57 protein-coding genes and 1 riboswitch (2 of these 58 only partly in view) are annotated in these 55,521 nt (G+C 56.2%); of the genes, 31 read left to right on the forward strand and 26 right to left on the reverse strand.

Going from position 1 to position 55,521, the window contains the following annotated elements:
- On the reverse strand, positions 1–280 hold the 5' portion of the coding sequence (locus DUD43_RS08220; protein ID WP_045931546.1) for a VOC family protein. Its footprint begins 173 nt before the window's first position; the window shows 280 of its 453 coding nt (coding positions 1–280); it begins with the start codon at positions 278–280; its stop codon lies off the left edge, out of view.
- A gap of 157 nt (positions 281–437) precedes the next feature.
- On the opposite strand from DUD43_RS08220, the gene DUD43_RS08225 reads away from it, so the two are divergent.
- On the forward strand, positions 438–1,004 hold the full coding sequence (locus DUD43_RS08225) for a MarR family winged helix-turn-helix transcriptional regulator (protein ID WP_153229894.1): 567 nt from the start codon (positions 438–440) through the stop codon (positions 1,002–1,004).
- Here the strand turns inward: DUD43_RS08225 and DUD43_RS08230 are convergent.
- A complete protein-coding gene (locus tag DUD43_RS08230) occupies positions 1,001–1,909 on the reverse strand; it encodes a LysR family transcriptional regulator (protein ID WP_153229895.1) in 909 nt (302 codons plus the stop codon). The two genes, DUD43_RS08225 and DUD43_RS08230, sit on opposite strands and share 4 nt — an antisense overlap.
- A 111-nt stretch (positions 1,910–2,020) precedes the next feature.
- Here DUD43_RS08230 and metE point away from each other — a divergent pair, with 111 nt between their 5' ends.
- From metE to DUD43_RS08255, 5 genes are all read left to right on the forward strand, one after another.
- Entirely contained in the window at positions 2,021–4,312 is a 2,292-nt protein-coding gene (gene metE, locus DUD43_RS08235; protein WP_153229896.1) for a 5-methyltetrahydropteroyltriglutamate--homocysteine S-methyltransferase, read from the forward strand.
- 238 nt (positions 4,313–4,550) lie between these two features.
- Positions 4,551–5,528 (forward strand): DUF1852 domain-containing protein, encoded by a 978-nt coding sequence (locus DUD43_RS08240; protein WP_153229897.1) that lies wholly within the window; start codon positions 4,551–4,553, stop codon positions 5,526–5,528.
- Between the two features lie 28 nt (positions 5,529–5,556).
- Positions 5,557–6,585, forward strand: coding sequence for a methionine synthase (locus DUD43_RS08245; protein WP_042479886.1), 1,029 nt, complete (start codon positions 5,557–5,559; stop codon positions 6,583–6,585).
- A 252-nt stretch (positions 6,586–6,837) separates the two neighbouring features.
- On the forward strand, positions 6,838–7,485 hold the full coding sequence (locus DUD43_RS08250; protein WP_125304252.1) for a TetR/AcrR family transcriptional regulator: 648 nt from the start codon (positions 6,838–6,840) through the stop codon (positions 7,483–7,485).
- Positions 7,486–7,505: 20 nt separating this feature from the next.
- A complete protein-coding gene (locus tag DUD43_RS08255) occupies positions 7,506–9,218 on the forward strand; it encodes an acyl-CoA dehydrogenase family protein (RefSeq protein WP_153229898.1) in 1,713 nt (570 codons plus the stop codon).
- Positions 9,219–9,325: 107 nt separating this feature from the next.
- Here the strand turns inward: DUD43_RS08255 and DUD43_RS08260 are convergent, their stop codons facing one another.
- On the reverse strand, positions 9,326–9,691 hold the full coding sequence (locus tag DUD43_RS08260; protein WP_153229899.1) for a VOC family protein: 366 nt from the start codon (positions 9,689–9,691) through the stop codon (positions 9,326–9,328).
- 71 nt (positions 9,692–9,762) lie between these two features.
- On the opposite strand from DUD43_RS08260, the gene DUD43_RS08265 reads away from it, so the two are divergent.
- The 8 genes from DUD43_RS08265 (at position 9,763) to hisI (ending at position 16,201) form a co-directional block, all read left to right on the forward strand.
- Positions 9,763–10,464 (forward strand): helix-turn-helix transcriptional regulator, encoded by a 702-nt coding sequence (locus DUD43_RS08265; RefSeq protein WP_153229900.1) that lies wholly within the window; start codon positions 9,763–9,765, stop codon positions 10,462–10,464.
- 277 nt (positions 10,465–10,741) lie between these two features.
- On the forward strand, positions 10,742–11,959 hold the full coding sequence (zigA, locus tag DUD43_RS08270; protein ID WP_194273465.1) for a zinc metallochaperone GTPase ZigA: 1,218 nt from the start codon (positions 10,742–10,744) through the stop codon (positions 11,957–11,959).
- 63 nt (positions 11,960–12,022) lie between these two features.
- Entirely contained in the window at positions 12,023–12,964 is a 942-nt protein-coding gene (gene folE2, locus DUD43_RS08275; RefSeq protein WP_153229902.1) for a GTP cyclohydrolase FolE2, read from the forward strand.
- A gap of 130 nt (positions 12,965–13,094) precedes the next feature.
- The gene (yidD, locus tag DUD43_RS08280; RefSeq protein ID WP_153229903.1) at positions 13,095–13,370 is read left to right on the forward strand and encodes a membrane protein insertion efficiency factor YidD; all 276 of its coding nucleotides are present in this window, start codon (positions 13,095–13,097) and stop codon (positions 13,368–13,370) included.
- Positions 13,267–13,821: a SufE family protein gene (locus DUD43_RS08285; RefSeq protein ID WP_228125941.1), complete on the forward strand. Its 555-nt coding sequence runs from the start codon at positions 13,267–13,269 to the stop codon at positions 13,819–13,821. Before yidD ends, DUD43_RS08285 begins: the two co-directional genes overlap by 104 nt.
- 41 nt (positions 13,822–13,862) lie before the next feature.
- A complete protein-coding gene (locus DUD43_RS08290; protein WP_153231581.1) occupies positions 13,863–15,212 on the forward strand; it encodes a dihydroorotase in 1,350 nt (449 codons plus the stop codon).
- 25 nt (positions 15,213–15,237) lie between these two features.
- The gene (gene fur, locus DUD43_RS08295; protein ID WP_153229905.1) at positions 15,238–15,696 is read left to right on the forward strand and encodes a ferric iron uptake transcriptional regulator; all 459 of its coding nucleotides are present in this window, start codon (positions 15,238–15,240) and stop codon (positions 15,694–15,696) included.
- Between the two features lie 40 nt (positions 15,697–15,736).
- Positions 15,737–16,201, forward strand: a complete 465-nt coding sequence (hisI, locus tag DUD43_RS08300) for a phosphoribosyl-AMP cyclohydrolase (protein WP_153229906.1) — start codon at positions 15,737–15,739, stop codon at positions 16,199–16,201.
- Between the two features lie 67 nt (positions 16,202–16,268).
- Here the strand turns inward: hisI and DUD43_RS08305 are convergent, their stop codons facing one another.
- Entirely contained in the window at positions 16,269–17,150 is an 882-nt protein-coding gene (locus DUD43_RS08305; RefSeq protein WP_153229907.1) for a LysR substrate-binding domain-containing protein, read from the reverse strand.
- 171 nt (positions 17,151–17,321) lie between these two features.
- Between DUD43_RS08305 and DUD43_RS08310 the strand changes: the two genes are divergently transcribed.
- Positions 17,322–18,875: an MFS transporter gene (locus DUD43_RS08310; protein WP_153229908.1), complete on the forward strand. Its 1,554-nt coding sequence runs from the start codon at positions 17,322–17,324 to the stop codon at positions 18,873–18,875.
- Between the two features lie 77 nt (positions 18,876–18,952).
- Here DUD43_RS08310 and DUD43_RS08315 read toward each other — a convergent pair whose 3' ends face one another.
- From DUD43_RS08315 to DUD43_RS08355, 9 genes are all read right to left on the reverse strand, one after another.
- Positions 18,953–20,473 (reverse strand): tripartite tricarboxylate transporter permease, encoded by a 1,521-nt coding sequence (locus DUD43_RS08315; protein WP_153229909.1) that lies wholly within the window; start codon positions 20,471–20,473, stop codon positions 18,953–18,955.
- Between the two features lie 3 nt (positions 20,474–20,476).
- Complete coding sequence (locus DUD43_RS08320) at positions 20,477–20,926, reverse strand: tripartite tricarboxylate transporter TctB family protein (RefSeq protein ID WP_026482781.1); 450 nt, start codon at positions 20,924–20,926, stop codon at positions 20,477–20,479.
- A 147-nt stretch (positions 20,927–21,073) separates the two neighbouring features.
- Complete coding sequence (locus DUD43_RS08325; protein ID WP_153229910.1) at positions 21,074–22,432, reverse strand: sensor histidine kinase; 1,359 nt, start codon at positions 22,430–22,432, stop codon at positions 21,074–21,076.
- Complete coding sequence (locus DUD43_RS08330; protein ID WP_153229911.1) at positions 22,425–23,144, reverse strand: response regulator transcription factor; 720 nt, start codon at positions 23,142–23,144, stop codon at positions 22,425–22,427. Before DUD43_RS08330 ends, DUD43_RS08325 begins: the two co-directional genes overlap by 8 nt.
- Positions 23,145–23,518: 374 nt before the next feature.
- Entirely contained in the window at positions 23,519–24,343 is an 825-nt protein-coding gene (gene thiD / locus DUD43_RS08335; RefSeq protein WP_153229912.1) for a bifunctional hydroxymethylpyrimidine kinase/phosphomethylpyrimidine kinase, read from the reverse strand.
- A complete protein-coding gene (locus DUD43_RS08340) occupies positions 24,340–24,813 on the reverse strand; it encodes an NUDIX hydrolase (protein ID WP_153229913.1) in 474 nt (157 codons plus the stop codon). The genes thiD and DUD43_RS08340 overlap by 4 nt, the downstream gene beginning before the upstream one ends.
- Positions 24,814–24,857: 44 nt before the next feature.
- Positions 24,858–24,976: riboswitch (TPP riboswitch) on the reverse strand.
- 45 nt (positions 24,977–25,021) lie between these two features.
- Positions 25,022–25,411: a tautomerase family protein gene (locus DUD43_RS08345; RefSeq protein ID WP_153229914.1), complete on the reverse strand. Its 390-nt coding sequence runs from the start codon at positions 25,409–25,411 to the stop codon at positions 25,022–25,024.
- A gap of 80 nt (positions 25,412–25,491) precedes the next feature.
- On the reverse strand, positions 25,492–26,676 hold the full coding sequence (gene hmpA, locus DUD43_RS08350; RefSeq protein ID WP_153229915.1) for an NO-inducible flavohemoprotein: 1,185 nt from the start codon (positions 26,674–26,676) through the stop codon (positions 25,492–25,494).
- A gap of 92 nt (positions 26,677–26,768) precedes the next feature.
- Positions 26,769–28,286 carry a CoA-acylating methylmalonate-semialdehyde dehydrogenase gene (locus DUD43_RS08355; protein ID WP_153229916.1) on the reverse strand — a complete coding sequence of 506 codons (1,518 nt, stop codon included), beginning with the start codon at positions 28,284–28,286 and terminating at the stop codon, positions 26,769–26,771.
- A 431-nt stretch (positions 28,287–28,717) separates the two neighbouring features.
- On the opposite strand from DUD43_RS08355, the gene DUD43_RS08360 reads away from it, so the two are divergent.
- The 4 genes from DUD43_RS08360 to DUD43_RS08375 all read left to right on the forward strand — a co-directional run bounded on the left by DUD43_RS08360 (position 28,718) and on the right by DUD43_RS08375 (position 32,238).
- Positions 28,718–29,020, forward strand: coding sequence for a DUF485 domain-containing protein (locus DUD43_RS08360; protein ID WP_153231582.1), 303 nt, complete (start codon positions 28,718–28,720; stop codon positions 29,018–29,020).
- A complete protein-coding gene (gene actP, locus DUD43_RS08365; RefSeq protein WP_153229917.1) occupies positions 29,017–30,693 on the forward strand; it encodes a cation/acetate symporter ActP in 1,677 nt (558 codons plus the stop codon). The genes DUD43_RS08360 and actP overlap by 4 nt, the downstream gene beginning before the upstream one ends.
- A gap of 63 nt (positions 30,694–30,756) precedes the next feature.
- Positions 30,757–31,302 (forward strand): cytochrome b, encoded by a 546-nt coding sequence (locus DUD43_RS08370; RefSeq protein ID WP_153229918.1) that lies wholly within the window; start codon positions 30,757–30,759, stop codon positions 31,300–31,302.
- Between the two features lie 3 nt (positions 31,303–31,305).
- On the forward strand, positions 31,306–32,238 hold the full coding sequence (locus DUD43_RS08375; RefSeq protein WP_045931519.1) for an NAD(P)H-dependent flavin oxidoreductase: 933 nt from the start codon (positions 31,306–31,308) through the stop codon (positions 32,236–32,238).
- A gap of 4 nt (positions 32,239–32,242) precedes the next feature.
- Here the strand turns inward: DUD43_RS08375 and DUD43_RS08380 are convergent, their stop codons facing one another.
- Positions 32,243–33,211 (reverse strand): LysR family transcriptional regulator, encoded by a 969-nt coding sequence (locus DUD43_RS08380; RefSeq protein WP_194273466.1) that lies wholly within the window; start codon positions 33,209–33,211, stop codon positions 32,243–32,245.
- 94 nt (positions 33,212–33,305) lie between these two features.
- Entirely contained in the window at positions 33,306–34,094 is a 789-nt protein-coding gene (locus DUD43_RS08385) for an AraC family transcriptional regulator (RefSeq protein ID WP_153229920.1), read from the reverse strand.
- Between the two features lie 93 nt (positions 34,095–34,187).
- Between DUD43_RS08385 and DUD43_RS08390 the strand changes: the two genes are divergently transcribed.
- From DUD43_RS08390 to DUD43_RS08410, 5 genes are all read left to right on the forward strand, one after another.
- On the forward strand, positions 34,188–34,442 hold the full coding sequence (locus tag DUD43_RS08390; protein ID WP_153229921.1) for a hypothetical protein: 255 nt from the start codon (positions 34,188–34,190) through the stop codon (positions 34,440–34,442).
- On the forward strand, positions 34,439–34,582 hold the full coding sequence (locus DUD43_RS08395; protein ID WP_153229922.1) for a hypothetical protein: 144 nt from the start codon (positions 34,439–34,441) through the stop codon (positions 34,580–34,582). The genes DUD43_RS08390 and DUD43_RS08395 overlap by 4 nt, the downstream gene beginning before the upstream one ends.
- Before the next feature lie 16 nt (positions 34,583–34,598).
- A complete protein-coding gene (locus DUD43_RS08400; protein ID WP_153229923.1) occupies positions 34,599–34,985 on the forward strand; it encodes a hypothetical protein in 387 nt (128 codons plus the stop codon).
- Positions 34,986–35,175: 190 nt separating this feature from the next.
- A complete protein-coding gene (locus tag DUD43_RS08405) occupies positions 35,176–35,712 on the forward strand; it encodes a dihydrofolate reductase family protein (protein WP_153229924.1) in 537 nt (178 codons plus the stop codon).
- Positions 35,709–36,251, forward strand: coding sequence for a TetR/AcrR family transcriptional regulator (locus DUD43_RS08410; RefSeq protein ID WP_153229925.1), 543 nt, complete (start codon positions 35,709–35,711; stop codon positions 36,249–36,251). Before DUD43_RS08405 ends, DUD43_RS08410 begins: the two co-directional genes overlap by 4 nt.
- 149 nt (positions 36,252–36,400) lie before the next feature.
- Here the strand turns inward: DUD43_RS08410 and DUD43_RS08415 are convergent, their stop codons facing one another.
- Both DUD43_RS08415 and DUD43_RS08420 read right to left on the reverse strand, forming a co-directional pair.
- Positions 36,401–36,811, reverse strand: a complete 411-nt coding sequence (locus DUD43_RS08415; protein WP_153229926.1) for a VOC family protein — start codon at positions 36,809–36,811, stop codon at positions 36,401–36,403.
- A gap of 26 nt (positions 36,812–36,837) precedes the next feature.
- Positions 36,838–37,452, reverse strand: coding sequence for a glutathione S-transferase family protein (locus DUD43_RS08420; RefSeq protein WP_153229927.1), 615 nt, complete (start codon positions 37,450–37,452; stop codon positions 36,838–36,840).
- Between the two features lie 121 nt (positions 37,453–37,573).
- Between DUD43_RS08420 and DUD43_RS08425 the strand changes: the two genes are divergently transcribed.
- Positions 37,574–38,455, forward strand: a complete 882-nt coding sequence (locus tag DUD43_RS08425) for a LysR family transcriptional regulator (protein ID WP_153229928.1) — start codon at positions 37,574–37,576, stop codon at positions 38,453–38,455.
- A gap of 16 nt (positions 38,456–38,471) precedes the next feature.
- Here the strand turns inward: DUD43_RS08425 and DUD43_RS08430 are convergent, their stop codons facing one another.
- From DUD43_RS08430 to DUD43_RS08470, 9 genes are all read right to left on the reverse strand, one after another.
- On the reverse strand, positions 38,472–40,094 hold the full coding sequence (locus DUD43_RS08430) for a copper resistance CopC/CopD family protein (protein WP_153229929.1): 1,623 nt from the start codon (positions 40,092–40,094) through the stop codon (positions 38,472–38,474).
- A 47-nt stretch (positions 40,095–40,141) separates the two neighbouring features.
- Positions 40,142–40,678 (reverse strand): YcnI family protein, encoded by a 537-nt coding sequence (locus DUD43_RS08435; RefSeq protein WP_083053694.1) that lies wholly within the window; start codon positions 40,676–40,678, stop codon positions 40,142–40,144.
- A gap of 52 nt (positions 40,679–40,730) precedes the next feature.
- Positions 40,731–41,156: a DUF2946 family protein gene (locus DUD43_RS08440; RefSeq protein ID WP_153229930.1), complete on the reverse strand. Its 426-nt coding sequence runs from the start codon at positions 41,154–41,156 to the stop codon at positions 40,731–40,733.
- 223 nt (positions 41,157–41,379) lie between these two features.
- Positions 41,380–42,000, reverse strand: coding sequence for a glutathione S-transferase family protein (locus tag DUD43_RS08445; protein WP_153229931.1), 621 nt, complete (start codon positions 41,998–42,000; stop codon positions 41,380–41,382).
- A gap of 21 nt (positions 42,001–42,021) precedes the next feature.
- A complete protein-coding gene (locus tag DUD43_RS08450; protein ID WP_042479978.1) occupies positions 42,022–42,624 on the reverse strand; it encodes an ATP-dependent Clp protease proteolytic subunit in 603 nt (200 codons plus the stop codon).
- Positions 42,625–43,080: 456 nt separating this feature from the next.
- Positions 43,081–44,568, reverse strand: coding sequence for a surface lipoprotein assembly modifier (locus DUD43_RS08455; RefSeq protein WP_153229932.1), 1,488 nt, complete (start codon positions 44,566–44,568; stop codon positions 43,081–43,083).
- Between the two features lie 115 nt (positions 44,569–44,683).
- The gene (locus DUD43_RS08460; protein ID WP_153229933.1) at positions 44,684–45,565 is read right to left on the reverse strand and encodes a Slam-dependent surface lipoprotein; all 882 of its coding nucleotides are present in this window, start codon (positions 45,563–45,565) and stop codon (positions 44,684–44,686) included.
- Between the two features lie 64 nt (positions 45,566–45,629).
- A complete protein-coding gene (locus DUD43_RS08465) occupies positions 45,630–48,797 on the reverse strand; it encodes a TonB-dependent receptor domain-containing protein (RefSeq protein ID WP_153229934.1) in 3,168 nt (1,055 codons plus the stop codon).
- 317 nt (positions 48,798–49,114) lie between these two features.
- Positions 49,115–50,092 (reverse strand): helix-turn-helix domain-containing protein, encoded by a 978-nt coding sequence (locus tag DUD43_RS08470; protein WP_153229935.1) that lies wholly within the window; start codon positions 50,090–50,092, stop codon positions 49,115–49,117.
- Between the two features lie 175 nt (positions 50,093–50,267).
- Between DUD43_RS08470 and DUD43_RS08475 the strand changes: the two genes are divergently transcribed.
- The 6 genes from DUD43_RS08475 to DUD43_RS08500 form a co-directional block, all read left to right on the forward strand.
- Entirely contained in the window at positions 50,268–51,302 is a 1,035-nt protein-coding gene (locus tag DUD43_RS08475) for a methyltransferase domain-containing protein (protein ID WP_086060619.1), read from the forward strand.
- Positions 51,303–51,307: 5 nt separating this feature from the next.
- On the forward strand, positions 51,308–52,543 hold the full coding sequence (locus DUD43_RS08480; protein ID WP_226348856.1) for an MFS transporter: 1,236 nt from the start codon (positions 51,308–51,310) through the stop codon (positions 52,541–52,543).
- 160 nt (positions 52,544–52,703) lie between these two features.
- Positions 52,704–53,876, forward strand: a complete 1,173-nt coding sequence (gene moeB / locus DUD43_RS08485) for a molybdopterin-synthase adenylyltransferase MoeB (protein ID WP_086068304.1) — start codon at positions 52,704–52,706, stop codon at positions 53,874–53,876.
- Between the two features lie 19 nt (positions 53,877–53,895).
- On the forward strand, positions 53,896–54,303 hold the full coding sequence (locus DUD43_RS08490) for a Mov34/MPN/PAD-1 family protein (protein ID WP_003801262.1): 408 nt from the start codon (positions 53,896–53,898) through the stop codon (positions 54,301–54,303).
- 74 nt (positions 54,304–54,377) lie between these two features.
- Positions 54,378–54,650 (forward strand): MoaD/ThiS family protein, encoded by a 273-nt coding sequence (locus DUD43_RS08495; RefSeq protein WP_003801260.1) that lies wholly within the window; start codon positions 54,378–54,380, stop codon positions 54,648–54,650.
- Between the two features lie 83 nt (positions 54,651–54,733).
- Positions 54,734–55,521, forward strand: partial view of a CoA transferase gene (locus DUD43_RS08500; protein ID WP_228125942.1) — the start only. Its footprint extends 1,024 nt past the window's final position; 788 of the gene's 1,812 nt are visible here — the first part of the coding sequence; it begins with the start codon at positions 54,734–54,736; its stop codon lies beyond the right edge, outside the window.

Below are 55,521 nucleotides of genomic sequence, written 5' to 3' on the forward strand. Positions count from 1 at the left end.
GTTCTTGTTCGGCGGCGAGTATGTCCTCGACGGCAAGGGCGAAGTGATTCGAGACCGGGTCCTGATCTGGTCCTTTGGCGTACTGGGAAACACCTTCGCAGCCAAGAATATGCAGTTGGGTGCCATTGGGCAGGTTGAACCACGAACCGTAAATGCCGGGAATCTTCCAGCGAGACGGGTCTTGTGGCAAAGCCAACACGTTGCGATAGAAATCAAGCATGGCATCGGCCTGTGCATGATTGACGCCGAAACCAACGTGGTGCAATTCAATTACTTTCATGGTGTATGGGCTCCTTCGGGATTTTTTAATTCAGGCTTGGCCTTTGATTGTGGTGAAGCAATGGAAATATAGTACGACTGTCGTATTATACGCAAGTGGTACTATTTCTATGCGCTATGATTTCCCACCTTCCCTTTGGTATTGAGCTTGACCCATCATGCAACGGTCCGAAACATCTGCTTCTACGTCATCTTTCACGGCTCTTAAGGCAGTACGCCCTCACTTGGAGCTGATGCGCGCTAGTGCAGCCGAAAACACTAACCCAAGCCGTGCAGGGCTAGGCTTGTTGATGCTGTGGCTATGCGACGATATTGAGCAGTGCGCTAACACCCGTCTTGCGCCGTTCGGCCTGTCAGAGAACAAATTCGATGTATTGATGTTTTTCAGCCTGGCAGAGCGGGGATTGGTGGAGAGCCAGGCGATCACTCCGTCCAACATCGCGGAGTATTTCGGTGTGACGCGCTCCACAGTGACATCCTTGCTGGACTGGCTGGAAAAACGCGATCTGCTGCGCCGCAAGTTAAGTACCGAGGACCGACGCAGTTTTGCCTTGGAGTTAACGGATGAGGGCCGTAAGTTGGTGGACGAAGCGCTGCCAGCGTTTTGGCAGATGTGTGAATCGCTGACCAGCAGTTTGGATGAAGCGGAATGCCAGGTGCTACAAAAGCTGCTCGCCAAACTCTGGATGCAGCTCAAGTCCGGCGCTAAAACGGGCCGTCGTTAGGTAAGGCTTGGTCCTGTATTCGGCCCGGACCCCCGAGCCAGCTCCATAAACGCCTGCAGATAATCAATCACCGTTTCCGTCTCCCTCATCCCCAGGAAGATCTGCTTGGCGATGCCGTGCTTGCCCAACCTCACCGGCACCACATCCAGCTTTTCCGCATACTCCTCCACCAACCATCGGGGTAGGGCGGCGACCCCACGTCCACTAGCCACCATCTGCATCATGATGTCCGTCGTCTCAATCGCCTTGTGGCGTCGGGGGGCAATGCCTGCGGGCAGCAGAAACTGGTTGTAGATATCCAGCCTGTCTATGTCCACCGGATAGGAGATCAGCACCTCCCGGTCCAGGTCCTTGGGTTTGGCATAGTCCACCTTGGCCAGTGCGTGAGCTTTATTGACCACCAACACCTGTTCGTAATCGAACACGGGCTCGAACTTCAGGCCTGGCTTGTAGAGCGGGTCTGGGGTGACCAGCAGATCAATTTCATAGCCAAACAGCGCGCCAATCCCGCCGAACTGGAATTTCTGCTTCACGTCTACATCCACGTCTGGCCAGGCACTGAGATACGGCGAGACGATCTTCAGCAGCCATTGATAGCAGGGGTGGCATTCCATGCCGATGCGCAGTGATCCTCGCTCGCCTTGGGCGAACTGGCCCAGGCGTTCTTCTGCCAGATCCAGCTGCGGCAGGACGCGGTTGGCGACGGCCAGCAGATACTGCCCAGCTTGAGTCAGTTGCAGGTTGCGGCCTTCGCGACGCCAGATTTCTGTGCCCAGTTGCTGCTCCAGTTTTCGCATGGTGTGGCTAAGGGCGGATTGGGTAACGTGCAGCACGGCAGCAGCGGCGGTCAGGGACCCTTGCTTGTCAACTTGCTGTACGACGGCCAGATGGATGCGCTCTAACATGATACGTGAATGATATTCATGGATTGGTGAGATAAGACCATTTTACTTCATTGATGCGGCTTCCTACAATGCAAGTCATTCTTTAATCCACTGGCCTATTGAGAGCAGCACATGACGACGATTCATAATCTTGGCTTTCCGCGCATTGGCGCCAAACGGGAACTGAAGTTCGCCTTGGAGTCTTACTGGAAGGGCGAATCTTCGCGTGACGAACTCAAGATGCTGGGTGCTCAACTGCGCCAGCGGCACTGGGAGAACCAGGCCGGTCTGGACCTGGTGCCCGTGGGTGATTTTTCTTTTTACGATCAGGTGCTGGATGCCAGCTTCTTGCTGGGCAACTTGCCCGAGCGTGTGCAGGGCTTTCATGGTGATGAGCTGGATAACTACTTCCGCGTAGCACGCGGTCGTTCGGCCAAAGGTCTGGAAGATCACAGCGCCTGCTGCGGTGGTGTGGCTGCTGGTGAAATGACCAAATGGTTCGACACCAACTATCACTACATCGTCCCCGAATTTACGGCTGACACCCAGTTCAAGCTGGACGCCTCGCGTTTGCTGGAGCAACTGGCTGAAGCCAAGGCTCAAGGCGTGAAAGCCAAGCCTGTGATTATTGGTCCCGTGACTTATCTGGCACTGGGCAAGGCCAAGGATGAATCCAACAAGCTGGCCTTGTTGGATCGCTTGCTGCCCGTGTATGTCCAATTGCTGGATACGCTGGCCAAAGCAGGCGTGGAGTGGGTGCAGATTGATGAGCCTATTCTGGTTACCGAACTGGATGCCGATTGGCAGCAAGCGTTCAAAACCGCTTATCAGCAACTGAAGGCTGCTGGCGTGAAGTTGCTGGTCGCGACTTACTTTGGTCAACTGCTGGAAAATGCCGCTTTGGCCGCCAGCTTGCCTGTCGCCGGTTTGCATGTGGATGCCATCAATGATCGTGATGGCGTGGATGCACTACTCAAGCTTTTGGGTGATGAGAAGGTCTTGTCCCTGGGCGTGATCAATGGTCGCAATATCTGGAAAACAGATTTGACCGCCGTGCTGGACTGGGTTGAGCCCATCGCCAAGCAATTGGGCGACCGTTTGTGGATTGCTCCTTCCTGCTCGCTGCTGCACGTGCCAGTTGATCTGGATAGCGAACAAAAGCTGGATGCTGATGTGAAGTCCTGGTTGGCCTTTGCCTTGCAAAAGCTGGGCGAACTGCGCGTATTGGGCAAAGCCTTGAGCCAAGGTCGTGATGCCGTCAAGGCAGAGCTGGCCGAGAACCTGGCCGCTTTGACTGCCCGTCGTACCTCGCCCCGAGTGAACAATCCTGCTGTGAAAGCAGCGGTGGCTCGCATTTCGGCAGAGTTGGGCAAGCGCAAGAGCGTCTACGCACAGCGTGCGTCCAAGCAAGCTGAATTTCTGAAGTTGCCTGCATTCCCCACCACCACGATTGGTTCTTTCCCGCAAACGGTAGAAATCCGCCGTGCTCGTAGCGAGTTCAAGGCCGGTCGTCTGGACGAAAACAGCTACCAGGCCGCCATGCGTGCCGAGATTGAGCGCAGCGTGCGTGAGCAGGAAAAACTGGGTCTGGACGTGTTGGTGCACGGCGAAGCCGAGCGCAACGACATGGTCGAATACTTTGGTGAGCAACTGGACGGCTACGCATTCAGCCAATTCGGTTGGGTGCAGTCCTACGGTTCGCGCTGCGTGAAACCACCCATCCTGTTTGGTGACATCAGTCGTCCTCAAGCCATGACGGTGGAATGGATCACGTACGCCCAGTCGCTGACCCAAAAGCCCATGAAGGGCATGTTGACCGGCCCTGTGACGATTTTGAACTGGTCCTTTGTGCGTGATGATCAGCCTCGTTCGGCTTCTTGCCTGCAACTGGCGCTGGCCATTCGCGAAGAAGTGCTGGATCTGGAAAAGGCCGGCGTGCATGTAATTCAGATCGACGAAGCCGCCTTGCGCGAAGGTTTGCCACTGCGTAAATCGCAATGGCAGAGCTACCTGGACTGGGCCGTGGAAAGCTTCCGCATCACCGCCAATGGCGTGGGTGACGAGACGCAAATCCACACACACATGTGCTACTCGGAATTCAACGACATCATTTCTTCCATCGCTGATATGGATGCGGACGTGATCACCATTGAAACCAGCCGTTCGGATATGGAGTTGCTGGAAGCCTTCGAAAACTTCCAGTACCCCAACGAGATCGGCCCTGGCGTGTACGACATTCACTCGCCCAATATTCCGACCGAGCAGCACATTGTGAATTTGATGAAGAAAGCCGCCGAGCGCGTGCCAGCAGAACGTCTGTGGGTGAACCCCGACTGCGGTCTGAAGACACGCCAATGGGCTGAGGTGATTCCAGCTTTGACCAATATGGTGGCCGCAGCGAAAGCATTGCGGGCAAGTACCTGATCCGATCAGGACTGAGTTTGGCGGAAGGTCCCGGCCAAATGCCGGGACTTTTTTTGAGGGTGATTCAACACTGTTTTCTGGCTTCACCAGGAAGAAGAGAGCAAGCAGTACAGCCCGCAAAGCAGATCCGACAAACAGCGCGACATATACATAAATAAGATGAATTTATTTTTCCAGATCAGTGACTTGGCTGAAAATAAATTCGAGATTGAAATCAGAAATTAGGGCATACATAAAAATGAATAAAGAATTCGCGTTCAGCATCAAAAGCATCCGTTTTGATGAAAACTACCGTCCATCCGACAACACACGCATCACCACCAACTTTGCCAACCTGGCCCGTGGTGAAAGCCGTCAGCAGAACCTGCGCAATACCCTGAAGATGATCGACAATCGCTTCAACAATCTGGCCCATTGGGACAACCCGAATGGGGATCGTTACTCGGTTGAGCTGGATATTGTGTCTGTTGATATTGATGTGGAAGGCAATGGCTCTACCTTTCCTACCATCGAAATCCTGAAAACCAATATCGTTGACCACAAGGAAAACAAGCGCATTGAAGGGATTGTGGGCAACAACTTCTCTTCGTATGTGCGTGATTACGATTTCAGCGTGGTTTTGCTGGAGCACAACAAGAACAAAAATGGTTTCAGCGCCCCGGAAGGCTTTGGCGATTTGCACGGCAAGCTGTTCAAGTCTTTCGTGAACTCCACGCTGTATCAGGAAAACTTCAACAAATCCCCCGTGATTTGCCTGAGCGTGTCCAGCAGCAAGGTCTACCACCGTACAGGTAATCAGCATCCGGTATTGGGCGTTGAATACCAGCAAAACGAGTTTTCGCCTACTGACGAGTACTTCGCGAAAATGGGCCTGCAGGTTCGTTATTTCATGCCTCCAAATAGTGTGGCGCCTTTGGCTTTTTACTTCCGTGGCGATTTGCTCAGCGACTACACGAATCTGGAATTGATCAGTACCATCAGCACGATGGAGACATTCCAGAAAATCTATCGACCCGAGATTTACAATGCCAATTCGGCAGCAGGAATGCGCTATCAGCCCAGCCTGAAAAATGCGGATCACTCGGTCACACAAATTGTCTACGATCGTGAAGAACGTAGCCGTCTGGCGGTTGAGCAGGGCCGGTTTACCGAAGAAAGTTTTATCAAGCCATACAAAGTGATTCTTGATCAATGGGCAGCCAGTTACGCGCTTTGATTCATCAAAAACAACAAGGTTATTTATTATGAAAAAATTGCTACCCACCTCCACCGCTGGCAGTTTGCCTAAACCCTCCTGGCTTGCTGAACCCGAGAAACTTTGGTCGCCCTGGAGACTGGAGGGTGAGGACCTGGTCGAAGGCAAGAAAGATGCACTGCGCTTGTCCTTGCAAGAACAATTGCATGCCGGTATCGACCTGATTAGCGACGGCGAACAAACCCGCCAGCACTTTGTCACCACCTTCATCGAGCATCTGGAAGGTGTGGATTTTGAAAAGCGCGAGACCGTGCGTATTCGTGACCGTTACGATGCCAGCGTGCCAACCGTTGTGGGTGCCGTGACTCGTCCCAAATCCGTGTTTGTGGATGATGCCAAATTCTTGCGTCAGCAAACTTCGCAGCCGATCAAATGGGCGCTGCCAGGCCCCATGACCATGATCGATACGCTGTACGACAACCACTACAAGAGCCGTGAAAAACTGGCTTGGGAATTTGCCAAGATCCTGAACCAGGAAGCCAAAGAGCTGGAAGCCGCAGGCGTGGATATCATCCAGTTTGACGAGCCTGCTTTCAACGTGTTCTTTGACGAAGTGAACGACTGGGGTATTGCTACTCTGGAACGTGCCATCGAAGGTCTGAAGTGCGAAACCGCCGTGCACATCTGCTACGGCTACGGCATCAAGGCCAACACGGACTGGAAAAAGACTCTGGGTTCGGAATGGCGTCAGTATGAAGAGTCCTTCCCGAAACTGCAGCAATCCAAGATCGACATCATTTCCCTGGAATGCCAGAACTCCCACGTTCCCATGGATTTGATCGAACTGATCCGTGGCAAGAAAGTGATGGTTGGCGCCATTGATGTGGCCACCAACGTGATTGAAACTGCCGACGAAGTGGCTAACACCCTGCGCAAGGCACTGAAGTTTGTGGACGCTGACAAGCTGTACCCCTCCACCAACTGCGGTATGGCACCTTTGCCACGCGCAGTAGCTCGCGGCAAGCTGCACGCCCTGAGCGCCGGTGCTGAAATCGTTCGTAAGGAACTGTCGGCCTGATAGGCTTGATGCCTGCGCGCTAGCGAGTTCAGACTGCCCCCAGAAAACAGTATTGATGGCTTTGCCATCGCTGTTGCTGGGGGCAGTTTTATTGGGGGTTGCTGATTTTGTCGCTGCAAATAACAGATGCTCCCAAGCCGCCTGCAAGGCCAGTAGGCGAGTCTTCTGAGACCTCTGGCTAAAGAAATTCTTGTCCACCACAAAGAAATGAACTAGGATTCACTCATGTAATGAATCAGAGTTCACTTCTTTATGGCCTACCGTCAAACCCCCGCCGTTGAAGCCCGTCTGCAAGACAATCGCAGCCGTATCCTGGAAGCCGCTCGCGCTTTGGTCAGTGAAGGTGGCTGGCAGGAAGCACAGGTGGCCAGTGTGGCAGCCGCTGCTGGTATTGCCACCGGGACGGTCTATCGTTACTTCCCCTCCAAGGCCGAACTGTTTGCAGAAGTCCTGTCGCTGGTGTCCCAGCGTGAGGTGGATGTGCTCACGGACATTGCGCAGGCGGATGGTTCTTCCATGCTGCGCCTGCATGCCGCTGTCTCCACGTTCGTGAAACGCGCCATGCGTAATCCTCGCTTGGCCTATGCCTTGATCGCAGAGCCTTGCGACAAGGAAATCGACGCGGCTCGTTTGGTGTATCGCGCCGCGATCAGCCAGGTCATTCACTCCCTTGTTTCCACAGGTCAGGACGCGCAGGAAATGCGCCAGGATGTGCAGCCCGATATTGCGGCTACCGTCATTGTGGGTGGTTTCATGGAAGGGTTGATTGGCCCGCTTTCTCCTTTAAGCCGTCAGCAGCACGATGGCACGGACAGTTACCAGCGCCAAGTGGCCGCGCTGGCCGACCAGATTGCCCAGATGGCGTGCGCCAGTGTGGCAGTCCCTTCTGCCACGTCTTAGAAAAAAGTTCGGAGACAAATATGAACCAGCCGCTTTCCCCCAGCATTTTGAATGTGCCCGAGGACCGTTACAGCACGCATCAGGTTTTGAATCAGGCTTTGCCTGCCAGTGGTTTCAATGCTTTTACGGGCGATCAGGTTTTACGTGACGCCATCAGCCGTGAAGCCCCTTGGGCCGCATCGCGTTGCCAGGCCTTGGGGGCGGTGGCCGGTGATGAGAATGTGCAGGAACTGGCCCGTTTGGCGAACCGTCATATCCCTGAGCTTAAAACGCACGATCGCTTTGGCAACCGGATTGATTGGCTGGAATTTCACCCCAGCTGGCATGAGTTGATGGGTCTGGCCTGGCAGCATGAGGTGCCCAATTTAAGCTGGCGTACCCAAGAGAAACACGGCCACTTCGCCCGCGCTGTCTTGTCCTATTTGTGGAATCAGGTGGAGCACGGTACGGGCTGCCCGACCGGCATGGCTTATGCGGCTTATGCCGGTTTCGAGGCCGAGCCTGCGTTGGCGATCTGGGCAGACAAGCTCAAAGGGACACGCTATGAATACAGTCGTCGCGAAGTGGGGGACAAGCCCTCGGTGGTGATTGGTTATGCGATGACAGAAAAGCAGGGCGGCTCAGATCTGCGCGAGACGCAGACGACCGCACGCTTCTCCCACAGCGCGGATTATCACGGTGCCACAGCACATTGGTATGAGCTGACAGGCCATAAGTGGTTTTGTTCGGTGCCACAGTCCGATGGTTTTTTTACGCTGGCTAAAGTCAATGGCGGTGTCACGTGTTTCTTCTTGCCCCGTACCTTGCCGGACGGCAGCTATAACCGCTTTTTTGTGCAACGCCTGAAGGACAAGGCGGGCAATCGCTCCAACGCGTCCAGCGAAGTGGAATATGCCGGCACACTGGCGATTCGGGTGGGGGAGGAAGGGCGCGGTATTCGGGAAATCCTGTCGCACTCGCATTTGACGCGCCTGGATTTTGCGATTGGCTCCGCAGGTTTGATGCGGCAGGCGCTGACTTTGGCTCTGCGTCACACTACATCACGCAAGGCTTTTGGAACCTCCATTGCCGACCGGCCCATGATGAGCAATGTGCTGGCGGATATGGCGGTAGAAGTGGAAGCGGCAACTTTGATGTCCTTGCGAGTCGCCAAGGCCACTGATCTGATGCAAAGCAGTGAACATGAAAAGCTGTTGGCTCGGGTGGCCACGCCTGCGGCTAAATACTTCAATTGCTCGCGCGCGCCCTCTATTGCGAACGAGGCTTTGCAGTGTCATGGCGGTAATGGTTTTATCGAAGAAAACCCCATGGCTCGTGTGTATCGAGAGGCCCCTTTGAACAGCGTGTGGGAAGGGACGGCCAATATGATGTGCATGGATGTGCGGCGCGCCATGATCAGGGACCCGCGCACGGTAGAGGCGGTTTTCAATGAACTCAAACCCTTGGCCGGGCAGGATAAGCGCTTCGATGCTTGGGTGCAGCATACCGAGCGTCTGGTGAGAGCGGCGATCGAGGACGAGTTTCTGGCCCGCCCCATGACCGAAGCCGTCGCCCGCGTCTTGCAGGCGGCCGAGCTGCTGCGCTATAGCTCTCAAGAGGTGGCGGATGTGTTTTTAAGTACGCGCAGTTCCGGAGAGCTTGGAGCTTGGGGGGCGCATTACGGCACTTTGGGAATGGCAACGTCCTCCTCAGTTGCGCAGAAAATCATGCGTAGGGCGATGGTCACAGATTGATCTTTGTTGTTTGCACAGCCCGGAGTGAGCAGGGGCTATCTGGATCACGTCCTGGATAGCCCTTGTTGCTGGTGCCGGGTGCCTTTGCAGGCGCGGCAGCTTCAGTCTTACGCTGCTGTGCAGACCCTGAGTCGGTGCCCATCGGGGTCCAGAGCAACAAATGTGCGCCCAAATACGGCTGTCATGGGTTCCTGTTCTATGTGGATACCTGCCGTCACCCAGGTTTGATACAGCTGATCGACAGCCGCATCATCATCCACTAAAAAAGAGAGCTCGGAGCGATGCCCAGTTCCGGATGATACAAAGCTGGCTGCCTGGGTAGACCATAAACCCAGGGTCAGCCCCTTGTTCAATTCAAAGGCGACATAGGTGGGGAAGGATTCAGCAGGCACTTTTTGCAGCAGCTTTTCATAGAAGAGGCGGCTGGCCGCGGGGTCCTGGACATAGAGCAGCAAAAGGTTTGGGTGATTCATGATCGCTCCAAGAAGTTTATTGAGCAGATCATTATGGGTGACCATACTGCCAAAAAATGGCAGTATCTGGCATGGCCCGAGCAGAACGACTTCTTTCCCTTTTACAAGTGCTACGCCGACACAAGCGTCCGGTGAGTGGGGCGAGGCTGGCTCAAGAGCTGGGTATCAGTATTCGGACGCTGTATAGGGATATGGCTTCTTTGCAGGCACAAGGTGCTGATATAGAAGGGGAACCTGGCGTGGGCTATGTGCTACGCCCCAGTTTCATGCTGCCACCCTTGATGTTTTCTCAAGCGGAGTTGGAGGCCTTGATACTGGGCTTTCGCTGGGTAGAAAAGTTTGCGGATGAACCGCTGACCAAAGCGGCTGGCGATGCCATGGCCAAGATCTCGGCGGTCTTGCCGGATAACTTGAGAGACAGCCTGGAGAGCACCGCTTTACGGGTTGGACCCAGAGTGATTCAGGATGCCGAGCTTGTTGATCTTGGCATTGCGCGTACAGCGATTCGTTTGCAGCGCAAGCTGCGCATCACTTATATAGACGGGGCAGGCCAGGAATCGGAGAGAGTGATCTGGCCCTTTTCCTTGGGTTACTTTCAGCACTTTCGGATTCTGGTGGGCTGGTGCGAATTGAAAGGGGATTTCCGGCATTTCCGGACGGACAGGATAAGGGACTTGGTCAGTCTGGAGGAACCTTATCCTCGGCATCGGGCTGATTTGTTCAAGCAATGGCGCGCTACGCAAACAGAGCTAAGCTACGTGCCTGACGCCTGACGCCTGACGCCTGACGCCTGACACCCAACAGACAACAGACAACAGACAACAGACAACAGACAACAGACAACAGACAACAGACAACAGACAACAGACAACAGCCGATTCCCGCGACGTTGCGCTGTGAGAACTCGTTTCTCCGTCCTGATCTTCAAGCCCTCCTTGCAAGAGGGTTTTTTCTCGGCCAATTATTGTTATGTTATAACATCTCAAAATTAGCGAGATGTCCTGTACAAGGAACCGCCCATTGATGCTCTAAGGACGAAGAGAAATGACGATGAACCCCGATAACACGCCGGTCGATCCCGCGGCCCGAATTCCCGTAACGGTTTTGTCCGGTTTTCTGGGGGCGGGCAAGACGACTTTGCTGAATCACATCCTGAACAATCGTGAAGGCCGCCGCGTCGCGGTCATCGTGAACGATATGAGTGAGGTCAATATTGATGCTGCTCTGGTTCGCGACGGCGGTGCTGAACTATCGCGCACGGATGAAAAGCTGGTGGAAATGAGCAACGGCTGTATTTGCTGCACCTTGCGCGAGGACTTGCTGCTGGAGGTCGACCGTCTGGCCAAGGAAGGGCGGTTTGATCAACTGGTGATTGAGTCCACCGGCATTTCAGAGCCACTACCCGTAGCTGAAACCTTCACCTTTGAAGGCGAGGATGGCCGTTGCCTGGGTGAAGTCGCCCGCTTGGACACCATGGTTACGGTGGTGGATGCCTTTAACTTTCTGCGCGACTACAGCTCGCAAGACAGCATTCAGTCCCGTGGTGAATCCCTGGGTGAAGAAGACGCGCGTACCGTTGTGGACCTGTTGATTGAGCAGATCGAGTTCTGTGATGTGCTGGTTCTGAACAAGATTGACTTGATCAATGAACCAGAGCGTGAACGTCTGATGGCGATTCTGAACAGTCTTAATCCCCGCGCTCGTATTGAAACGGCCGAATTCGGCAAGGTGCCCTTGGACCGAGTACTCAACACCGGCTTGTTTGACTTTGAAGAAGCCTCCAGAGCCTCCGGCTGGCTGCAGGAATTGCGTGGCACTCACACGCCGGAAACGGAGGAGTACGGCATAGGCAACTTTGTTTACCGCGCCCGCCGTCCGTTCCATCCGCAGCGTTTTCTGGAATTGGTTGAAAGCGAATGGCCGGGCGTGGTGCGCTCCAAAGGCTTTTTCTGGTTGGCGAACTTTCCGACTCTGGCGGGTTCCTGGTCACAGGCTGGCGCGGTGGCTCGTTATCACGTAGCGGGTTACTGGTGGGCTTCCATGCCGCCCGAGCGTTGGCCGGAAGACCCTGAGGCGGTAGCCCTGATCAAGGAAAAATGGGATGAGCGAGTCGGGGACGCGCGTCAGGAGCTGGTTCTGATTGGTATGGATATGAACGAGGCCGCATTGCGCGCCCGTTTCGATGCCTGCCTGTTAAGCGATGAAGAAATGGCCAGCGGCCCCAGCACCTGGACAACATGGACGAATCCGTTTTCAGACTGGCCTTGATGGAATTGAGGTCTTGCCAAGTCCCTGTCGGCCTGGGCAAGACCTTTTGATTGGATCTTGAGTATGACTGTTGTACTTCCCGACCCGGCTCTGAACGATTCCAGCTATGGCCTGACTCCGCTGTCCTGGGTAGGTATGGAGGGGATCGATTTACCCATTACCGTGGTCGAACCGGGTTATATGCGCCAACTTCATGCGCGTGTGGATGCCCAGGTTGATTTGCCGCTGGCGCATGTGAAAGGGATACACATGTCCCGGCTGTACCGCTTGTTGAATGAAGTCCCGCCAGAGCAAGCCTTGTCACCGTTGGAGTTGCGGCGTCTTTTGCAAAGCATGGTGGATAGCCAGGAGGACTGCGGTACGCGCAGTGCGCGCTTGGGCTTCAGCTTTGATTTACTGGTGCGACGGCCTGCCTTGGTGACGCAGGATCTGGCTGGCTGGAAGTCCTATCCCGTCGTGCTGGAAGCCAGGCTTGTGGACGCTACTTTTGTGTGCAAGGTGCAGGTTCAGATTGGCTATTCGTCGACCTGTCCTTGTTCGGCTGCGCTTGCTCGGCAGTTGATTGAACAGGGCTTTATGCAGGCCTTTGGAAAGCAGCCTGTCTTGCACGCTGATGAGGTCGCTGCCTGGCTGCACAAGCACGCTAGTCTGGCCACTGCCCATAGCCAGCGCAGTCAGGCTCTGGTTCAGGTTCAAGTATCGGAAGATAGCGAGAATTTCGGGTTTTTAGCCTTGATTGATCGTGTTGAAAAGGCACTGGCAACACCCTTGCAAACCGCCGTCAAACGAGCGGACGAGCAGGCCTTTGCGGCCTTGAATGGCCAGAACCTGATGTTTGTGGAGGACGCCGCGCGTCGTATAGAGGCGGCCTTGGTGGGCTATCAAAACTCTGGTATTCAGGTCCGCCATCTGGAGAGCTTGCATCCACATGACGCGGTGGCGTTCAAAGTTCCATTGTTGGACGCGACGCCTTTTTCAGGACTGAACGGGGGCGTGGCGTCATGAGTGTTTTAGACCTTACTGATCCTTGCCAAACACGGCTGCAAGGTCAAATTTGCTTGCTGCTGGAGCAGGCCAGCAAGATCAGAATCAGCCCGTCTGAGCTAGTGCTTCGCTCCCGTATTTCGGAGCTGCGATGAAAGCTTTTCTTGTCTCTGTCCTGGTCCTGTTGGTTCGCGGCTATCAACTTTTTATCAGCCCATTGCTGGGGCCACGCTGCCGCTTTTATCCGACTTGTTCTCAGTATGCGATTCAGGCTTTGCGAACGCATGGCCCCTTCAAAGGAACTTGGCTGGCTGCACGGCGTATTGTCCGTTGCCACCCCTGGCATCCGGGTGGGCACGACCCTGTTCCGGCTCTTGGCGATCAGGGCCGCCAAACGCCCAAGCGTTCAGGAGATGACCGTGGATAAGGGAGCTGCACAAGAGCCCATAGCCCAAGCCCAGCAATCCATTGTGGACAGCTTCCAGTGCCTGGGTAACTGGATGGCGCGCTACGAATATCTGATTGACCTGGGACGCTCCTTGCCGGACTTCCCGGACAAATGGCGTACGGAGGCGAACCGTTTGCACGGCTGTCAGGCACAAGTCTGGATGGTCTCTGAATTGCATGATCACAGGCTGTTTTTTCAGGCCCGTAGTGATTCCGCCATCGTCACAGGTTTGTTGGCTTTATTGATGAAGGTGTATTCGGGGCGTTTGCCTGAAGAAATCCTGTCCCATCCCCCCGACTTTTTACGGGCAATTGAACTGGAGCAGCACTTGTCACCGAATCGCGCCAATGGCCTGTTTCACATGATGGAGCGGATTCGTTTGATGGCACAAGACGCTCTGGATGCAGAAGCTGCAAAGGCAAAACCATGACGCCAGAAATCCCGAAGATCCCTATCTCCCAGATTACAGAAATGGGTAAGCAACATGATCTGCGCCATGCTGATTTGCTGCTCTGCGGCGGCACGGTAATCACATCGAACGGGCCCGAGCGTATCGACATCGCCTGTGTGCAAGGTCGGATTGTTGCTCTTGGAGATTTGCGGCCCGGCTGGAGTGCAGACTGTGTGCTGGACTTGAGCGGTCTGCACGTATTGCCAGGGGTGATCGACAGCCAGGTGCATTTCCGAGAGCCAGGGCTGGAGCACAAGGAGAATCTGGAAGCGGGTACACGGGGTGCGGTCCTGGGCGGGGTGACTGCGGTTTTCGAGATGCCCAACACCCACCCCTTGACCTTGGGAGCCGCCGATTTGCAAGCCAAGCTGGATGCAGCCCAAGGCCGCAGCTGGTGTGATCACGCCTTTTATATCGGTGGCTCGGCCTTGAATGCCGAGTCTTTGCAGGAATTGGAGCAACTTCCAGGTTGCGCAGGCATCAAGGTCTTTATGGGCAGCTCCTTTGGAGACCTATTAGCGGATGAGGACGAAGTTCTGCGCCGCATCTTGCGTCATGGCTGCAGACGGCTGGCGGTACATGCAGAGGACGAGGCCAGGCTGCGTGAACGCAAACATATCGCTCTGGATAGTGGCGACGTGCGCCAACATCCGGTTTGGCGTGATGTGGAAAGTGCCTTGAAGGCCACCCAACGCATTGTTCGTCTGGCAGCAGAGGTGAATCGCCGTTTGCATGTGCTGCATGTGTCCACCGCAGAGGAAATGCAGTTTCTGGCCGCACACAAACAGCGCGTGACAGTAGAAGTGACCCCGCATCATCTAAGCCTGCAAGCCCCGGAATGCTATGAGCGTCTGGGCAGTCTGGCGCAAATGAATCCGCCAGTGCGCGAGCAAGTTCATCAGGATGCGCTGTGGCAGGCGATCCGCTCGGGTGTAGTGGATGTCATCGGCAGCGATCATGCGCCCCATACCTTGCTGGAAAAATCCCAAGCCTATCCCGCTTCACCCAGCGGCATGACCGGCGTGCAAACCTTGCTGCCCGTGATGTTGAACCATGTCCATGCAGGCCGCTTGAGCCTGCAACGGCTGGTGGACTTGACCAGTGCCGGGCCTGCCCGGATTTTTGGTCTGGAAGGCAAGGGACGCATTGCTGTGGGCTTTGATGCGGATTTCAGCATCGTGGATTTGAAGGCGCGCCGCCGCATCCGCAATGACTGGATTGCCAGCGTAAGCGGCTGGTCCCCCTACGACGGTATGCCGGTTGTGGGCTGGCCGATTCACACCATTGTGCGCGGCCATTGTGTGGTTCGTGATGAAGCCTTGGCAGGGCAAGCACAAGGCAGGCCGCTGAGTTTTCTGGAAGTCCCTTAGCCGCCAATTCAGCAAGGAGTGCGTCATGACGGATTCAAAAGAGCTTAAAGAGCGTGGCCTGAAGGTGACCACTGCCCGTATCCAGATTCTTGAGATTTTTCAGGCTCCTGGCATTCGTCATTTGACGGCGGACGATGTGTATCGCCAGTTGATCCGGCAAGGTAGCGAAATTGGCCTGGCGACTGTCTACCGCGTGCTGACTCAGCTGCAACAGGCAGGTTTGTTAAAGCAGGTTTATTTTGAATCCGGCCGGGCGCTCTATGAGCTGGACGATGGCGAACACCATGATCACCTGATCTGCTCGGACTGCGGGCGTGTGCAGGAATTTCAGGACAAGGCGATCGAGCAAGGACAAAAAGCGATTGCTCAAGAGCGGGGTTTTCAGATTCTGGAACATAGCCATGTGCTGTATGGACGTTGCCTGAAACCCGATTGCGAATATCGCCCGGAACCCATGATGACAAGGAGAAAACGTGAAGACTGAAGCACAAGACACAAGGTCTGCAGCAAACGCGACGGTGCAAATGAGCCGCCGAATCTCGGTAGAGCAAGTGGAGGAGGGCCATGAGTTGGCCCCCAAGTTTGACGAGCATGGCCTGATTGCCTGCATCACGACAGACGCTAACAATGGCGAGGTCTTGATGTTGGGTTACATGAACCGGGAAGCCCTGGAAAAAACCATACAGACAGGTGAAGCCCATTACTGGAGCCGCTCGCGTCAAATGCTCTGGCATAAAGGTGCCAGCAGCGGACTGGTGCAGGCGGTAGAGGAAATGCGTATCGACGACGACCAGGACGCCGTGTGGCTACGTGTGCGAGTAGCCGGTTCCGGGGCCAGTTGCCACGTAGGCTATTACTCCTGTTTCTACAGACAGGTGCCGGTTGGTGCCGAGCATAGTAAGGGTCAGGATCTGGTCTTTGTGGAGTCCGCCAAGACCTTTGATCCCAAGGACGTGTATGGGAATGTGCCCAATCCCACCGTGCTTTAAAGGGGGCTCATGCGGGTGGGCCCGGGTGAGTTTCACGCTTGCCCCTGGTTGCCTGGGCCTGTGCTGATCAGGACTGCGCAGCCCCCGCCAGTCGGGTAGAACGATGCTCCCGATACGCGGCCGCCAAGGTCCTCAAGGCTTCCCGCGAGCGTTGATCCGTCAGCGTTGAATGCAGCACAATCCGGGAAGGGGGCAGGGCTGGCAGCCCCAGACGCTGGCCCACATCAATCGCATCTGGTGGTGCCAGGCGGCACGAAAATGCTGCCACCGCCAAACCCGCAGAGACCGCTGCCATCACGGCCGCATGGCCACCGCCTACAAATACTTCATTCCATTCAATCCCGGCAGTGGTTAACGCATGAGTCGCAATATCCCGCACGCCACAGCAGGGGGCTAGGGCGGCCAGTCGTAATGGCTTGCCCTCTTGCTGATGAAAGCAGGGCGCCGCAAACCAGGCGAAATGCTCAGGCCCCAGGTCCTCTCCATCACGACGATGATCCTCCTGGCGCACGATGACGGCATCCAGCTCGCCCTTGTCGAAATCCTCCAGCAAGCGATGCGAGCTTTCCAGGCGAACTTCAATCGTCAGGGCGGGGTCTCGTTCATTCAAGCGGGACAGCAAGGTAGGGACTTCCGGCCCGGCAACGTGCTGGGCAATCCCCAAACGAAAGCGGCGGCAATCGCAGAGCAAGGCGGCTCTGGCGCGGTCGTGCGCGGCAATGAATTCACGTGCGGGATTAATGAACACCGTGCCCTGGGCAGAGAGCCGCACCAGTCTGGGAGTGCGCTCGATCAGCTTGTAACCCAGGCGTTCTTCCAGACGTTTCAGCTTCACGCTGATAGCGCCTTGTGTGGTGCCCAAGGCTTCGGCGGCTTTGGTAAAGCTTTGGAACTCGGCAATGCTCACAAAAGCCTGTACGGATTCCACATCCAGAACGGGGCGGCTCATGATCTATTCATATTTGTTGTTTCTGATATGCCCAATCATAGCATTGATGAATGGCTGTCCCATCCCTACTATCTCTCCTGACTGAGCGGTGCTGAGCTTGTTGGCTTTGGCATCCGCGCCGTGGTTCGCCGGGACGGCGACGTGTATTGACGACTTTTTGGAAAGATAACGATGACTTCCTCTATCCCCTGTCAGGGCCGCTATGCCTTGGCCGCTGTGTGCTTGTCGGCCTTGATGCTGGGCCTGGAAATCTCCAGCGTGCCGCCGATTTTATCCACCATTGAACAGGTCATGGGGGCCAGCTTTCGGCAGCTGCAATGGGTGATGGCCGCCTACACCATTGCCATGACGACCATCCTGATGGGCGTGGGCACCTTGGCAGACCGCTATGGCCGCAAACGCATTTTTACGATCGGGATTGTGGCATTCGGGATCACCTCCCTGGTATGTGGCCTGACGGAAAGTGCTGCTGTTCTGATTGGCGCTCGTTTCCTGCAAGGCTTGAGCGCCGCCATGATGTTGATCTGTCAGATCGCGATTTTGTCGAACCAGTTTCGGGACGGACAACAGCGTGGCAAAGCCTTTGCCTGGTGGGGTGTGGTCTTTGGGGCCGGGCTGGGTTTTGGGCCGATTGTGGGTGGCCTGATTCTGTCTTTGGCCAGTTGGGAATGGGTGTTTTTGATTCACGCCGTGCTGGCGATCGTGACCTTGCTATTGGCAAGGGCGGGTGTGCAGGAGTCGCGTGATCCCCAGGCCAGTAGCCTGGACGTGGCGGGAATCACGACTTTGTCGCTGGCTGTATTTTGTCTGGTGCTCTTTGTGACCCAGGGCCCTGTGTTGGGATTTGCCAGTGTGCAGGCCTTGAGCATTATTGCCCTGTCCGTCCTGAGCCTGATCGCCTTTGTTTTCGCAGAACGCAGAAGTGCACGCCCCATGCTGGAGTTTTCCGTATTTCGCATCCGTCGTTTTTCGGGTGCACTGCTGGGTTCCATGGGAATGAATTTCAGCTTCTGGCCCTTCATCATCTATCTGCCTATCTACTTTCACGTGGGGCTAGGGTATGACAGCGTGCAGACCGGGGTGGCCTTGCTGGCCTATACCTTGCCCACTCTGTTTGTCCCACCCTTCGCAGAACGGCTGGCGCAGCGTTGGCAAGCGGGCGGAGTCATCACACTGGGTCTGTCCTTGATTGGTCTGGGTTTTGTGGTGATGAAGATAGGCAGTATTTCTGATCAACCGGGCTGGCTGATTTTGCCGGGTTGTGTGCTGGCCGGAATAGGTCTGGGCATGGCCAATACCACGACCACCAATGTGATCACCGCCTCGGTAACGGCTGAACGCGCCGGTATGGCTTCGGGAGCAGATACCAGTGCCCGCATGATCTCCTTGGCCTTCAATATCGCCGTGATGGGCTTTGTTTTGGTGCAAGGCATCATGAGCGATTTGCGTACTCGACTGGGTCTTTCTGCCGATAGTGAGCTGCGTTATCTGGCTGAAAAAGTGGCCTCTGGCGATGTCAGTGCTGTGTCGCAAAGCAGTGCCTTGCTGGTAAATGCAGCCGATCCTGTAGAGGCGGTGCATGCGGCCCTGATTGCCGGGTTTGGCTGGGTTATGGTGTACGGTGCGTTGAGTGCCTTTACCTTGGCGGTGTTAAGTCATTTGGTGTTTGGTTCCGCCAAGAAGAGTGCACAGGCGAACAGCAAGGCAAAGTGTGAGGCTGCCTGAGCTGGCTTTTTTTATGGAAGCTGCGGTAAACGCATTGCGTTTACCGCAGCTTCCCATGACGGGTTATCGCTAGAGTTTCAAGCCTTGGCCAAGGCTCCCAGCTTCTTCTGGCTGTTCGAACGCCAGAAGGAGTAGCTCAGTCCCAGCATCAGCAAGATGCAGGCAATGATAAAGACCATGCTGATCGGACGCTCCAGGAAGATCATTGGGTCACCACGGGACAGCAGAAGGGCGCGGCGGAAGTTTTCTTCTACCATCGGTCCCAAGACAAAGCCCAGCAGCAAGGGAGCCGCTTCAAAGCGCAGTCGCATGAAGAAGTAACCCAGCACACCAAACAGCAGCACGATGTTCACATCGAACAGGTTGTTGTTGGTGCTATAGACCCCCACGCACACAAAGAACAGGGCGGCGGGGTACAGGTACTTGAAAGGCACGGACAGCAGGCGCACCCACATGCCGATCAAGGGCAGGTTCAGCACCAGCAGCAGGATGTTGCCCACCCAGAAACTGGCGATCAGGCCCCAGAACATATCGGCGTGCTCGACCACCATTTGCGGGCCGGGCTGGATGCCGTGAATGATCAGCGCACCCAGCATCAAGGCCATGACCGGGTCGCCGGGAATACCCAGGCTCAGGGTAGGAATGAAGCTGGTTTGGGTAGAGGCACTGGTGGCGGCTTCGGGCGAAGCAATGCCTTCAATCGCACCACGTCCAAAACGCTCGGGGTTCTTGGCGACTTTCTTTTCCGTGGCGTAGGCAATGAAAGACGCAATGGTCGGGCCAGTGCCGGGCAGAATCCCGAAAGCTGCACCAATCGCAGTACCGCGCACCAAAGCACCGCGTGACTGCTTGATGTCGCCTTTTTCCGGACGCAGGGAGCGGGTGGAAACTTTACCAATGGTCTTGGTGTGGCCGCTATTGATCCGGTTGATGTTCTTCAGGAAGTCCGCAATACCGAACAGCCCCATGGCCAGCGCCACAATCTGCAAGCCGTCCTGCAGTTCCGGGATATTGAAGTCAAAGCGCGAGACACCACTGTTCACGTCCGTGCCGACCACACCAAAGATCAAGCCCATGACGACCATGGCCACGCCCTTGATGGCAGAACCTTTGGCCAGGGTGGCACCAGCCAGCAGGCCCAGCATCATCATGGAAAAGTATTCAGCCGGGCCGAACTTGAAGGCGATATCGACCAAAGCGGGCGAGAACAGAATCATGGCCAGAATGCCGATGGTGGCTCCAAAAAAGGAGGACAACATCAACATGAACAGGGCCGAGCCGGCCTTGCCGTTACGAGCCATGGGGTTGCCGTCCAGACACGCCACCGCGTGCGAGGCGGTACCGGGCAGGTTCAGCATGATGGAGGTAATACCGCCACCGTACTGGGAACCGTAGTAAATACCGGCCAGCATGATCAGGGCGGCGGTAGGGGTCATGGCGTAGGTCAGGGGCAGCAGGATGGAGATGGCTGCCAGCACACCCATGCCGGGCAGCACCCCGATCAGGTTCCCCATGAACACGCCAAACACGGCCCACATCAGGTTGTCCAGTTGAAAGGCAACGCTAAAGCCGTGCATCAGGTTAGATAGAATTTCCATGGCTTAGCCCCAAGTGAACAGGGGGAATTGCAGCTCCAGCCCCCAGGAGAAAATAACCACACCCAGCAGCGTCACAAAAATGGACAACAGCAGGGCAGTGAGCCAGGAATGTTCTTTGTCGCCCATGGCAGAGATGAATACCAGGGCAAAGGTGGCGGGAACCAGTCCGCCGTAGCGACCCAGAATAATGAAGGCGATGATGCCGCCCACAATCGCCATCCAGCCACGCCATTGCGGCGGGCCGTAGTCCTCTTCCTGCTCATCGTCGTGTGCGGCGGTCTCTACAAACAGGTACAGAGCGCCCAGCACAATCATCACGATGCCCAGCAGAAACGGGAAGTAGCCCGGTCCCATGCGGGCCATGGTGCCCAGGGAGTATTTCTGTCCCATCAGGACGGTAAATACGCCCACTCCCACCATCAGGCCGGCTGAATAATATTTTTGTCTGCTCATGAATCTCCTCATTCCCTTAAAGCAAGCATGATTTTTATAAACCCTGAAAAAGAGCGATTAAAAATGAGGCTAGCTTAGCGGAGCAGGAGATTGCTTAGGGTGACAGTTTCATTACCTTTTGGTCATGTTTGAATGGGCTGGTAAGGCTTAAACGGGCAGCACAATGGTGACTTTCAAGCCGGATACGCCTTTGGAGAAAATCAGCTCGCCCCGGTGTAATTCAATAATGGCGGCAACGCTGGTTAATCCCAGTCCAAAACCTTCGCTGTCATTATTGAATCGATAAAAATACTTGCCCACGTTTTCGTATTCGCTTTCCGGTAATCCGGGGCCATCATCTTCCACAATGATGGCGACTTTATTATCAAAGCGTTTTTTAATTTCAACGCTGGCATGGGAATGGGCGTATTTAACAGCGTTATCCACCAGATTGGCTAAAGCACTGGCTAATAAATTGCTGTCACCATGAATAATGACTCTGTCGATTTTCTTTTTCTGCAGCGTGACGCCTTTTTCTTCAGCAAAGAAGCTGTACAAGTCCAGCACGTCTTCGGCAATCACTTCCAGATTGCAGGCCTTGAAGTTCTGTCTTTGTACACCGGCATTCAGCTCGGCAATTTGCAGCAGTTTGCCCAGCAGGACACTCAGGTTTTCTACTTCTTCAATCGCGTCTTGTTGTGCCTCCCGGACATGGGGCGGGACGCCGGGCAGGTTCTGGGTCTCGCGCAGCTTGCCAACGATGCGGGTTAACGGGGTGCGGATATTGTGGGCCACGGTATCAGAGATATGCCGTGCGCCTTGCATCAGGCTTTCGATCTTGTCCAGCATGCGGTTGATGTCGTGGTGGATCAGGCCAAAAACGTCGTCGCTCTCGGAGGTGATGCGCTTGGAAATATCGCCCGCGCCCACTTGTTCAGTCAGCAGGCGGATGCGGCCCACGCGGTACTTCAGCTCATTGCTGAATACATAGGCCCCCAGAATCACCAGCATCAAGGCCAGAATCATGGAGGTGACGATGATGCGGCTGAGCATGGCCCGCAGCTCGTTCAAGGTGCCCAGCTCGTGGCCGACCACCAGGGTTTCGCCGCCGGACAGCTTGGTGACGCGGACATTACCTTCGGACAGGGCGTCGATATGCTTGATCTGCACTTCCACCACTTGCCGCTCGGGCAGATTGTTCAGGCCCGGAATCTCGCTGATATTGCCCACCAGGGTGTGATTAAACTCATCCAGCAGCAGATAGATTTCCTGGCCCGAATCAATCCGGTCCGACAGGGTCAGCTCGATCATGCGCAGGATCTCTTCGCGCCCGCCCACTTCGTAGGCAATGCTAAGCCGCTGTACGGCGACGTTGATCTGCCGCAGGTGCTCGTCGCGCAAGGCCCCAAAGACCTGGACGTAGAAAAAGCCGATTAAAAACAGCGTGGTGAAGATGGCCAGGATGCTGTAGTTCAGGGTCAGCCGGAAGGAGGTGGACTCCCACAGGCGTTTGATGAAATCAATCATCGCAGCGCTTTAGCTTGAATCCGTCGATGCTGTCTTTGTCGCTCAGTACATAGCCACGGCCACGCACGGTATGGATCAGGGGCGTGGCGCCCTCCTTGTCAACCTTGCGCCGCAAACGGCTGACCAGCACATCAATCACATTGGACTGCGGGTCGAAGTTATAGCCCCAGACGACTTCCAGCAGCATGGTGCGGGTAACGATCTTGTGGCTGTTCATCAGCAGGTAGGACAGCAGCTTGATTTCACGAGGTTGCAGTTCCAGCACCTCGTCCCCACGGGAGATTTTCTGGTTGCGGATATTCATGACCAGATCATCCACCTGCAAATTCTTGATTTCTGCACTGTCACTGCTGCGGCGTATCAGGGCGTGCAAGCGGGCGGCCAATTCCTGAAAGGAAAAAGGCTTGATTAAATAATCGTCACCACCGGCTTTTAAACCATCCACTTTATCGTCCACGCCGGATAAAGCGCTTAATACCAATACAGGAACTTTTTTACCTAAAGATCGCAAGGTAAAAAGAATGGAAAGACCATCAACATTATTGGGTAACATGCGATCAAGAATAATCACATCCCATACATCTTTCATGGCATTTTCCAAACCGGAAACGCTATCATGACTGGCTACCACCGAATAACCCAGCTCGGATAAGCCATTCACTAAATACCGGGCGTTTTCCCGGTCATCTTCAATCAGTAAACAATTCCACATTTGGCTTCCCGGAGCTTTATGAACTGGCAGATTCATCCATTAAAGAAATGGATTGATCAACAAGGCTGATGCCGACTATGAGGCGAACATGACAAAACGGTAATGTTTGATGTCAGGAAATATAAAAAATGCTTCATCCTGTTAAACCCGTTTTGTGCTCTGAATTATAAGAGTAATTAGTCAGCACATTATTCTAGTAAAAATTCCGGGGCTGTCGGGCTGAAAATCTAGAACTGCACCGGGAGCTTGTCCTTTCAGATGCTTGTAGGCCCGGCTGAACGTCGCCTGCAAGGTGTAGCCTAAACGCTGGGCGAAGGCGACGTGGGACAGGTAGGATTGGCTTGCCAAATGCAGGGTCGGCCCTGTTTCTGGGTTTACGGTCTTCGTATAGGCTCTGTCTGCGGCCATAAAGCATGGAAGTGATGGACCGGACCTTGCCCCAGGCCGATCTGCAATTGGTCGGCAGCGGCCAAAGCGCCATTCAGGTATTCCTTGGCCAAACCCACCGCAGCCGGTACGCTGCGGCCCGGTAGCAAGGCGGCAATGGCGGAGGATAGCGAGCAGCCCGTGCCATGCGTGTTGCGTGTCGGGATGCGGGGCGACTGAAAAACATGGCTTTGCCCCTGGCCTTGCAGCAAGTCCACACTGTCCGGGCCGTCCAGATGGCCGCCCTTGAGCAGCACCCACTCAGGGCCCAGCAAGCACAGTTCGCTTAAGGTGCTGTGCATCTCTTGCAGCGAGGCGGGTTCCGGTTTTTGCAGCAGATCGCCCGCTTCAGGCAAGTTGGGGGTGAGCAGGGTGCACATGGGCAGCAGCTTGTCGCGCACGACGGACACGGCTTCGGGGCTCAGCAAACGATCCCCGCTTTTGGCGACCATGACCGGGTCCAGCACAATCGGGCAGTCCAGGCCGTGATGGTGCAGGCGGTCTGCAATTGCTTCCGCAATCCCTGCATTGGCGATCATGCCGATCTTGATGGCATCCACGCGCACATCCTCAAACACCGCGTCCAGCTGGTCCGCCACAAAGTCCGGCTCCAGCGCCACAAAACGCCGCACGCCCTGGGTGTTTTGCGCGACTACGGCCGTAATCACGCTCATGCCGTAGGCGCCCAAGGCGTACATGGCTTTCAGATCCGCCTGAATACCAGCGCCGCTGGTCGGGTCCGTGCCCGCAATACTCAATACATTGGGAATCATGCCTGGCCTGCCTGATCTTGAGTGGCAGCCAATGCCAGTGCCTGACGGGCAACTCGGACTACATCAAAGCTGTGTGCCACATCCAGGTTGTCCAATTCGGCATTGCTGAACCAGCGCGCGTCCAGAGCGTCATCGCCTGCCTGCGGCTCACCTTGTTGCCAGCGAAACAGCACGGCAATCAGGATGAAATGTGAATAGGCCAAGGGTGTGGCGCTGGGCTCGCGGTCAAACACATCCAATGCATCAAAGACCTGCAAGGCCTGGCCTTGTACGCCGGTTTCTTCGGCCAGTTCCCGATGGGCCGCCGCCATGATGGTTTCTCCCGCGCGAATCTTGCCGCCCGGAAAGGCCCAGCGTCCGGCATCGGGCCGATTGGCGCGGCGTATCAGCAAAATCCGGTCGTGATGGATGACGGCAGCCAGGGTGGCGGCAACCGGGCCGACGGGGGAGGGAGAGTGGTCAGAAGACAAGATAGCAACTCCTAGTCAAGGATAGCCATCCGGCAGCAAGCGGCGAGCAGGTACATACCCGTCCCTTCGCCGGCATGACCCGGATCAGGTTCAACGGGTCACTGCGGTGCAATCTGGCCAGGCAGTTTCTCAGCCTGCTCGCCAGGCTCCCCTCGGTGAAAAGACCGTTCCTGTAAAAACGGTCTGGGCGAGTATACCTGTCTTTAGCCTACAGCTCCCCCGTCAAAAACTGCGCTCGCCCACGCCCGAAGGACCAGTCTGCATCGCTGTTTTCTACCAGAGCGATGATCAGGTCATTGGGCGACACGCCACAGTTCTGTTCCAGCCGCTCTGCCAGCAAGCGGTAGAACTGGACTTTCTGGATATCGCTGCGGGGGCGGGACACGATGTGCAGCAGTACCACTTTGTTGCTACGCGGGTAGCCCAGGCCAGTGTCTTCCAGCACCAGTTCGCCAGGACGATGCTGGGTGACGCATTGGTAGCGGTCGCTGGCAGGAACATCAAAGGCTTGCACCATGGCTTGGTGCGTGGTGTCCAGCAGCAGGCGCAGTTCTTCGTCGTTGCGGCCTTGGATCAGATCAAATTTCAGTAATGGCATGGTGGTTCACCTTGATGAGAGTGCAGGGAAATCGGGCAGGCCATCCACTCGACACGCAGGCCAAAGTGGATGGCTCTGCATCAGTTCAGCTCCTCGGCGGGGCCAAAGAACTCGTAATGGCTTTGTTCATCGGGCAGGCCCAGCTCGCGCAGAGTGCGTCTGATCAAGGCCATAAAGGGTTTGGGGCCCAGGTAATAGGCATCGAACTGGCCGTCACAGGGCAGCCATTGGCTCAGTTGCATAGCCGTGGGGCGGCCTATGGCGTGGGGCTGTGGACCGGATAGGGCTGTGTGTTCTTCATACACCACATAAGCCTGAAAACGCGGATAGCGGTTCGCCCAGGTGGTGAGCTGGTTGGCAAAGGCGTGGACGTGCACATTGCGGGCGTAGTGGATAAAGGTGATGGGGCGTTCGGTCTGCAAGGCCGCCTCCACCATGGCCAGGGTGGGGGTAATGCCGACGCCACCACTGATGAAAACCTGATGCCTGTCGTTGTGACGCAAGCTGAACTGTCCGGCAGGTGGGAACAGGTCCAGCGTGTCGCCTTTCTGGATCTGATCGTGCAGAAAGTTGGAGGCCAGACCACGGGCTTCCCGCTTGACGCTGATGCGGTAGCTGCGCCCATTGGGGGCTGCAGACAGGGAGTAGTTGCGGCGAATTTCTTCACCGTTGACCTTCAGGCGCAGGCCTATGTATTGGCCGGGCTTGAAGTTCAGTACGGGTTTGCCGTCAACCGGCTCCAGATAAAAAGAGGTGATCTCCTGGCTTTCAGGGACTTTGCGTATTACCTGAAAGGCGCGTGCGCCCCGCCAGCCGCCGGGGGCGGTGGCCATATCGTCGTAAATCAGACGTTCGGCTTCGATCAGCAAATCCGCCAGTTGCTGGTAGGCGGCCGCCCAACCGGCTATGACCTCATTGGTCGCGACGTTCTCGCCCAGGACTTCGCGTATGGCTTGCAACAGACACGTGCCCACAATCGGGTAGTGCTCGGGCTGGATTTGCAGGGCGACGTGTTTGTTGACGATCTGGCTGGCCAAGGGGCCCAGGGTTTCCAGTTGGTCGATATGGCGGGCGTAAGTCAGCACGCCATTGGCCAGAGCGCGTTGCTGGGTGCCGCTGGCTTGATGGGCCTGGTTGAACAGGGGGCGCACCTGTGGGTAATCGCGCAGCATCAATTCATAAAAATGGGTGGTCAAGGCTTCGCCGCCGGTTTCCAGCAGCGGCACGGTGGCCTTGATGATGTCGCGTTGAGCGTCTGTCAGCATAAGAATCAAAAGGTAAAGAGGGTGAAACAGGAAGCGTTGGCAGCAGGGAGCACCTGCTGCCGGAATAGCTGGCGGATGAGTGGTGGCCGTGTTTATTGCGCGGTGGGCATCACAAATTCCGCGCCTTTGGCGATGCTTTCTGGCCAGCGCTGCATGATGGATTTCTGCTTGGTGTAAAAGCGGACCCCTTCTTCGCCATAGGCGTGCATGTCGCCAAACAGGCTCTTTTTCCAGCCGCCAAAACCGTGCCAGGCCATAGGCACGGGAATCGGGACATTGATTCCCACCATGCCGACCTGGATGCGGCGCGCAAACTCGCGGGCCACATTGCCGTCGCGGGTAAAGCAGGCCACGCCATTGCCGAATTCATGGGCATTGATCAGGTCCACGGCTTGTTTCAGGTCCGCCACGCGCAGGCAGCCTAGTACCGGCCCAAAGATTTCTTCTTTGTAGATGCGCATGTCCGGGGTCAGGCCGTCGAACAAGGTGCCACCCATCCAGAAACCGTCCTCGCAACCTTCACCGGCCTGGCTGCCCTGGAAGTGACGGCCATCGACCAGCAGTTGTGCGCCTTCCTGTACGCCCAGCGCGATGTAGTTGGAGATGCGTTCGTGTGCGGCACGGGTCACGATGGGACCCATTTCGGCGGCCAGGTTTTCCCCGTTCAGCACTTTCAGCGTTTTCGTGCGCTTGATCAGTTTGGGGATGAGCTTGTCAGCCACATCACCGACCAATACCGCCACGCTAATGGCCATGCAGCGCTCGCCTGCGGAGCCGTAGCCTGCGCCAATCAAGGCATCCACGGCCTGATCGATGTCCGCGTCTGGCATCACCACCATATGGTTCTTGGCACCGCCCAGGGCTTGAACGCGCTTGCCGTGACGGGCGCCGGTTTCGTAGATGTAGTTTGCAATCGGGGTGGAGCCGACAAAGCTCACCGCCTGTACTTGCGGGTGTTCCAGCAGGGCGTCGACCGCTTCCTTGTCGCCTTGCACCACGTTGAACACGCCATCGGGCAGACCAGCTTGCTTGAACAAATTGGCAATGAACAGCGAGGGGCTGGGGTCAGTCGGGCTGGGTTTAAGGACAAAGGTATTTCCGGCTGCGATGGCAACCGGGAACATCCACATGGGCACCATGACGGGGAAGTTGAAGGGAGTCACTCCGGCCACGACGCCCAAAGGCTGGCGCAAGGTCCAGTTGTCGATATTGCTGGAAACCTGTTCGGTGTAATCGCCTTTCAGCAGCTGCGGGATGCCACATGCAAATTCCACAATATCAATGCCGCGCGCCACTTCACCCTGGGCGTCCGTAAAGACCTTGCCATGCTCGGCAGTAATCAGATGGGCCAGCTCGTCCTTATGTTCATTGAGCAATTGCAGAAACTTGAACATGACTCGGGCACGGCGAATGGGCGGGGTGTCGGCCCACTTGGGGAAGGCCTGCGCTGCGGCCTGAACCGCGTCGTCAACTTCAGCATGGGTGGCCAGCGGCACATGGCCGGTGACGGCGCCGGTAGCCGGGTTGGTCACCTCCAGGTGGCGGCCCGAGGCGCCAGGCACGATGTGGCCATTTATATAGTGATCGATATGGACAGCAGAGTGAGTCATGGTTTCAGTCTCCTTGTTTGATGTCTGGAAAGCAGAGCTATCTGTAGGGAAGATAGAAGACTGAATGAATCATGTAAAATGATGAATAGTGATTTGATAGATCATTAATAATGAATCTAAAGGCGATCTATCCAAGGGCGGCTCAGACGGGCCTGAGATTTACCCTAATCACGGACTAAATGTTGGCAGGAGTCGGTGCCAGGCGGCCTTGAGACTAAGAGGCCGCAAGCCAGCAGCTTGGCGGCGCGAGGGGAATGGCCTGTTTATAAATCACGGAAAGAGATTTTAATCATCAGGATTCATCATTTTACTTGATCTATGGCTGCGCCTATCTTCAAGGCACATAAGCGGCGGTCTGTGGCAGAGCCAAGGTTCTGAGGCCGCTGTGACACAAATTCATCCACACGCCTTCAGGAGACAACGTGAACACCATGACAACCCTGGCCGGTATCCGGCAACAGCCGCAATTCAAGGAACTGGTCCGACGCAGACGCCATTTTGTAGCCTGGCTGACGGCGCTGACCTTGCTGCCGTACTACGCCTTTATTCTGGTCGCCAGTTTTGCGCCGCAACTGCTGGCGACCACGCTGTCGGCAAACAGCATTATCAATGTGGGCTGGCCGCTGGGCTTTGCCTTGATTCTGGGTACCTGGTTGCTGACGGGTTTGTATATTCGACGTGCCAATGGCGAGTTTGATGCCCTGACGGCCTTGATTCTGAAGAGGGCCAGATGATGCGCCGCCTTTCTTCCATTGCTGTTCTGCTTGCTTTATCCGGTCTGGCCTTTGCCGTGCAAGCGGACCCGGCTGCCTTGCAGGAGGTGCAAAAGCAGCCCATCAATATCACGGCCATTGTGATGTTCCTGGCCTTTGTGCTCGGCACCTTGGGCATCACTTATTGGGCCGCGTCCAAGACCAAGTCCATGGATGACTTCTACACCGCTGGGGGCGGGGTGACGGGCTTTCAGAATGGTTTGGCCCTGGCCGGAGACTATATGTCTGCCGCCGCCTTGCTGGGCCTGACCAGCATGATTTTCTTTAACGGCTACGACGGCATGATTTATGCCATCAGCTTTTTCGTGGCCTGGCCTTTGTTGCTGTTCCTGTTTGCCGAGCGCATTCGCAATCTGGGCCGCATCACGATTGCCGACATCAGTTCTTTCCGTCTGGACCAGAACCGTATCCGTACCTTGATGGCCTTTGGTTCCTTAACCGTGGTCTGTTTTTATCTGGTGGTGCAGATGGTGGGAGCCGGGCAGTTGATTCAATTGCTGTTCGGCCTGCAATACAACCATGCCGTGATTGCCGTGGGTTTGCTGATGGTGATCTACGTGACCTTTGGCGGCATGGTAGCCACGACGTGGGTGCAGATCATCAAGGCTGTGCTTTTGCTGCTGGGCGGCACCTTGTTGGCGGTTCTGGCTTTGAGCCGTTTTGGTTTTTCGCTGGAGGCCTTGTTTGTGAAGGCGGTGGAGGTTCACAAGAACGGTGCGGCTATTTTGCTGCCCAGCAAGCTGGTTTCCGACCCGATTGCCATGATCTCGCTGTCGATTGGTCTGGTATTCGGGACTGCCGGTTTGCCGCATATTCTGATGCGCTTTTTCACCGTTCCCGATGCCAAACAAGCGCGTAAATCCGTTTTCGTCGCAACCGGCTTCATCGGCTTTTTCTTCCTGATTGTGGGCGTGCTGGGCATGGCAGCAATTGTGATCGTGGGCCAGGACCCGAGCTTTTATGAAGGCGGCCAGCTAGGCGGTAATTTGATTGGTGGCGGCAATATGCCCGTCATGCACTTGGCCAAAGCCTTGGGCGGTGATCTGTTTCTGGGCTTTTTGTCTGCCGTTGCCTTCGCCACGATTCTGGCGGTGGTCGCGGGGCTGACCATGGCCGGAACCTCGGCCATCTCGCATGACTTGTATGCCATGGTCATCAAGAAAAATCAGGTGGACTCAGCCAAGGAACGCCGCGTCTCCAAGATTGCCTCGGTGTGTCTGGGTGTGCTGGCCGTGGTACTGGGCATCTTGTTCAAGGATCAAAACATTGCCTTTCTGGTGGCGCTGACCTTCGGGGTCGCGGCGTCCGTCAATTTTCCCATTCTGGCCTTGTCCATGTTCTGGAAGGGCTTGACCACGCGCGGCGCCTTGATCGGTGGCGTGGCCGGGCTGTTGAGTGCTGTTGGTCTGGTGATTTTGTCACCGGCTGTCTGGGTCAAGGTACTGGGCAATGAGCAGGCGATTTTTCCCTATGACTATCCCGCCATTATTTCCATGAACGTGGCTTTCTTCTTTACCTGGCTGGGCTCGGTGACCGACCGCAGCGCCCAGGCGGCGCTGGAGCAAGCCCGTTTCGAGGATCAGTTTGTGCGGGCGCATACCGGCATTGGGGCGTCGGGCCTGGTGAATCACTAAGTATCACTATCAGCGTGTCACCTCAGGGGGCTTGCCCCCGGTGACCTTTTCAAGGAGGTAATCATGCAATTGCGAGACAACGGACTCAGGTTCTCGCCCATCACTATTGTGCTGCACTGGCTTGTAGCGGCCTTGCTGTTTTCCATTCTGGGCTTGGGGGTGGCCATTGCCCAAAGCCCCGGCGAGGCGCGGCTGGTGCCGCTGCAAAATCTGCTGGGGACGTTGCTGTTCCTGATTTCCATCTACCGCTTCTGGGCGCGAGTGACGTCTTTTCACCCCTTGCCAGTGGGTTCGCCCAATCCGGTGGAAGTGATTGTGGCCCGTTCCGTGGCGACAGCCCTGGCCTTGGCGATGGTGCTGTTGCCTGTCGCCGTCTGGCTGTCTCGTGCGGCGGCTGGGGTGGCGGTGGAACTGCCCGGTGGCCTGGCTTTGCCTACCTTGATCAGCCCGAATGAGCAGGTCAAAGCCGTGGTGGATGTGCTGTTCAATATTGGCGCCACAGCCTTTTTGGCGGGGCTGGCCTTGCACCTTTTCGGGGCATTCAAGAACCATTTTGTACTGAAGAATCTGGCCCTGCGGCGCATGCTGGGCAAACAGGTGGAGTTGTAAATCATGAGCGAAGCAAATCGAGATTTTGCGGGCAATGTCATCACAGAAATGTGCGGTGTGCAGTACCCGATTTTTCTGGCGGGCATGGCTGCGATTTCCGGGCCACAATTGGTGGCGGCGGTAGCGAATGCGGGCGGGTTCGGTGTGCTGGGCGGCTTGCGTCTGGCTCCCTTGATGCTGCGTAAATGGCTACGGGAAACCAGGGCGCTGACGGACCAGCCTTTCGGGGTGAATGTGGTGCCGCAGTTTGGTGGCCCGGAGGTGTTCGAAGCCCAGTTTCAGGTGATCTTGCAGGAGCGGCCCCGCATCCTGTCGCTGTTCTATGCAGAGGACTATTCCGCCGACATGATTCCCCGTGCCAAAGACGCTGGCATGATCGTGATGGTGCAGACCGGCACGGCGGCTTTGGCTCGCAAAGCGATTGCGCATGGAGCCGACATTATCGTCGCTCAAGGCAGTGAGGGTGGTGGCCACCTGAATCGCGGCACCATTGGATTGATGTCTTTGCTACCCGCGATTCTGGACTGTGCCCAAGGCCGTCCCGTACTGGCAGCAGGCGGGATTACTACCCGCCAGGATGTCAGGGCGGCCATGAGTCTGGGGGCTTCCGGCGTACTGGTGGGCACGGCCTTTCTGGCTAGCGAGGAGTCTAATGCGCACCCGCTCTACAAGCAAAAGATTCTGGAAGCGAGTACGGACGATACGGAATATCGCACCGGCTATTCCTTTGGTTGGACCTATGGCACCCCGCATCGCGTCATTCCCAACCGCGACAAGTGGAATGTGCTGCGTCTGGTCGGGGGAGGGGCGCGGGCGATTGATAAGGACAGAATGGCCAGGAAGCTGTCTTTGTATGCTGGTCAGGGCGTGGGCAAGATCCACAGCATTGTGCCAGCGGCAGAACGGGTCGCGGAGCTGGCCTTGGGCTTGTCCTGACGCTTTACTGCGGCAAAGCCTGTGCGGCGCTGCTGGACAGACCCACAGGCTGGCCCGTCAGAGCAGGTAATTCGGCCTCGCCCTGATCCAGCCTGGGCAATTGGGCGAACTGCGCTTGAGCCAGGGCCACAAAGCTGCGCAGGGCCGAGCCAGGATTTGCGTCGGCACGACGGATAAACACGGTTTTTACCCGTGCAACTTCAGGCGGCAATTCGTGGCATTGCACTGGCAGGCGCAAGCTGCCGTTCTGGGCGATGGCTTTGGGCAGCAGGGTAATGCCCATGCCCGAGGCCACGCAGGACAGAATGCCGTCCAGTGTGCCCATTTCCATGATCTGGTTGGGCACCAGTCCGGCCTGATAAAACCAGTGTTCCAGCGTGGAGCGGTAAAAGCAGCCCGTCCTGAACACCAGAACCGTTTGTTGGGGGATTTTTTCGATCAGGGCGGGCAGGGATTCCACTGCCTTGCTGCTGACCAGTACCAGCTCTTCTTCAAATACTTCTTCTTGAGTCAGGGCCGCGTTTTGATGAAAGCCACCGACAAAAGCACCATCGAGCTGATGGGTCTCAATGGCCTTGATCAGTTCGGCCGTGGTGCCGGTTTGCAAGGACAGCTGAACCTGGGGGTAGCGTTCGCGGTATTGGGTCAGAACCTGGGGCAGACGGATGGCGGCCGTGGTTTCCATGGAGCCCAGACGCAGCAGACCGCTGGGAGTGCCGGTGTCTTGCAGGGCGGCACGGCTTTCATCGGTCAGCTGCAAGATACGGCGGGCGTAGGTCAGAAAGGTATGGCCAGCCGGAGTCAGCACCACGCCGCTTTTCTGGCGTATGAACAATTGCTGTTCCAGTTCGGCCTCCAGCTCTTTGACGCGCATGGTGACGTTGGATTGCACGGTGTGCACTTTCTGAGCAGCGGCCGTAAAGCTGCCATGCTCGGCAACGGCACAAAAAATCCGTAATTGGCGCATTTCCATGTCGGCCATCCTATGTCTAAAAGTGATGCTTGAATTTTTATTCCATCACTTTATGGCATTCCTAGGCGGTCGTAAAGCGCTTTAGGGCTAGGGCTCACAGTTGGTTGCGGTAGTTGGCCGGGGTGTGCCCAAAGCTGCGCCGGAACAGGCTGATAAAGGCGCTGGGGCTGGAATAACCCAGATCGTAGGCAATCGTGGCGACCGGCTCCCCGGCTGCCAGCATTTCCAGGGAGCGCATCAGGCGGGCGCGTTGCCGCCAGGCGGTGAAGTTAAAGCCGGTTTCGGTCACGAAACGGCGGCTTAAGGTGCGCAGGCTGACGGCCGCCCAGTCAGCCCAATGCTCCATGCCTTGATTGTTGCTGGGGTCGGCAATCAGGGCGCGGGCAATGCGTTGCAGGCGCGGGTCCTGGGGGAGCGGCAGCCCAAAAGGTTCGATGGGCAGATTGCGGATTTCATCCAGGATGACGGAGGCGATATGGGCCTGGGCTGGGGGCAAGGGGGCAGCGGGAATCAAATCCCAGGAGCAGGCGCGCAGCACGGCTTCACGCAGCAGGCCGGAGGTGCGCAAGGTGCAGGCTTGGGAGGGCAGGTCGGCGCAGGCCGCTTCGTCTATATAGACGCTCCAGCCATGAAACGGGCCGTGCGATTGGCCCGAATGCAGGACATGCGGCGGCAGCCAGACGGCATGGATGGCGGGCACCACCCAAACGGCGTCCTCCACCCCGACGGAAAGCAGGCCACGCAGGGAACCGAACAACTGCCCGCGAGCGTGCTGATGGGGGCGCGAGGACAGCTCCGATTCGTGGTTGCCGGTGACGGCGAACAGGACAGGATGCTCGGGGAAGTTCAGAAAATCATGCAGACCAATTTTGCGTTTAGGCATGGCGTAATTTTGTTATCTATTGACCGATATAGTGTACAGCTGCCAAAGCCGTTCTGCTTACACTGAAAACCTTGATGAATAAAGGAGCGACACATGCAAGCACATGACATTCTTCCCGATCACGCCAGTGAAGTTCAGATTAATGGCACTGCCATTCGCAAAGGCACGGTGGGCGCGTTTCTGGCCAATGCAGCGGCCGTGCGCCAGCCTGATGTCCGCGATGCGGAACGACAGCGCGCCTTGAACGATATTGTGGCGGCCTTGCCAGCCCTGAAAGCGCTGGGCTTGTTTGATGCCCTGGAGATTCGAGATCCCCAATTGCGCGATTTTGTGGAGTCCAGGCTGTGATGAGACGTGAAGGCGCAACGGTTCGTCCGTATTTACTGCGCGACACTGCCTGGTTGTATTTACCCAGCGGTTTGATGCATGCCTTTGGAGGTGTCCCGCATCTGGGCGTGCGCCGCTTCGATATTGGCTGTCTTTATTGATGGCAAGGAGCCGCTCATGCAAGTTGATGATACGCAGTTTCCATTGGTGTTTTTAAGAGAACACAGCGCGCAGCAAACACCGCAGCAGGCACAGGATCAATTGGAGGCCTTGCTGAATCGGGGCCAACGCTTTGTCTTGTTGACTGACAGAATGGGCGGTGAAGACCATGCCCATGAAGAAAGCCACGAAGATCGCAAGCAACGTGCCTTGTTCTTCAAGCAGAACAAGCAGCGCTTGAAGGATTTGTGCGCTGGCATGGTGGTGATCAGCAAGGGGCGGGCCATTCCCGCTGCCGCACGTCTGGCGCAACAGACCTTGGGCCGGGTGCTGGGCCTGCAATTCAGTTTTGTTGTGGATGAGGGCGAAGCACGGCTTGAAGCCAGCCGTTTGCTGGCCCGCTAAATCGCAGGCGACACGCTTGCCTGAGAGCTGGAGCAAGTTCAAAGGAGGGACCACAGGCCGTGTGATACGGCCTGTTTTTGCGTGGGCTAAAACAGACAGCGTCAAAGCAGGAGAGGGGCTGGATGCAGATTTTTATTTCCAGTTGCTGATTTATCTATAAAATATACACCGTATATAAAAAGGGTAAATTATGAGTACAGCACACGTTTTCATCGGAACCAGCCTGGACGGATTCATCGCCAAACCGGATGGCGATATTGCCTGGTTACTGGAGCGCAGTGATCCTGTGGAAGACCATGGCTATATGGCTTTTATTGCGGACAAGGATGCGGTGGTCATGGGGCGTGGGACCTACGAGAAAGTCCTGACTTTTGAAGCCTGGCCTTACGAACTGCCTGTCGTGGTCTTATCCAGGCAATTGGCCGACACGCCGGTTCCTGAACATCTGCAAGGCAAAGTCCGTTTCTCCCGGCAAACTCCCGAGCAGTTGATGGAGCAATTGGCGGCAGAAAACCTCCAGCGTATTTATGTTGACGGCGGCCAGCTTATCCAGTCTTTTTTGCGTGCCGGTTTGGTGCAGGAGATGATTCTTTCCACCATGCCGGTCCTGATTGGCGAAGGCCGCCGACTGTTTGGCGGTGTGAATCAGGATATGGATTGGCGTTTGCTTTCCAGCCAGAGCTTTCCCTCCGGTCTGGTGCAATCGCGTTATCAGCTCAAACCATGAGTCGGGGGCGAGGGCGTCCGGCGGGAGGCACCGGCCTGATACTGGACGATATTCTGAATGCTGGCCTGGCACTGCTGGACGAGGGTGGCGAGCAAGGCTTGAGCATGCGAGCTCTGGCTTCCCGCCTGGGCGTGACTCCCATGAGTCTGTACAACCACGTGCCGGATCGGGCGGGTTTGCTGCGCGCCTTGTCCGACCGGGTGTATGCCCAGGTTCTGCAAGGTCTGGAGGAGCAGGAAGGCTCGGAACTGCGCCGGATTTTGCTGCGTTATCACCAGGCGGTGAGTCGTCACCCGCATTTGACCATGGCCATCTTCAACGATCCGCAAGCCTTTGCCGGAGTGACACAGGAGATTACCCAGCGCCTGCGTACCTTGTTGGCCGACTGCACGGCAGAGCCGGAGCTATGGCTGGGCATCTTGATCGACCATGCCCATGGCAGCGGTCTGCCTGCCTCCATTACGAAAGATGAAGCGGCGCAGCGTGTTTATGAGCTGGCCCTGGATCGTTTGTTGATTGCGCTGAGTGGCGCGGCTTGAGCCTGATTTGCTTGGCCAGTCACGATGGCACGGTGATTGAAGCCTTAATATGCTAGTCGAAGGCTGGTTTGTCAGAAAAAGCAGAAACAAAGCCCCGGCAAGCGTTGAATACTTGCCGGGGCTGTTATGCACCTACGTTGCGTACCAAACTAGGCCGCTAGAATCTCGTTAAATTCCAGCACATTCAAATCCGGGTCGCGGATGAAGCAGACCATGCGACGGCCATGTCCCATCATCACCGGACCTTCACTGACGCGAATATTCTCCCGCTCCAGCCAGTTCAGCAACTCGTCCATGCTGTCGATGATGAAGGCGGCATGGGTGTAGCCGGGCCGCTTCACAGGCGCATCAAGCAGCACATTGCCTTCCTCTGCGGCCTGGCCGTTATAGATCAAGTGAATACGCATTCCGTTGGTGTGAACCAGGCCGCAGGCTTTGGCCTGGGGCGCAAACTCGTCGGGGTCGCGCAGAAAACCCAGCTTGGCGTAAAAGGCTTCGGCAATGTCCAGGTCCGTTACCCGTATGCCTATATGGTCCAGTTCCAGTTTGTTGAAGTTCATGATGTGTTTGGGTTCCAAGGGTGTCGTCAGGCTTGCAGACCGGCGCGGGTTTTCTGAAAAGGAATAAAGCCAGGCAAGGCCTCGATCTGGCGCAGCCAGCTTTGAATGCGGGGATAGGCGGACAAATCCACATTGCCTTCGGGGGCGCGTTCTACATAGCTGTACAGGGCAATGTCCGCAATCGTGGGATCTTCGGTTCCGGCAATCCAGCGCTGGTCTTTCAGGCTGTGTTCCAGAGTCGCCAAGGTGGCATGGGCGTGCGTAATCACTTCTTCGGGATTGAAGCTGGCACCAAACACGGTAACCAATCTAGCCGCACAGGCACCGTAGGCAATCTTGCCCGCCGCCACAGACAGCCAGCGCTGTACTTGCGCTTCCTGATACGGATCGCTGGGCAGCCAGTGCGAGGGGCCAATCTTGCGGGCGATATAGACCAGAATTGCCAGCGAGTCGGCAATGATTCGGCCATCGTCATCCAGCACAGGAATTTCCCCAAAGGCATTCAGGGCCAGAAATTCCGCCCGCTTGTGCGCTTTGGCCGCCATATCGACCTCGATCAACTCATGGGGCAAACCGCTTAAAGACAGAAACAGGGCGGCGCGATGGGCGTGCCCGGACAGGGCGTAGTGATAGAGCTTCATGGCAGTTCACCAGTCATAAACAAGAGGTATTCATTCTGCTTTCTATGACAGTGGGAAACAATCGCTTAAAATTGCACTTTATTATTGCGATTCTTGAGGATAGTCTTTGAAGGCGGGGCGTATGGACAGGCTGAAAACACTACGTACTTTTATCTGTGTCGCAGAGCAGGCCAGCTTTGCCGAGGCCGGGCGGCGCATGAATATGTCGCCCACCACGGTGTCGCGCACCATCGCGGCGCTGGAGGCCAGCTTGGGCGTGCAATTGCTGATGCGCACCACGCGCAGCGTGCGGCTGACGGAAGAGGGCAGCCTGTTTCTGGAGCGCTGCCGGGCGGGTATCGCCCAGATTGATCAGGCCGTGGAAAGCGTGCAGGGGAGCCGTTCCGAACCCAGCGGCACCCTGACAGTCACGGCCCCGGTCATGTTCGGAAAAATGTATGTAATGCCGGTGGTGCTGGAGTTGTTGCGCCTGCATCCACAACTGCAAATTCGCCTGATTTTGCGCGACAGTCTGGTGCGATTGGTGGAGGAAGGGATAGATATTGCGGTCCGCATTGCCGACTTGCCGGACAGCTCCTTGCATGTGGTGCCGGTCGGAGAAGTTCGGCGTGTTTTCAGTGCCAGTCCCGACTATCTGGTGCGTAAAGGCAGACCGGCTTCATTGGCAGACCTGCGGCAGCACGATTTGATTTGGGTCGAGGATGAAGGCGGGCCGCATCGCGGTTGGGGGCTGGATGAGGTGCGCCGTGCGGGTGGCGTGCCGCGCCTGTCCGTCAGCCATGTGGATGCGGCAATTGCTGCAGCGGTGGCGGGCCTGGGTGTGTTGCGCACCCTGTCTTATCAGGTGGCGGGCGAGATAGAGGCTGGGGGGCTGGAGCCATTGCTACGTGATGATGATGCGCCGGCCTTGCCCGTGTCTTTACTGTTTGAAGGCGGGCGCAAACATCATCCCAATGTTCGCGCCTTTATCGAGGCCACCAAGCGTTATATGAAACCCTTCTGATTTCGGGGCGCGGGGTTTAGTCGGCTTGCAGATTCAGCGTGCTATCCAGGTGAATACGTTCAAAGTCTGAAATCAGCACCTGAATACGAATATTCCAGCTGGTCAGATGCGGTAGCTGGATATTGCTTACCTCCCATTGATCCTGCCGCGTGAGTTCCGCCGGAAAGGTAATGGACTCCACCCCGGCCTGCGGGTTGCTGAAAATCACCTCTACTTCTTGCGCCTTCAAGGGACTGAAATCCGGCTCGTATAAAGAGACGGTCAGAATGGCCGGGTGCTGTGTTGTAGCCGGGATGTACAGCAAGTCCGCCATGCCTGCTTCGGTATGGATATGGCTGGAAATGGTGGGGGGGACGAGCTGGGCCAAGGCGCGTGGGGGCGGGGTAAAGCGCCACAAAGCGGCCACGGCCAGGATCAGCACTACCAACACATATTCCAGACGAACCACACGCCGCAGAGCTTGCCGAGCATCGCTACGCTGTTGCAAGACGGCTTGAGTCAGGCGATAGCGGTTGTAGGCTCCCAGGCCCAGCAAGAGCAGAACCAGAATCAGCTTGGCACTGAGCACTTGCCCATATCGGCTTTTCCATAGCGAGGCGAGCTGATCGAATTGCACGTAGATCAGTGCAGCTCCGCTCAGAATCAGGACCAGCAGGACGGCGGGAATCCAGCGTGAGAACAGCGTCAGCAAGCGGGATTCCTGAGCATGTTGAAGCGCGTAGGCCAAAGGCAGGAAAGAACCAATCCACAGTGTCACCGTCACGATATGCAGCCAGACACTGGGGCGGGACAGCCAGGCGGGATCGGCCGTGCTGGCATGGCCGCTGGAAGCCAGAGAAGCGCCCAAAAGAATCAGCGCCAAAGCAGCCAGCCATTTCTGACTAGTTGCGTTTTTTGCTTTCCAGGAGAGGGCGGCACAGGCCAGGGCTATCCAGCCCAGCAGCACCGCCAAGCCCATCGAGGTGGATGCCGCCGTTTTCCAAGCTGCCGTGCTGAGCAAGGCGGACAAGGGCAAGTCCAGCGCATCGACACCGACCAGGCCCAGGTTCAGCAATAAGGCGACGGCACCTATAGCCAACATGCGCGGCGCGATACGACTTTGCGGGTTTGATGCGTCGTTTGATTCTGGAATCAGGGCGCGGTAGATCACCCAGCCTATCCCCGTAAACAGACCCAGATAGCCCAGGAGTCGGGCCAGCCAGATCAGGCTGTTTCTGACGGGATTGCTGCTGGCACCTTCCACCAGATTAGCGCTGGGCGTGCCAACGGAAAACGTCAGCGTCCCACCTACGGGATGGCCGTCAGCAGAAATGACTCGCCAGCTCAGCCCATAAGTGCCTTCGGTCTCCATGGGCGGCAAGGCCAGTTCCAGCCGCTGGTCTTGCAGCAGAACGTCCTCCAGTTCTTCGGAGGAACCATCGGGACGAATCAGCTTCATCAGCAAGGGCGAGACAGACTCATTGAAGCTCAGGCTGGCCGTGCGGGGAGCCTGAGCCAGCACTGTGCCGCTATCGGGCTTGCTGGCTACCAGAGATGCATGGGCATACAGAACCGGTGCCCAGGCCAGCAACAGCAAGGCAATCAGCAACACGACCAGTGGGTGGCAACACGCCTGCCCACGCAGGGTATGCGTTTGCATAAGATCTCCTTCAGGCTGATGCCCAAGGGCACCAGCCGCCTGGGTGTTTAAGGCTTGGGCAAGAGTTGCAGCGCAGGAGCAGGGGCGTCGGAATGGTCAGCCGCTTCCTTGGTGCCCGGAGCTGCTTGATCAATCCAGCGCTCCACGCCTTGCTCGCATTCCTGAACAACTGGGAAGTAGAGCGTGCTATTGGGTTTGAGCTCATCGGCCAGGTAGCTGATGAACACGAACTCGTCATAGTGCTCGTCCTGCAAGGGACCGCCAGCCCAGACGACTTCCTGAACACCGGAACTGACCTTGGCACCCCAACGCGTATAGGCCTGCTTGTAGTCACCTTTTACCGTTTCCAGCGTCCAGCCTGCTTTGGGTTGTGGCTTTACACCGACCACACCTTCAGGAATACGGACGCGGATTTTGGTGGTGGCAGAGCCCTTGCAACCATGCGGCACGGACAGAACAGCCTTGTAGCTGCTGCCTACCGGGGCTTGCTTGGTTTGCAGGGAAACGTGGGCAACAGCGGAAGAGGCGAACAGCACAGCAGCCATGCCCAGAGTGGCACGGAAAGACGTAGAAGAAATCGACATTGAAAACCTCGGCTAGATAGAAAAAGAGAGACCGTCCAAGGACGGGGACATATCAAGCGAGGGATAAGGGTGGGGCGCGTGAACCTAAAGGCGGGCCTTGTGCAGGTAGCGGTGGCCGGGTTTGATTGCTCTCGGCCAGTAAAACCGGCCGATACGTGATCAGGCTGATCAGAACTGGGGCGTCCAGAGTCGGCAACAAGGCGGGGGACGCCGCGATGCCAAAGGGACAATCCTGCTGGTTTTGATGCGTATCGGAATCTGCCTGACCATCCTGGCCGACCAGATCAATCCAGAGCGTATTGGCTGGATTACCTGCGGTACAGAAGGTAATGGCAAAGCCATTGTCCTGGGTAGAGCGGGTCGGCATATAGCCCGCCGGGACGATAGCGCGACAGACGTAGGCCAGCAGAGCCAGGCAAAACAGAAGTTGCCAAACTCGGATTTCGCGGAAAACGAAACGGGGACCCAGGGCGCGCATGCGGAAAAGTATATTACAAAAGTGGTGGCCGACTGATGAGGCGTTTGCCAGTTATCTGGCGCCAAATTTTAAGTAGATTTGGATTTAGAGTTTGCTGGTTTGCCGTTGCCGTTGCCGTTGCCGTTTTTGAAAAAAGGGCGTTAAGTGGCCTTGATGTTCAGTCACGCATAAAAAAAGCCGCAAACACAGCAGGCGGCTTTGGTCAGGCAATGCAAAGCAGTGCTTAGGGGAAACCGGCGCATTGCTCTACAAAGGCAGGCCGTGAAGCCAGGCGATGGTAGTAGTCTTCGGTCGCTTTGAGCACCGGACGATCAAATGGCGTATTCAGCCAGCGGTGAATCGACAGGCCCAGAATAATATCGGCCAGGCTGAACTCCGATCCGGCGGCATAGTCTGGGGTCTGCGCCAAGTGCTTGTCCAGAATCGACATTACCTTCGTCCAGGCCGCCAGGGATGCCTGAATTTGTGCTGCATCCTGATGCTTGGGCGATTGACGTACCAAACCCCAAAACGCATAAGTCCAGGTTGGGTTCAGCTCGGACGCCTGCCAGTCCAGCCATTGATCCACTTTGGCGCGTTGCCAGGCATCTTGCGGATACAAGGCCGTTGGTGCCTGGCGGTTGGCCAGATAACGCACAATGGTATGGGATTCCCACAGCACGCGATCCCCATCCAGCAGGACGGGAATCTTCGCGTTGGGATTCAGCGCACGGAACTCGTCCGTGTTCACGTCCTTGAAACCCATGCCCCAATCCTGCCGCTCAAATTCCAGATTCAGCTCCGCGCAGGTCCACATGACTTTGCGCACATTGATGGAGGATTCTCTGCCAAGAATAGTCAGCATGATGGGGCTCTCAGGTGATATTTACTTGCTGGCGGGCAGTAGTTCGTCACGGCGCTCGATAATGCGCGAGATCAGGCCATATTCAATGGCTTCCTCGGCACCCATCCATTTGTCGCGCTCGATATCGTCACGCACACGCTCGATAGGCTGGCCAGTTTCACGGGCAATCACCTGAGCGATACGTTCGCGCGCTTTCATGATTTCCTGCGCTTGAATGGCCATATCGCTGGCCTGACCACCGGCGCCACCGCTGGGCTGGTGAATCAGAAAACGGGTTTGCGGCAGGCACACGCGGCGCTCGCGGGCAGCACCCAGGAACAGGTGGGTGGCAGCACTGCCAACCCAACCGGTGCCGACCATGGTGACGGGCGAGGAAATAAAACGCACCACATCATGGATGGCGTCGCCCGATTCCAGGTGCCCACCGGGCGAGGACACGATCATGGTGATGGGGGCGGTGGATTCGGCATCCAGCGCCAGCAGCTTGCGCACGGTTTCCGAGGCGAGCTTATCCGTGATGGTGCCAAAGACCAGCACAGTACGGGCGCGGAAGGCTTTTTCTTCCAGAAAGGCGCTGTCTTGAGGGCTGGTATCAGAGCGAGTTTCTTTTTCTTGGCCAAGCATGGGGAAAGACTCCAAGGGATAAGTATTCTGTCTGCTAAGGAAAATCGATTGCTCGACTATATCCCGGCTGATGGTCAACCGGGCTTTCACTTGGCAATTTTTGTGGTTTTTTTTGTCCGGGCTGGGACCGTAATAGGGCGCAACGCAAGCAGACAAAGCAAATGCAGGGCGGTTGGCCCTGCAAACTCATCATAGTCTCATGCTTGTCGCGTGTTTTATCTGGGGAACAAGACCTTATAGTCCTGTCTCTTGGACCAGCATCACGGGAAGGGCTGATCTACACGCTGCCGCTGGGCCTGGAGACCTGCCACAGAACCCCGATACATCATTGGAAGCGCTTCTCTCAACAGTGACACGACGCTCCCTGTCACTAAAAAAACTACCTGTCGCTTCAGGCGCTTGATGCTAAAACGGGACTGCACCAGATCAGCCCGCCAAGGTCGAAGAAGTCCCTGCTTAAAAACGCTTTTCCAGCTTCAGCGCGACTTCGGTTTGCTTGTATTTGAAAGCCCAGTCGATATTGCTGTTGTTGAAGGTGTGCTTCACATACAGATTGGGCGTAATGCCTTTGAAGGCGAAGCGTGACATGCCCACGTTCAGGATGTAAATCTGTTGCCGGTCCTTGCGCAGCCCACCCAGGAACAAGTCCTCGGCATCGTGACGGGTCTGCCGGTACAGTGCCGTGGCGTTGATGTTGAAACCCGCATCAAAGGCCCTGTAGATTCCCAGGTTCGCCATATAGCTGCGGCTTTGCGCAGTTTGTTGAGACTGCAGATTACGGGTGTAATTCAGGCCCCCGTAGACCACGGTTTTGGCATCAATCAGATACGAGCCGTACAAGCCTATCTGGTTCTCTTTGACGCCTTCAAAGTACTGCCGTAAATCGCCTTTGTAGGACAGGCTCTTGTGCTGGGCATTCACGCCTATTTGCAGCCTGTCGCTAAGATTGTGCTTCCAGTCCACGCGCCCGCCCCAGGACTGATAGCTGGTGCGACGGTTGGTGTAATTGTTCTCGAACAAGGGCGTAATCGACAAATCGTTTTTAGCGTCCTGATAGTTGTAGCCCGCGTAAATAATGCTGGTGTTGTCGCTGTAATAAATATTCTTGGGCTCGGCTTCCTTATGCTTGTCGTACAGATTGCCGTAGCTCAGACCGCGCAGCAGCAGATTGTGGTTGCTGCTTAGCTGGAAGCGCCGGTTCAAGGTCAGGTCGTAGACCATGGCCGTGGATTTGACCGGGTCCGGCATCTTGCGCACTGACGGAAAGCACCCAAAGAAATAGCAGGTAAAGAAGGTGTCTTCCTGGCCGTTTTCTTTGTTGATATTGCTGTTGTAGCCCAAGCCAATCGAGGCGGAACCGTGCCAGGCATTGCGGTCTTGCAGGGCACCCTGGAAGCCTTCGATTACGGGCCGTACTTCATCAGGAATACCGGCAGAGGAAATCTGGCTGAACAGCTCCTTGGCTTCGCTGGATTGATAATCCTCGAACAGCAGGCGGGCCAGCTCCAGCTTGGCGCGCATCATATTGGGATCGCTTTCCTGAGCCTGGCGCAGCTTGCTGATCGCCAGGCTGTGATTGTCCTTGCTACGGGCCACCATCCCTTGAGCCATCAGCACCAGGGCAGGGTTGTGGCCGGGCAGCTCCTGATACTTTTCTACAAACTGATCCACCTTGGCCCACTGCTGCAGATTGATGGCGACATAGATAGCCGGTTCCAGATCAGTCAGCGTGGCATCGACGCTATAGGTTGTGCCGTTGATGGTGATCAGGGCTGATGGGTCCACATCGGGCGGGGTTTCTTCCACTAAATGGGAGCGTTCGCGTTCGTTCAGATTGCGGTCGATTTGATTCAGAAGTCGGCGCGTATCGTCGTCGTTGGCTTGCACCGCGCTGGATGCCATGGCCAGCAGCAGGCACAAAAGGGGAAGGGCTCGCCCATGCATGAATGAAAACCTTGCAAGAAAAAGGGGAGATGGACGCAGGGTCCGGAGAGAAAGGGGATCGAGCTTGTCGATCCCCCTTTTCTTATGGCAACACTAGGGTGTTGTCAGAGGCGGATTACTGTTTTGCACCGCCGAAGGCCATGTCTTTGGCACCGTTGGCTGGGTTGTAGTAAATACCTGCCAAGGCTTCTGCTTGGGAACCGTAGAATTGGCCTCGAATTTTCGAGGAGTCACTAAAGTCTTGTGCAAATTGGCCATTGGAAGCAATGGAGGTGCCGTTGAAGTTCACACCACCGACAGAGCCAGCCAATGTACCGCTACCGCCGCCGTAGTTAGCTGTCAAAACGCCGCTAAATACACCACCTTGAGTGCCTGGATTGTATTTACGTACAGCTACAACGTTGTATTCAGCATTGACCAGAGCAGGCATGGCAGTGGTTGGGTTTTCGCCTGTGTAGAACACTGTGCGGTCTGCGCTGTTCATGTTCAAGTTGGTGCTGCTGCCTTGGCTAGGGTTGGCGACGCGCGGAGCCCATTCACCAAAATACACTTCTTGACCAGAAACTTTTGCCACGACCTCACCGCCGAAGTGTGGGTAGCCAGTCAGGGGGTCGTTCATTTGACGATAAGCGTAGACTTGCGTGCCTGTACCAGTACCGCTGCTAATCGTGTGACGCCAAGTTTCCGAGATTTTCGTGCCAGCAGGCATTTCAATGTAACCATGGCCGTCTGCATTGCTTAACACCTGGTTTGTTTGCCAAATGGGACCGCTCTTGAAGCTGACCACACCCGACTGATCGGCTGGGTTCGCAGTGTAAGGATCGGTGCCGGGCATGGAGATGCCTGCTTCGCCGATAGCCATCATCGTGGAGGGTTTGTCAGCAACGACAAAACCTTTGGAAGCGCCACCTGCAACGGGGGCGGCGAAGCTGCTGGCGGAGGCCAGCAGGAAAGCCGAAACAATAGCCAGTTTTTGTACATTCAGACTTGCTTTCATTACGAACTCCATTAAGTGAAGAAAAAGGGCGTTTTTACGAAAACGACCAAAAAAACTGATTAACTTAAAAACGTGCTGTCATACCGACGCGCACTGTTCGCCCAGGGGCCGGAATAGAGGTGCGGGCCATGGGATCCAGGTAGTACTGATTGGTGAGATTGCTGATCGCCACGTCTACATTCAGGTTCTTCTGCACCTGATAGCTGGCGTAGGCATCAAAGACCAGGATCGGGTTCCAGTAGTTGGCTCGGTTATAGGCCCAGCCCATAGCTCCAAAGGCACCCTCGTCTTTGTTCTTGGCGGCACTGTGATAAACGGCGCGTGCACCCAGCAATAGCTTCTTTTCCAGGAGACGAGCACCTACATCCAGATTCAGTGAGTACTGGGGTTGCAGACTGGTTCTGGCAAAGGTGCGAGGGAAGCCACCATCTACGCAGCCAGGGACGTTGCGACCACCTGACGCTCCAGGAATGGGATTAAAAGTTTGTGCGTAGTCGTGGTCGCACAGTTGTTGTTTCAGGCGGTACGTGCCACCAAAGTTGGCAAAGTATTTGCCACTATCCACCCGAGCTTGCAGTTCAATGCCGGACATTTTTTTCTCGGCAAATTGCACGACATTGAAGTCCCAATCCCGGTCTATATAGTCTTTGATGCGGTTATTGAAGTAGTTGATCCTGATGTCTGCGTAGTCCAGGCTGGGAAAGTAGCCGCTCAGGTTGTGGGCATAACCAATTTCCCAGTTGTAGGCATGCTCCGGGCTAACTGCGACACCTGTGGAGCTTTTGCTGCTGCCAGCCATTGCCATGGAGGACTCAAACAGGCTAGGGAAGCGGACAAACTCGTTGTACCGCGCATAGATACGGATATCGTCTGTGACGAAAGCAGTCAGCCCAATATGGGGAACCCAAGCGTGATCTTTTTGCTTTTTGGGCTCTTCCCATTTATTCGGTATTTCAGACTCATCTTGATAAACTGGCTTTCGGTTGGCATTCGATGCAATATATTTATCCACTGTGCCTTTTTGGCCCTGGGCATCGGTGACCTTCTCACTTGTATCGATTTCGCCATTCGTGAAGGGGTTGTTTGCAGTAAAGCCGGCATGTGATTGGCCAGATGGCACAAAAACTGATTCGTCTGTGTAGCGATACCCGTTGACTTTCCCTCGTTGCAGTTGGTCACCCATAAACTCCTCAGGGGTTAAGAGGGGGCCATCAACAAAACTGGGGTCAAAGTCATACCAGGTTTGCCAGTCTTCTTTGTATTTTTCATAGGCTGGCGTCAAGCTTTGAATAATCTTGTTCTCGTACGCGTTTGCCTCTTGATCGGTCATCAAACGCTGTACTTGATAGTTGTAGCCCGTCAGAGCGGGCCTAATGGCCCAATCCTTATGCTGCTGGCTACGCATCTCGGCCAGCTTGTCGTCATACGACCAATAGTCGCTGTAACGAGCGCCAGCATTCACCTGCAACCAGTCGATTGGGCGCCAATCAAAATTAAAACCAAAGTTCCATTGTTGGCGGGTGCCCGAACGCGGTCCCATATGGTTTACGCCCCAGTTCAGTTCAGTCAGGTGCGTGAGGTTTTCCGAAGCGTCATGCTGTTTGAGTTTTTCGCGCGTAAAGTCCGCTTGCAAGCTCAAGTCCAGGGTGGAGTGCAAAGTCATTTCATTGCTCAGGTTCAAACCTGTGCGACGGTGATCGGTAATTTGCAAGGCGCGAGGCACAATGTTGAAACGACCATCCGCATTGGATTCTTTATCGGGTGGAGTCGTAGGGACGTTGGCACACATGGGTAGATCTCTGCCCAGGACGTGGCAATCCGTATAGTCATCCCACGCGTTATCCCGACCATTCCATCCGTCGCCTTGAGTGCCATAGATCACGTCACCGTTCTGATGGCGAGCACTGTCACTTTGGGTAATCCAAGCGCCGGCTTTCAGGTTGATGAAACGGTTGCCTTCGGGGTTCCAGGAGTAGTTCAGATTCCAGGTGTCTTGTTTGACCTTGCTATAGGGGTTCTCGTTTTGCAGAATCTTTTTTTCGCCCTGACCATCCAGCGCATGCACGGCCCAGACCACGTTCCAAGGCACACTTTCGCCAAAGGTATGGTTGCTGCGCATGTAGCTCATATCAATGGCTTGATCGTGAGGTAAGCGCAGCGTTCCCTTGAGCAGGGTGGTTTCCAGTTCGCTGGATGTGTTCAGGACCTCTTCACCGGGGCGGAAATATTTGGCGATGTAGCTGATGCTTGGGGATGAGAAGCCCGGCCTTTTATCGTTCTTGGCATCTTCCTGCCACGAGTCGTACTCGTATTTCTCGCTACCCTTTTTACCGCTGTAATAGTTGCCGCGGCTGCGGTAGCTGTATGCGGCTAGCAGGTCAAAGTTCTCTTGTTTGGTTGCGATTGCCAGGCGATAGGAGTGGTCTTCGAAGTTGAAGTTCTTGCCGCCATTGCCTTCTTTAGGCATACGCTCTGGCGAAACGGATCCCGGCAGAATGACGCCGTTAGTACCACCTTTATCAAATACTGCGCCAGGGATGTCTCTGTAGTCTTTACCGAACACTCCGAACGAACGCTCATTCGGCTTGGTCGAATTCGTCGCCGTTTCCGCCTTCAGCTCAATCCCGAAGGTCTCGCCCGGTTTGACTATATCCTCCACCTGCAGCGTGCGGATCTGCACCGATCCGCCAATCCCGCTGGCTCCCGACGTTGCCGACACGCCTTTTTCCACCAGAATGCTGCTGATCATATTGGGATCAACATAGTTGCGGTTGGCCACCCCGGCCGGTCCCAGCCAGACTGATGTTGCCTGTTCCGTGCCGTCAATCGTCAGTGGAATACGGCCTTCACCCTGGATACCGCGAATGTTCGGGTCCAGCGCGCCGCTATTGCGCGAGTCTCCCGCATACACACCGTTCAGGCCCTTGAACAAATCTCCCACGGAGCTGCCCTTGTACAGCTCGATCTCTTCCTTGCCGGCGTACACATTGGAGACGTCTTTCTCGAATATATCGGTTTTACCGGCCTCATCGCGGGTTTCACGCACGACGGTAATGGTGTCCAGACGTGTGGCTCTGTCCGTGTCTTCCTGGCTCTCGTCCTGACGGGAGGAGGGTGGGGCGCTGCCCACGCTTTGGGCCTGTGTCTGCCCGGCCCAGGAGGCCAGAATCAAGGCATACACCAGCGGCTTGAGCGCGTGTTTTTTGTGTAGGGGTGAAAGGGTAGCGGACATAAAACGAACCAGGGCTCCGTGCGAAAAATAACAATCTGTCGTGGGGAAATACTTCCCGTTTGATGGCCAGGCTCACCACTTGTCTCAAAAGGTGAGGAAAGGCACGGGGATATTATTCACATTAATGAGAATAATTATCACTTAGATTGATATGCAGAACGGAGCAATTCCTATGCAGGACCGGAAATCCGCTGCAATTGCAGGGATTTGTCAAAGCAGGAGGGGAACTTTTCAGGGAGAGGGCCGCAGGGGGCGGCCCGAAAAGAAGGGTGGGCCTCTATGAGTCCAGAGGCCGAAAACAGTGGAAATACAAGGGTTTAGGCGCGCTTGTTGCCAAAAATGGATTTTGGCGAGCGGCCAAAGTAGCGCGTAAAGGCGACGGAAAAATTATTGGGGTATTTGTAGCCGACTTGCCAGGCGGCCTGGGCCACTTGTTGGCCGGACTCCAGCAAGGTATAGGCTTTGCGCATACGCAGTTCCAGTAGCAGGCCGATAGGCGTGTTGTCGTACAGATAGCGAAAACCTTCTTTAAGTTTGTGCTCGTTAATGCCCACCGTCGTCGCCAAATACTCCACCGTGATTTGCTGGTCCAGTTGCGAGCTGAGCAAATCGCGTGCTCGCTCGACCCGCTGAATATCATCCACCGACAGCGGGGCGCTGTTGGGGGCGTCGGGCGGAGCCAGGCGGTTGAACTGCTCGGCCAGCAAGCTTAGTGCATGGATTTGCAGGTTCAGCCTGTGGTTATGAATGGGCTGCTCCGGGGTGCACGGCTGCATATAGCGTGCCAGTGCCGCCGCATGGGCCATGGTGGCCTGGCTGCTGGCATGAAAGGACAGACGGTGCAGTCCCACGCAGTCCATCAACTGGGTTGCGCGTGCCGGGCCCACGTATTTGTTCAAGGCCGCCTCGCTGATGACCAGCCGTAATTGCGATACGGATTGGTCCTCTTGATAGTGGCGTTCCCCCCGCAGGGATCGGAAAGCCGTCACCGTGGTATGGCCTGCCTTGAACAGCAGGTCTGAACTCTCTCGACCCTGATAGGCCGACTGTCCTTGCAGACCCACGGTCACCACAATGACACGGCCCGCATGGGGGCCGTTGCTTTCTTCAACCAGCGATCGGCTGGGGTGATAGTGCAAACGGCCCAACAAAAACCCTTGTTCCAGTTCCACGCATTCGGAATAGCAGTGGCCCAGTTCTTCGGGTAGTTGCAGCCGGACTCGGCCATCGCTCAGAGCGCGGCATGACCTGGGTTCATCCGTGGTTAAGCGATAGCCAAATTTGCGCGTGCTCATCATTTCTCCTGCTAAAAGCGCCTCGCATATGAATTGCTCCGTTCAGCATAGATCTTAATGCAAATAATTCTCATTAAATATATATCATTTCTAGCTGTGATGGCAGAGGGAAGGGCCATTGTGGAATTCACGGAGGTAAAAAACAGTGCTGGATCGATCGCTAGGAGAAGTCGTTTTGTCGGAGCAATTGCTGGAGTCGCATGCTCTGCAAGCCTGTTGGGACGCGCAATTGGCGGGTTTAAGTGCAGATGCCTTGAACCTGGCTTTGGGATATGGCGTGTTTGCGCATCTGGATAAGTTTATCGCTGCTGAGGAACTTGCGCTTGTGCTCAAGTGGGACGCCGACAACACCGCCTACCTGCTGGAGTTGCTGTGGAGTCTGGAGCTGCTGGAGTGTCAGTGGACCTGTCCGCGACGCTATCGCAGCCTGCCGCAAACGGCGCGTTATCTGAATCCGGGTTCGGCGCAATATTGTGGCGATGCCTTGCTGTTTCGGCATGGCGTCTTGCGCCAGGTGGGCAATCAGCTCGATGAGCTGCTGCGCAATGGCAAATCGCCTCCAGCGGATCCGGCATTGATTCAGCAAGGCTGGGCAGCGGCGGCACGTTCGCAAATTGCCCAGGAACAAACGGCGGTGACGGCCGAGGTGGCCTGTGAGATTTTTGGGGCAGTGCCGGAGTTCTGGCAGGCGCAACGTCTGCTGGATTTGGGCGGTGGGCCAGGATTGGTAGCCATCGCCTTGGCGCAACAGCAGCAGGACTTGAATGCCGTGGTGTTCGAGTATGAAGCGGCGGCTGCCGTCGCCCAACAAAAAATTCTTGATGCCGGTCTGGAAGCGCGTGTCAGCACCTTGGCCGGTGATCTGCTGGTGGACGATTTCGGGTCGGATTACGACCTGATCTGGTGCTCCTCCGTGCTGCATTTTGTGCCGGACATTCCCGCTTTGCTGGCCCGTCTGTATCGCGCGCTGCGCCCCGGTGGGGTGCTGGTGTGCTGTCACGCCGAAGTGCATACCGAGGTCAGCAAGGCCAGACGGATTTTGCATTACTACCTGCATATGCGCATGCAAGGCCGCCATGTGTTGCCGGAAGGGCAGTTGGCCCAGTTGCTGGAACAAGCCGGATTTGATGATGTTCAGCAGTTTGATGAGGTGCGCTTTCCGGTTGCGCCCGTCACTGCATTGATTGCGCGCAAGACGTGCAAAGGGTGATGACAATGAAGACGTGGAAAGCGTGGGGGGCGCAGCTGCTGTTTGGCTGGATGAATCTGGTGCTGGCCGTCCCCAGTATTTACCTGATGCTGGGCATGCCCCTGGTGATGCGCCAGCATGGCTGGTCCGGCACCGAGATAGGCTTGTTCCAGCTGGCGGCCCTGCCCGCCATTTTCAAGCTGGTGCTGGCCATGCCGGTGCAGCGTGTCCGCCTGGGTGGCGGACATTTTGTGCATTGGCTGTGGTTGATGGCGGTGCTGTTGCTGGCTTTGTATGTGGGCATAGGCCGCGAGAATCTGATTGATCAGCGGACCCTGCTGTTTGCCCTGACGTTTGCCATCAGCATTGTGGCGACCTGGATGGACATTCCCTTGAATGCCTTGGCCGTGCAATACCTGCCGCGCGAGGAACAGTTACGTGCGGGCAGTATTCGTTCTGCCGCCTTGTTTCTGGGCGCGATTGTCGGGGCGGGAGTGATGGTGCTGGTGCAGGCCCGCTGGGGTTGGCAGGCACCGTTCGCCTTGATGGGCCTGGGGCTGGTGATTGGTTGTTTGCCTTTTGTCTTCTTGCGTTCGAAAGCCGGTTTGCAAGCGGCTGAAACCGAGCAGGCACCGCCCGGTTTTGTTGCCGATTGGGTCAGCTTTTTCGGGCAGGAAGGGGCCAAGCAATGGACCAGCTTGCTGCTGACCAGCTTCCCCTTTATTGGCGCTGTCTGGTTTTACCTGAAACCTTTGATGCTGGACCAGGGCATGCCCTTGGAAGAGGTGGCCTGGACGGTAGGGATTGCCGGTGGCATTACGGGTGCCGTGTTCAGCCTGATTGGTGGTCGCTTGGCCTCATTGCTGGGTGCCGCACGTGCCATTCCTATTTATCTGCTGGCGGCCTTGCTGTCCCTGATTCTGCTGATGGTCTCGGTCTGGGCCAAGCTGGGCCCGGTGTGGCTGATCAGCAGTGCCATGTTGATTGCAGCCAGCATGGGGGCGGTGTCAGCCTTGCTCTTTGGACTGACCATGTTCTTTACCCGTAGACAGCGCAATGCCTCGGACTACGGTTTGCAGTCGACCATCTTCACCCTGGCACGTATGGCCGTTCCCATTGCCGCTGGCATCTTGCTGGACCGTTTCGGTCAGGTTGTCATGCTGGGCGTGCTCACCCTGGGCGTTCTGTTTGCCTTTGTATTGGCCTGGCGCGTGCGCCATAGCGTCGGTGCCAGCACCGAAGTTCTGCTGCGTAGCCAGTAAATCAGGGCCTGAAAACGCCAGCGCACACAGCTTGCGTTGGCGTTCATCGTTTTTGCTCCGTCTCGCATAGAAATTAGAACCCAAAGGCTATTGTGTCATTTTCAGTCATATTTGAGAATAAGTCTTGTTCGTATTCATATGTATTTAACCAGGAGTCATTATGACCTTGCCCCCCTTAGTTGAGCCCGGTGAGCCTTTAAGCCGCGAAGAGGTTAACCGTTATAGCCGTCACCTCTTGATTCCCAATGTGGGCATGGAAGGTCAGCGCCGCATCAAAAATGCCAAAGTGCTGGTCATCGGGGCAGGCGGCCTGGGTTCGCCCACCTTGCTGTACTTGGCCGCAGCCGGGGTGGGCACACTGGGCATCATAGACTTCGACCGGGTGGATGAATCCAATTTGCAGCGCCAGATCATTCACACCGTAGACAGCATTGACGAGCTGAAAGTGGAAAGCGCCAAGCGTGCGATTCACAAGCTCAACCCCCACATCAAGGTAGAAACGTATACCGACAGGTTGGAACCGGACATGGCGGTCGAGCTGTTTTCGCGCTACGACCTGATTCTGGATGGCACCGACAACTTTGCGACCCGCTATCTGGTCAATGACGCGTGCATGCTGGCCGATAAACCCTATGTCTGGGGTTCGATCTTCCGCTTTGAAGGCCAGGTCTCGGTGTTCTGGGAAAACGCACCCGGTGGCATAGGCTTGAACTACCGCGACCTGTACCCCGAACCCCCACCACCCGAGCTGGCTCCTTCTTGCGCGCAGGGCGGTGTGTTTGGTGTCTTGTGCGCTTCGATTGCCTCCATCATGTCCACCGAAGCCATCAAGCTGATTACCGGCATTGGCGATCCTTTGATCGGCCGTCTGATCGCTTACGACGCACTGGATATGTGCTACCGCGAACTGCCCATCCGTCGCCTGCCCAATCGCAAGCCCGTGACCGAGCTGGGCGATTACCAAACCTTCTGCGGCCTGAATCCACCGGCTGATGCCATGGCCATCCCCGTGCCTGTCATGACCGTGCTGGAGCTGAAAGAGCGGCTGGACCAAGAACAGGCCCCCGTCCTGGTGGACGTGCGCGATCCCAATGAATGGGAAATCGTGAACATTCCTGGCGCGATTCTGATGCCCAAATCTCCCACTGTCGCTGCCGAGATTCTGGCTGCCTTTGGTCCGAATGCGGATCTGGTGATCTCGTGCCGCTCCGGTGCACGTTCCAGGACCGTGTGCGAAGAGCTGATCAAGTTGAATGCCTCCAAGGTGCGCAATCTGGAAGGCGGTGTACTGGCTTGGGTGGAGCAGGTCGCTCCCGAATTGGCGTCTTACTAAGTTCGGGAGGGAGCACATCATGGCCTTGCAGATTCGTCGTTCTGCCCTGGAGCAAGTTCTGAATCATGCCAAGCAGGATCACCCCATCGAGGCATGCGGACTGATTGCCGCCCAGGAGGGCTCGCTGGTAGCCGAACGTGTGCTGCCCATGCAAAACCGGGCGGCCTCGGAGGTGTTTTATCAGTTCGATTCGCGTGAGCAATTTCAGGTCTATCGCCGTCTGGATGAGGACGATCAGGAGTGCTGCGTGATCTACCACTCCCATACCGCCAGCCAGGCTTTTCCCAGCAAGGACGACATTGATTTTGCAGGCCATCCCGAACTGCATTACCTGATCGTGTCCACCTGGGACCAAGCCACCGTGCCGGTTCGATCCTTCCGGATTATCGACGGCGGTGTGACCGAAGAAACCATCGTGATTGTCTAGGGAACAGCGTTGCTTCCCTCAAGGGAGCGTGCGTCCCGGCTGTTGGAAACCACTATTTCAAAGGAGTTTTAAGCATGTCCATTTCAGTCTCTATTCCGACCTTGCTGCGTCCACTGACGAACGGCGAGAAGAAAGTCCAGGCCCAGGGCGCTTCGGTAGGCGAAGTGATCGAGCATCTTGAAGGTCAGTTTCCCGGCATCAAGGCACGCCTGATGAGCGGCGAAGACCTGCATCGCTTTGTGAACATTTACGTGAACGAAGAGGACATCCGTTTCAGCGATGGCCTGAAAACCGCCACCCGCGCTGGCGACAGCCTGACCGTACTGCCTGCCGTAGCAGGGGGCTAAGACCGTCTGGTCTGGATTTTCATGGTGCAAGTGCTGGTTTCTGCAATCAGCACTTGGCGTGCGCATCACTCTGGTTTGGAACTATGTCTGAATTACTACATGGCAGCGGATTACGTTGGCAGATGGGCTCACAGCCCCCGTATTGGCCGGGCTTGCCCGCTGCCTTGAGCCGTCAGGCCCGATTGCTGGGTTTGTCCGAGCAAGCAGCAGGCCAGCAAGACGAAGCAGCATTCAGCCTGCATTCGCCTGATTTTGGAACGATTAGCACGCGTCTGGAAACCGAGGCAGGTGGCATGACGCAAGCCGCGATCAGCGAGCTGAGCATGCAGGCCGCCAGCGGTATCTTGTCCGTGCATGGACGCTCCAGTGGCCCGTCGGGCACGCTGGGTCTGGATTATCTGGCTGTACTCAGTTCAGCCATGAGTTTGCAGGCGACCTTGGCAGCCGCCTTGGGCAAGTTGCGTGGCGGGCGTTTCTCCACGGTGTCGGTTTCGCCCTTGGGTTGTGGCTTGCTCAGTATCGGTCAGTATCTGGCCGGGGCAACGGCGGCTCAGGACCCCGAGCAGTTATTGGCAGGCAGTTACGATCCCGGCTTGCGGCCACCCTTTATTTCGCAGGACGGTGTGGTCTTTGAACTGGAAACGTTGGACCCCCGGCCCTGGCGCGCCTTTTGGGAAGCGGTGGGTGTACCGGCCGATCTGGCTGGTCAGGCCTGGAAAGCGTTTCTGCTGCGCTATGCCAAGGCGGTGTGCCCCATGCCAGCGGCGTGTTTAAGCAGTCTGCAAGCCCTGAACTTTGCCCGTTTGCAGGAACTGGCCTTGCAGACCGGAATGGCCATCTTGCCGGTACGTACGCCGGCTCAACGCCAAAG

It is taken from the genome of Alcaligenes faecalis (assembly GCF_009497775.1).
GTDB classification, from domain to species: domain Bacteria; phylum Pseudomonadota; class Gammaproteobacteria; order Burkholderiales; family Burkholderiaceae_B; genus Alcaligenes; species Alcaligenes faecalis_D.

What these genes read in the sequence shown, in the direction of transcription:
- DUD43_RS08225 (WP_153229894.1), top strand. Translation starts at nt 438, where the DNA reads ATGCAACGGTCCGAAACATCTGCTTCTACGTCATCTTTCACGGCTCTT.
- DUD43_RS08230 (WP_153229895.1), bottom strand. Translation starts at nt 1,909, where the DNA reads ATGTTAGAGCGCATCCATCTGGCCGTCGTACAGCAAGTTGACAAGCAA.
- metE (WP_153229896.1), top strand. Translation starts at nt 2,021, where the DNA reads ATGACGACGATTCATAATCTTGGCTTTCCGCGCATTGGCGCCAAACGG.
- DUD43_RS08240 (WP_153229897.1), top strand. Translation starts at nt 4,551, where the DNA reads ATGAATAAAGAATTCGCGTTCAGCATCAAAAGCATCCGTTTTGATGAA.
- DUD43_RS08245 (WP_042479886.1), top strand. Translation starts at nt 5,557, where the DNA reads ATGAAAAAATTGCTACCCACCTCCACCGCTGGCAGTTTGCCTAAACCC.
- DUD43_RS08250 (WP_125304252.1), top strand. Translation starts at nt 6,838, where the DNA reads ATGGCCTACCGTCAAACCCCCGCCGTTGAAGCCCGTCTGCAAGACAAT.
- DUD43_RS08255 (WP_153229898.1), top strand. Translation starts at nt 7,506, where the DNA reads ATGAACCAGCCGCTTTCCCCCAGCATTTTGAATGTGCCCGAGGACCGT.
- DUD43_RS08260 (WP_153229899.1), bottom strand. Translation starts at nt 9,691, where the DNA reads ATGAATCACCCAAACCTTTTGCTGCTCTATGTCCAGGACCCCGCGGCC.
- DUD43_RS08265 (WP_153229900.1), top strand. Translation starts at nt 9,763, where the DNA reads ATGGCCCGAGCAGAACGACTTCTTTCCCTTTTACAAGTGCTACGCCGA.
- zigA (WP_194273465.1), top strand. Translation starts at nt 10,742, where the DNA reads ATGAACCCCGATAACACGCCGGTCGATCCCGCGGCCCGAATTCCCGTA.
- folE2 (WP_153229902.1), top strand. Translation starts at nt 12,023, where the DNA reads ATGACTGTTGTACTTCCCGACCCGGCTCTGAACGATTCCAGCTATGGC.
- yidD (WP_153229903.1), top strand. Translation starts at nt 13,095, where the DNA reads ATGAAAGCTTTTCTTGTCTCTGTCCTGGTCCTGTTGGTTCGCGGCTAT.
- DUD43_RS08290 (WP_153231581.1), top strand. Translation starts at nt 13,863, where the DNA reads ATGGGTAAGCAACATGATCTGCGCCATGCTGATTTGCTGCTCTGCGGC.
- fur (WP_153229905.1), top strand. Translation starts at nt 15,238, where the DNA reads ATGACGGATTCAAAAGAGCTTAAAGAGCGTGGCCTGAAGGTGACCACT.
- hisI (WP_153229906.1), top strand. Translation starts at nt 15,737, where the DNA reads ATGAGCCGCCGAATCTCGGTAGAGCAAGTGGAGGAGGGCCATGAGTTG.
- DUD43_RS08305 (WP_153229907.1), bottom strand. Translation starts at nt 17,150, where the DNA reads ATGAGCCGCCCCGTTCTGGATGTGGAATCCGTACAGGCTTTTGTGAGC.
- DUD43_RS08310 (WP_153229908.1), top strand. Translation starts at nt 17,322, where the DNA reads ATGACTTCCTCTATCCCCTGTCAGGGCCGCTATGCCTTGGCCGCTGTG.
- DUD43_RS08315 (WP_153229909.1), bottom strand. Translation starts at nt 20,473, where the DNA reads ATGGAAATTCTATCTAACCTGATGCACGGCTTTAGCGTTGCCTTTCAA.
- DUD43_RS08320 (WP_026482781.1), bottom strand. Translation starts at nt 20,926, where the DNA reads ATGAGCAGACAAAAATATTATTCAGCCGGCCTGATGGTGGGAGTGGGC.
- DUD43_RS08325 (WP_153229910.1), bottom strand. Translation starts at nt 22,432, where the DNA reads ATGATTGATTTCATCAAACGCCTGTGGGAGTCCACCTCCTTCCGGCTG.
- DUD43_RS08330 (WP_153229911.1), bottom strand. Translation starts at nt 23,144, where the DNA reads ATGTGGAATTGTTTACTGATTGAAGATGACCGGGAAAACGCCCGGTAT.
- thiD (WP_153229912.1), bottom strand. Translation starts at nt 24,343, where the DNA reads ATGATTCCCAATGTATTGAGTATTGCGGGCACGGACCCGACCAGCGGC.
- DUD43_RS08345 (WP_153229914.1), bottom strand. Translation starts at nt 25,411, where the DNA reads ATGCCATTACTGAAATTTGATCTGATCCAAGGCCGCAACGACGAAGAA.
- hmpA (WP_153229915.1), bottom strand. Translation starts at nt 26,676, where the DNA reads ATGCTGACAGACGCTCAACGCGACATCATCAAGGCCACCGTGCCGCTG.
- DUD43_RS08355 (WP_153229916.1), bottom strand. Translation starts at nt 28,286, where the DNA reads ATGACTCACTCTGCTGTCCATATCGATCACTATATAAATGGCCACATC.
- DUD43_RS08360 (WP_153231582.1), top strand. Translation starts at nt 28,718, where the DNA reads ATGACAACCCTGGCCGGTATCCGGCAACAGCCGCAATTCAAGGAACTG.
- actP (WP_153229917.1), top strand. Translation starts at nt 29,017, where the DNA reads ATGATGCGCCGCCTTTCTTCCATTGCTGTTCTGCTTGCTTTATCCGGT.
- DUD43_RS08370 (WP_153229918.1), top strand. Translation starts at nt 30,757, where the DNA reads ATGCAATTGCGAGACAACGGACTCAGGTTCTCGCCCATCACTATTGTG.
- DUD43_RS08375 (WP_045931519.1), top strand. Translation starts at nt 31,306, where the DNA reads ATGAGCGAAGCAAATCGAGATTTTGCGGGCAATGTCATCACAGAAATG.
- DUD43_RS08380 (WP_194273466.1), bottom strand. Translation starts at nt 33,211, where the DNA reads ATGGAAATGCGCCAATTACGGATTTTTTGTGCCGTTGCCGAGCATGGC.
- DUD43_RS08385 (WP_153229920.1), bottom strand. Translation starts at nt 34,094, where the DNA reads ATGCCTAAACGCAAAATTGGTCTGCATGATTTTCTGAACTTCCCCGAG.
- DUD43_RS08390 (WP_153229921.1), top strand. Translation starts at nt 34,188, where the DNA reads ATGCAAGCACATGACATTCTTCCCGATCACGCCAGTGAAGTTCAGATT.
- DUD43_RS08400 (WP_153229923.1), top strand. Translation starts at nt 34,599, where the DNA reads ATGCAAGTTGATGATACGCAGTTTCCATTGGTGTTTTTAAGAGAACAC.
- DUD43_RS08405 (WP_153229924.1), top strand. Translation starts at nt 35,176, where the DNA reads ATGAGTACAGCACACGTTTTCATCGGAACCAGCCTGGACGGATTCATC.
- DUD43_RS08410 (WP_153229925.1), top strand. Translation starts at nt 35,709, where the DNA reads ATGAGTCGGGGGCGAGGGCGTCCGGCGGGAGGCACCGGCCTGATACTG.
- DUD43_RS08415 (WP_153229926.1), bottom strand. Translation starts at nt 36,811, where the DNA reads ATGAACTTCAACAAACTGGAACTGGACCATATAGGCATACGGGTAACG.
- DUD43_RS08420 (WP_153229927.1), bottom strand. Translation starts at nt 37,452, where the DNA reads ATGAAGCTCTATCACTACGCCCTGTCCGGGCACGCCCATCGCGCCGCC.
- DUD43_RS08425 (WP_153229928.1), top strand. Translation starts at nt 37,574, where the DNA reads ATGGACAGGCTGAAAACACTACGTACTTTTATCTGTGTCGCAGAGCAG.
- DUD43_RS08430 (WP_153229929.1), bottom strand. Translation starts at nt 40,094, where the DNA reads ATGCAAACGCATACCCTGCGTGGGCAGGCGTGTTGCCACCCACTGGTC.
- DUD43_RS08435 (WP_083053694.1), bottom strand. Translation starts at nt 40,678, where the DNA reads ATGTCGATTTCTTCTACGTCTTTCCGTGCCACTCTGGGCATGGCTGCT.
- DUD43_RS08440 (WP_153229930.1), bottom strand. Translation starts at nt 41,156, where the DNA reads ATGCGCGCCCTGGGTCCCCGTTTCGTTTTCCGCGAAATCCGAGTTTGG.
- DUD43_RS08445 (WP_153229931.1), bottom strand. Translation starts at nt 42,000, where the DNA reads ATGCTGACTATTCTTGGCAGAGAATCCTCCATCAATGTGCGCAAAGTC.
- DUD43_RS08450 (WP_042479978.1), bottom strand. Translation starts at nt 42,624, where the DNA reads ATGCTTGGCCAAGAAAAAGAAACTCGCTCTGATACCAGCCCTCAAGAC.
- DUD43_RS08455 (WP_153229932.1), bottom strand. Translation starts at nt 44,568, where the DNA reads ATGCATGGGCGAGCCCTTCCCCTTTTGTGCCTGCTGCTGGCCATGGCA.
- DUD43_RS08460 (WP_153229933.1), bottom strand. Translation starts at nt 45,565, where the DNA reads ATGAAAGCAAGTCTGAATGTACAAAAACTGGCTATTGTTTCGGCTTTC.
- DUD43_RS08465 (WP_153229934.1), bottom strand. Translation starts at nt 48,797, where the DNA reads ATGTCCGCTACCCTTTCACCCCTACACAAAAAACACGCGCTCAAGCCG.
- DUD43_RS08470 (WP_153229935.1), bottom strand. Translation starts at nt 50,092, where the DNA reads ATGAGCACGCGCAAATTTGGCTATCGCTTAACCACGGATGAACCCAGG.
- DUD43_RS08480 (WP_226348856.1), top strand. Translation starts at nt 51,308, where the DNA reads ATGAAGACGTGGAAAGCGTGGGGGGCGCAGCTGCTGTTTGGCTGGATG.
- moeB (WP_086068304.1), top strand. Translation starts at nt 52,704, where the DNA reads ATGACCTTGCCCCCCTTAGTTGAGCCCGGTGAGCCTTTAAGCCGCGAA.
- DUD43_RS08490 (WP_003801262.1), top strand. Translation starts at nt 53,896, where the DNA reads ATGGCCTTGCAGATTCGTCGTTCTGCCCTGGAGCAAGTTCTGAATCAT.
- DUD43_RS08495 (WP_003801260.1), top strand. Translation starts at nt 54,378, where the DNA reads ATGTCCATTTCAGTCTCTATTCCGACCTTGCTGCGTCCACTGACGAAC.